This window comes from Streptomyces sp. NPDC058051 (assembly GCF_042885475.1).
Taxonomy (GTDB): Bacteria; Actinomycetota; Actinomycetes; order Streptomycetales; family Streptomycetaceae; genus Streptomyces.
On sequence record NZ_JBHVRW010000003.1, the window covers coordinates 115,344 to 173,014 of the forward strand.

Sequence of the window (57,671 nt, forward strand, 5' to 3'; positions counted from 1 at the left end):
CGGTCAGCGCGTCGAGACGCTCACGTGCGGCAGCCAGTGCCTCGCGGCTCGCGCCGTTCATCGGACGGCCTCGGCCTTCGCCTCAAGCTCGTCGAGGAAGCGGTCGACGGTGCCGCTCTGCCGGGCGTGGTCCTCAAGGGACTCGCCGACGAGCTTGCCGGCCAGGTCGGTGGCGAGCTTGCCCACGTCCTGACGCAGCGCGGCGGCCGCGGCCTTGCGGTCGGCCTCGATCTGGGCGTGGCCGGCAGCGATGATCTCCTCGCGCTGCCGCTGGCCTTCCGCCCGCATCTCCTGCAGGATCACGGCGCCCTGCTCCTGCGCCTCCTGGCGCAGGCGCGCGGCCTCGTGACGGGCCTCGGCGAGCTGAGCCTTGTACTGCTCAAGAACGCTCTGGGCCTCGGTCTGGGCCGCATCGGCCTTTTCGATACCGCCTTCGATGGCCTCGCGGCGCTCTTCCAGAACCTTGTTGATGTTCGGGAGGAGCTTCTTGGCGAGGAAGCCGAAGACGATGAGGAAGGCGATGAGGCCGATGACGAGCTCGGGGATCGGCGGGATGAGCGGGTTTTCCGTCTCAGCCGCGATCGTAAGCATCTGGCTCACGTCATTGCCTTTCGTCTAGTGGGCTGGTCTGTGATCCGTGGATCAGGTGCCGTAGACGAACGGCATGACCAGACCGATCAGGGCGAGCGCCTCACAGAAGGCGAAGCCGAGGATCTGGTTGGCGCGGATGAGACCGGCAGCCTCGGGCTGACGGGCGAGAGCCTGGGTGCCGTTACCGAAGATGATGCCGACGCCGACGCCGGGGCCGATGGCGGCGAGGCCGTAACCGACGGAGCCGAGGGAGCCGCTGACGGCAGCAAGGGTCTGGGACATGCCAGTTCTTCCTTCTCTTTCACGGACCGGTGGGGGTTGGCCACCGGACGAATAAGGGTCGGGTGCGGGATGCTCAGTGGTGCTCGGCGAGCGCGCCCTGGATGAAGGTGCAGGTCAGGAGCACGAAGACGTACGCCTGCAGCGCCTGGATGAAGAGCTCGAAGGCGGTCATCACGATGACCATCACGAAGGAGACGCCCGCGTAGGCGATCCCGATGCCGTTGAGCAGGTACCAGCTGGCGATCGTGAACAGCAGCAGCAGGGTGTGGCCTGCGAACATGTTCGCGAAGAGTCGCACGGCGTGGGTGAAGGGCCGGACCAGCAGGTTCGAGAAGAACTCGATGAACATGGCCAGCGGCAGCACCGGGCCGAGCGACTTGTCGTACCCGGTGAAGTTCTTGAAGGCGCCGACGAAACCGTGGCGCTTGAAGGTCAGGCTGACCCACAGGACGTAGACGATCGCCGCCAGCACGATGGGGTAGGCGATGATCGACGTCACCGGGAACTGCGCCACCGGGATGATCGACCAGAGGTTCATCATCCAGACGAAGAAGAACAGCGAGACGATGAGCGGGACGTACTTCTCACCCTCGCGCTTGCCCAGCGTCTCGTAGACGATGCCACGACGGATGAAGTCGTAGCCCGTCTCGGCGACCATCTGCAGCTTGCCCGGGACGACCTTCGGCTTGCGGAAGGCGGCCCAGAAGAAACCGACGACGATGATCGAGCCGAGCAGGGCCAGCAGCATCGGCTTGTTGAAGTACACGTTGCTGTCCGCATCGCCCCAGAGGGGCTCGAACAGGAACGAGTGCAGGCCGGGTGCCGGGAAACCACAACCGTCGAAGATGTGGCAATCGGTCTCGAAGGCGAGCACCTGTGTCGGGTCAGCACTCACCGCGGGCTCCTTCAGCGTGGCGCATAGGTACGGCAACCTCGTTGTGTCGGCGCGGCGCGCAGCCGCGGTTCGGCACTGGACTGGTGTTACGGATGTGTGAGCGGCAGTCAGGCATTGAGCCTCGCGATCGAGCAGGCGTCAGCTCACATGCCCGCGCCCGCAATGCCGCAGTTGGAACCGGACGATAGCAGGGTCTTGGACCCGCGCTTATTCCGCCCCTACCCTTCACGATTTCGCCCCGGCGTTCTTGGGCTTTTCGTCCTTTTCGGACTCGGGCTCGACGTAAAGGATCTTGGCCTTCATGTGCGCACGCGCCTGTGCACCGATCCACACGAGGGTCGTCGCGACCAGAGCGATCGCGAAGGCCTTCGGGTTGAACATCGTGGTGTTCTTGAATGCGGCGACGAAAATGAACAGCAGGAGAAGCTGGGCTGTATACAGCATCAGCCCCATCGCCTGGAAGAGATGCGGCAGGGACCGCGCGGTCCGTTGCAGGACCACGAGTCCGATCCCCATGAAGAGGATCACCACGAGCGTCGCAACGGCCGCACCCAGGGCTCCCTTGCCGCCGGCCACACCAGCACTGACGGCGGCGGCAACAGCGCCGGCGACAGCGGTGGGTACGGCGGTGTGGAGGAGACTCCGGGCGTCGTTGGACGGCATGGCGGCAGCTCCGCTTGCAGGGGGTGGGCAGTGTGTCGTCGTGGACGAGCGTAGGCCCGGTCCGAGTCGATGCCTCGGGCCAATGAACCGTGCTACTCAAGTTCTTCGGCTTCGTCACCGGGCTTCGTGAACGGTATCACAAACTATTTGATGAGGTCTTTACCTAGAAAGTGTGCTTGCTGTCACACGCAAGGGTGAACATGCGCATGTGAGCAAGACAACGCTCGCATTGTCTGGTATTGCCCCGTGGTGACCGAATCGTCAACGCGCGGAATCGGCCTTGTCTCTGTCCGAAAGGCGCGAACGGGGGCCAATCGCAGTCGCCCCGTTGACGCCGGCGACTCCCACGACGACCGGGGCGCGCTCCTGAAGCTCGTGCCCCTCCCGCCCCATCTGCGCTTCCAGCGGCCCCTGTTGCCCTTCGGACAGCCGGCCTTCGGAGTCGGACGAGGACTCCGCCCGAAGCGCCGCCGAGGGTTCCTCCTCCGGAACCTCGCCCTTGCTGCGGCGACGGCGGTAGCGGGGCGGCACGAAGCGTTCCGCCCAGTGCGGCGCCCGCGGGGTGAAGCGCGGCATCAGCAGCAGGACGAGGCCCAGTGTGCTCAGCCCCACGATCACCAGCACGATCCACAGGGACGCCGAGTGCACGGAATAGCCGACCGCGCCGAAGGCGATCAGGGCCGACCAGAAGTACATGATCAGCACGGACCTGCTGTGCGAATGACCGATCTCCAGCAGCCGGTGGTGCAGATGGCCCCGGTCCGCCGCGAACGGCGACTGACCGTTCCAGGTACGCCGCACGATCGCCAGCACCAGGTCGGCGGCCGGGATCGCGATGATGCTCAACGGCAGCAGCAGCGGGATGAAGACCGGCAGCATCGCGTGAGTGGCCTCGCGCTCACTGCCCGCGAAGAGCTTCATCGTGTCCGGGTCGACCTGGCCCGTGACGGAGATCGCGCCGGCCGCCAGCACCAGGCCGATCAGCATGGAACCCGAGTCGCCCATGAAGATCCGGGCCGGATGCATGTTGTGCGGCAGGAAGCCGAGGCACATACCCATCAGGATCGCCGTGAAGAGCGTCGCGGGGGCCGCCGCCTCGATCATGTGCCCGTACCAGAGCCGGTACGTGTACAGGAAGAACGCGGCGGACGCGATGCACACCATGCCCGCCGCGAGACCGTCCAGGCCGTCGACGAAGTTGACCGCGTTGATGGTGATGACGACCAGGGCGACCGTGAGCAGCGTGCCCTGCCACTGGGTCAGCGCGACGGTACCCACGCCGGGGATCGGCAGCCACAGGATCGTCAGACCCTGGATCACCATGACCGCGGCGGCGATCATCTGACCGCCGAGCTTGATCAGCGCGTCGATCTCGAACTTGTCGTCCAGGACACCGATCAGCCAGATCAGCGCGGCCCCGGAGAGCAGCGCCCGCGGCTCGTTGGAGAGCTGGAAGACGCCGTCGAGGTTGTACAGGTGGGCCGCGACGATCAGTCCGGCGCACAGTCCGCCGAACATGGCGATGCCACCGAGCCTCGGTGTCGGTTCTCGGTGGACGTCACGCGCACGGATCGCGGGCATCGCCCCGACCGCGATGGCGAACTTGCGCACCGGGCCGGTCAGCAGATAGGTAACCGCGGCCGTGACACAGAGCGTCAGCAGGTAATCACGCACGGGCTGCCCCACAGATATCGCCGGCCATCTCAGCCCACACCTTAACTACGTCGGGCACATGATTGAGGACAAGGTGACGGGACAGATGGTTGCACTGGGCACGTCTACCCCGGATAGGGCGGATATTTCCTGGCCAGTTCCTCGACCTCCGCACGGATGTCGGCCTCCTCACGCACCGCTGCCCCGAAGAGCACGGCCAGCCGTGCCATGTCGGCGTCGTCCATGCCCTGGGTGGTGACGGCCGCGGTCCCGAGCCGGACGCCCCGCGCGTCCCCGTACGGAAGCGCGCAGGTGTCCAGCACCACGCCGGCCGCCGCCAGCCGGGCGCGGGCCGTGGGTCCGTCGACGCCCAGCGGGGCCGGGTCCGCGACGATCAGATGGGTGTCCGTGCCACCCGTGGTGATCTCGAATCCCTCGCCCTCCAGACCTGCGGCCAGCACCCGGGCATGGGCCACCACCCGGTGGGCGTACTCCGTGAACGCCGGAGTGGCCGCCTCACCGAACGCGACGGCCTTCGCGGCGACCGTGTGCATCTGGGCGCCGCCCTGGGTGAACGGGAAGACCGCCCGGTCGATGCGCTCGGCCAGTTCCGTGCCGCACAGGATCATCCCGCCGCGCGGACCGCGCAGCACCTTGTGCGTCGTCGCGCAGACCACGTCGGCGTACGGGACGGGGCTCGGCGCCGCTCCCCCGGCGATCAGCCCCATGGGATGCGCGGCGTCGGCGATGAGGTACGCGCCCACCTCGTCGGCGATCTCCCGGAACAGTTCGTAGTCGGGGTGGCGGGGATACGAGATCGAGCCGCTGACGATCGCCTTGGGACGGTGCGCACGGGCCAGGGCGCGCACCTGCTCGTAGTCGATCAGCCCGCTCTCGGAGTCCACCCCGTAACCGACGAACTCGAACCAGCGGCCGGAGAAGTTGGCGGGCGAGCCGTGCGTGAGATGTCCGCCGTACGGAAGTCCCATGGCGAGCACCGTGTCGCCGGGGCGCAGCAGTGCCGCGTATGCGGCGAGGACGGCGGAGGAACCGGAGTGCGCCTGGACGTTGGCGTGTTCGGCGCCGAAGAGGGCGGTGGCCCGGCGGCAGGCGATGCGCTCGGCGGCGTCGGCCTGCTCACAGCCCCCGTGGTACCGGGCATCGGGATAGCCCTCGGCGTACTTGTTCGCGAGCGGTGAGCCGAGGGCGGCGAGGACGGCGGGCGAGGTGAAGTTCTCGGCCGCGATCAGCTGGAGGGTGGTCGACTGCCGGCTCAGCTCCCCCAGCAGCACCGCGGCGATCTCCGGATCCTCCCGCCGCAGGGCGTCGAAGTCCTGCGGCAGGGCCGCGTCGGCGGAGGAGGGTGCGGCGGCAGGAGTGGTGACCGGCATCTGACGGCTCCGGGCCTGGGGAGGGTGCGCTGGCGTCAGCTCCAATGTAGGCCCGTGAAGGGCCCCCTGCGCGCTGTGCGGCGACGCCGTACACCCGCCCGGCCCTCAGGGTGCCGGGTGGTGCGCACGGCCGTCAGAGTGGCGTCGGAGGGCGCGTCAGTGCGGGGCGGGCACGCCGGTCAGCGCCGTGACCACCGGATCGAGTGCCTGGTTGATCTCGTCGCCGATGGACCGGAAGAACGTGATCGGCGCGCCGTACGGGTCGTGCACCTCGTCGGCCTCGGCGGTGGGGGCCAGCAGCCAGCCGCGAAGCGCGGCCGCGGCGCGCACCAGCGCCCGCGCACGCTCGACCACGCCCTCGTCGCGCGGATCGGGCAGCGTGGCGGGGTCTATGGCCCGGACCAGCCGGGTGAACTCCTTGAGCGTGAAGGTCCGCAGACCGGCCGAGTGACCCATCGAGATCACCTGCGCCCGGTGGTCGCGGGTGGCGGTGAGCACCAGGTCGGCACGGATCACGTGCTCGTCGAGCAGTTCCCGGCCGACGAAGCCGGTGGTGTCGGCGCCGAAGTCGGCCAGCACGATCTCGGCGTTGGCCTCCATGGGCGCGCCCTCATGGCCCCAGGTGCCCGCGCTCTCCACGATCAGTCCGCCCTGAAGCGGATCGCCGAGGCGGTCCACCAGGGCGTGGCGGGTCAGCCGCTCGGTGATCGGCGAGCGGCAGACGTTGCCGGTGCTGACGTGGAGGATGCGGAAAGTGTCGGCCTGCCCCGCTATGCCACGCCCCTCAGGGGCGGTCAATTGGCCACCTCAAGGTCGGGTACCACCTTGCGGAGTTCCTCGACGGTGAGCGCGCCGGCGCGCAGCAGCAGGGGGACCTTGCCGGTCACGTCGACGATGGACGACGGCACGTTGCCGGGGGTCGGGCCGCCGTCGAGGTAGACGGAGACGGAGTCGCCGAGCATCTCCTGGGCGGCGTCGCAGTCCTCGGGGGACGGGTGTCCGGTGAGGTTGGCGCTGGAGACGGCCATCGGCCCGACTTCGGTGAGCAGTTCGATGGCCACCGGGTGCAGCGGCATCCGCACGGCGACGGTGCCGCGGGTGTCGCCGAGGTCCCACTGCAACGACGGCTGGTGCTTGGCGACGAGCGTGAGGGCGCCGGGCCAGAAGGCGTCGACGAGCTCCCAGGCCTGCTCGGAGAAGTCGGTGACCAGTCCGTGCAGGGTGTTCGGGGAGCCGATCAGGACGGGTGTGGGCATGTTGCGGCCACGTCCCTTGGCGGCGAGCAGGTCGGCGACGCCCTCGGCGGAGAACGCGTCCGCGCCGATCCCGTACACGGTGTCGGTGGGCAGCACGACCAGTTCGCCGCGGCGGACGGCCGACGCGGCCTCACGCAGACCCGTCGTACGGTCGGTCGCGTCGTTGCAGTCGTATCGCCGTGCCATCAGCCGGCCTCCTCAAGCATGTACGGGTATGGCGGGTACGGGTCGTGCGGGTGGTGGCCGCCGGTCACGGCGTGGCCTTGCGGGCCGTGGCGAACCGCGGCCGGTTGTTCAGGTCGGGGTGGTCGGCCGCGTCGGCCCAGCCGCGTTCCTCGGTGAAGATCCACGGCACCTGGCCGCCCTGGGTGTCGGCGTGCTCGATGACGACGAGGCCGCCGGGGCGCAGCAGGCGGTGCGCGGTGCGTTCGATGCCGCGGATGGTGTCGAGGCCGTCCTCCCCGGAGAAGAGGGCCATCTCCGGGTCGTGGTCGCGGGCCTCGGGTGCCACGTACTCCCACTCGGTGAGCGGGATGTACGGCGGGTTGGAGATGACCAGGTCGACCTGGCCGTCCAGCTCGGGCAGGGCCGTGAGGGCGTCTCCCTGGTGGACGGTGACCCGGGATCCGTCGGCGTTCTTCCTGGTCCACTTCAGGGCGTCGTCGGAGAGTTCGACGGCGTGCACGCGTGAGCGCGGCACCTCCTGCGCCATGGCCAGGGCGATGGCGCCCGATCCGCTGCACAGGTCGACGACGGTCGGCTCGACGACGTCCATCGCGCGCACGGCCTCTATCGCCCAGCCGACGACCGATTCGGTCTCCGGGCGGGGGACGAAGACCCCGGGGCCGACCTGGAGCTCCAGATAGCGGAAGAAGGCGCGTCCGGTGATGTGCTGGAGCGGTTCGCGGGCCTCGCGTCGGGCGATCGCCTCCCAGTACCGGGCGTCGAAGTCCGCGTCCGGCACACGGTGCAGTTCGCCGCGCTTGACACCGTGCACGAACGCGGCGAGTTCCTCCGCGTCGAATCGCGGTGAGGGCACACCGGCGTCGGCCAGCCGCTGAGTGGCCTGGGCCACCTCGGCGAGCAGCAGGTTCATCGCGGTTCTCCGTACGGGGTTACGGGCGGGGCGGGTTCGGGCTCACGCGGCGGCGAGCTTGGCTGCGGAGTCGGCGTCGACACAGGCCTGGATCACGGTATCCAGGTCGCCGTCGAGCACCTGGTCCAAGTTGTACGCCTTGAAGCCGACGCGGTGGTCCGAGATGCGGTTTTCCGGGAAGTTGTACGTACGGATCTTCTCGGAACGGTCGACTGTGCGCACCTGGCTGCGCCGTACGTCCGAAGCCTCCTGCTCGGCGGCCTCCTGGGCGGCCGCGAGCAGTCGCGAACGCAGGATACGCATGGCCTGCTCCTTGTTCTGGAGCTGGCTCTTCTCGTTCTGGCAGGAGGCGACGACGCCGGTCGGCAGGTGGGTGATGCGGACGGCGGAGTCCGTCGTGTTGACGGACTGGCCACCGGGGCCCGAGGAGCGGTAGACGTCGATACGGAGATCGTTGGCGTGGATCTCGACGTCGACCTCCTCGGCCTCGGGCGTGACGAGCACACCGGCGGCGGAGGTGTGGATGCGGCCCTGGGACTCGGTGGACGGCACCCGCTGCACGCGGTGCACCCCGCCCTCGTACTTCAGCCGGGCCCACACGCCCTGTCCGGGCTCGATGGCGCCGTTGCCGCCCTTGGTCTTCACGGCGACCTGGACGTCCTTGTATCCGCCGAGTTCGGACTCGGTGGAGTCGATGATCTCGGTCTTCCAGCCGACGCGTTCGGCGTAGCGCAGGTACATGCGCAGCAGATCGCCGGCGAACAGTGCGGACTCGTCGCCGCCCGCGCCCGCCTTGATCTCCAGGAGCACGTCCTTGTCGTCGCTGGGGTCGCGCGGGACCAGGAGGAGGCGGAGCTTCTCGGTGAGCTCTTCGCGCTGCTTCTCCAGGTCCTTGACCTCCGCGGCGAAGTCGGGGTCGTCGGCGGCGAGCTCCCGTGCCGTCTCGATGTCGTCCCCCGTCTGCTTCCAGGAGCGGTACGTGGTGACGATCGGGGTCAGCTCGGCGTAGCGCTTGTTGAGCCTGCGCGCGTTGGCCTGGTCGGCGTGGACCGCGGGGTCCGCGAGCTTCTTCTCAAGATCGGCCTGTTCGCCGATCAGTTCCTCGACCGCCTCGAACATCTTCGTGCTCCTGGTTCCTTCATTCAAACGTGCCTGCGGGACGGCGTGATGCTGTCCGGACGGGGGCACGGAGGACGGCCCGTGACCCCGGGCCGGAAAAAACGCCGGTCTCGGCGCCCCCGGGAAGAGGGCGCCGAGAACCGGCGCAGTGGCTCGCTACTTGCTGGCGGAGCCGGCAGCCTTGCCGAAGCGGGCCTCGAAGCGGGCCACGCGGCCACCGGTGTCGAGGATCTTCTGCTTGCCCGTGTAGAACGGGTGGCACTCGGAGCAGACGTCGGCGCGGATGCTGCCGCCGTCGATGGTGCTCCGGGTCGTGAACGAGGCGCCACAGGTGCAGCTGACCTGCGTCTCGACGTACTCGGGGTGGATGTCGCGCTTCAAGGGTTTCTCCTAGGTTCGGGAGGGCGCCGGGTCGTACGCGCGGATTGCGCGTCCGTGAACCGGGGCCGACGTACCAGTCTGCCAGGACCGGCCGTATCTCCCAAAACCGGGGGCGGGCCGCACCTATTCCCGCCCCCGGCCGGTCACCTCACGACGCTGCCCGCGACGCCCTTGTCACCCGCCGAGTTCTCGGTGGCCGACGCGGGGATGGCCTTGTCCTGCTTGAGCGCCGTCCACACCTGCTGGGCGGACTCCTCCAGCGGTACGACGCGGTTCGGGTCGGCCGGGTCGTAGCGCACGGGCAGGGTGATCATGTGGACGTTCTGCGCCCGGAGCCCCTTGAGGCCGTTCGCGAAGCCGGTGAGCTGCTTGACCGAACCCAGGTCGGAGTCGGTGGTGACGGCCTTCGTCGCCGTGTCCGCGAGGTCGAAGAGGGTCTTCGGGTTCGAGAACACCCCGACGCTCCTGACCTGTTCCATCAGTGCCTTGATGAACGCCTGCTGGAGCTGGATGCGGCCGAGGTCGCTGCCGTCGCCGACGCTCTTGCGGGTGCGCACGAGGCCCAGCGCCTGCTCGCCGTCGAGGGTGTGGGTGCCGGGTTCGAGGTTCAGATGGCTCGCGGAGTCGTGGATCGCCTTGGTGGTGGTGATCCGCACGCCGCCCAGTTCGTCGATGACCTTCTTGAAGCCGGTGAAGTCGACTTCGAGGTAGTGGTCCATGCGGATGCCCGACATGGCCTCGACGGTCTTGACCGCGCAGGCGGGTCCGCCGACCTCGTACGCCGTGTTGAACATCGCGCGCTGCTGACCCGCGACGGTCCGCCCCGTGGTGTCGCTGGTGCAGTCGGGGCGGGTGACGAGGGTGTCGCGGGGGATGGAGACGACCGAGGCCGACCTGTGGCCCTTGTCGATGTGCACGACCATCGCGGTGTCGGACCGGGCCGTGCCCTCGTCGGCGCCGTACGCGGAGTTCGCGCCGGAGCGGGAGTCCGAACCGAGCACGAGGATGTCCTCGGCGCCGTTGTCCGCGCTGTCGGGGCGGTTCTTGCCGAGCGCCGCGTTGATGTCGACGGACTTCAGATTGCCGTCGATCCTGAAGTAGGCGTATCCGAGCCCGCCGCCGGCGACGATCACGGCGCCGGCCAGGGTCCAGGCCGCGATCACCGTCGCCCTGCGGCGCCGGGACGGCTTCTTCCGGCGACTGCCGGTGGGGCGTATTCGGCCGCCGCTCCCGCTCTGCTCGGTCATCGTTGCTCCTCCGGTCGTCGGCGTCTCCCGGCTACCCCCTGTAGCGGTGTTCGGGCACTGATCGTGTCGCTTCGGCGACATGCCGCCACTGCCTACGACGTGGAGACATGCACAAAGGGTTGCACAACGACCCGTCACATCCGTGTGAGGACAAAACGGATGCACCGCATCGACGAACAGTCGGTGATCCCGCGCTCACCTGCGGTTTCTTGCCCCATACAGGTAGAGCGACCGGCTCCGCCGGAGAGGCCGCCGTGTGGCGAAGGTCTCGCATCGTCCCAAAGGCTCGAATCGTCCGCTTCACACGCGCGACCGCCCCACGGCACAGGGCCGCCCCCGTCACCTCGGTGACGGGGGCGGCCCTGTGATCCGGCCGGTGCGGGTACGGCGTCAGTCGTTGCCGTTGCCCGGAGCGGGCGTCGTCTTCTGGATCTGGAGCAGGAACTCCGCGTTGGACTGGGTCTTCTTCATCCGGTCCAGGAGGAGCTCGATCGCCTGCTGCTGGTCGAGTGCGTGCAGCACCCGGCGCAGCTTCCAGACGATGGCCAACTCGTCGCTGCCGAGCAGGATTTCTTCCTTGCGGGTGCTGGACGCGTCGACGTCCACCGCCGGGAAGATGCGCTTGTCCGAGAGCTTCCGGTCGAGCTTGAGCTCCATGTTGCCGGTGCCCTTGAACTCCTCGAAGATCACCTCGTCCATGCGCGAGCCGGTCTCGACGAGCGCGGTGGCCAGGATGGTCAGCGAACCGCCGTCCTCGATGTTGCGCGCGGCACCGAAGAAGCGCTTCGGCGGGTACAGCGCGGTCGAGTCGACACCACCGGACAGGATGCGGCCGGAGGCGGGGGCCGCGAGGTTGTACGCACGGCCGAGGCGGGTGATGGAGTCCAGCAGGACGACCACGTCGTGACCCAGCTCCACGAGACGCTTGGCGCGCTCGATGGCCAGCTCGGCGACGGTGGTGTGGTCCTCGGCGGGACGGTCGAAGGTCGAGGAGATGACCTCGCCCTTCACCGACCGCTGCATGTCGGTGACCTCTTCCGGACGCTCGTCGACCAGGACGACCATCAGGTGGCACTCGGGGCTGTTGACCGTGATCGCGTTGGCGATCGCCTGCAGGATCATGGTCTTGCCGGTCTTCGGCGGGGCCACGATCAGCCCTCGCTGGCCCTTGCCGATCGGCGCGACCAGGTCGATGATCCGCGTCGTCAGGACGTTGGAGTCGGTCTCCAGGCGGAGCCGGTCCTGCGGGTAGAGCGGGGTCAGCTTCTGGAACTCCGGGCGGCCGCGGCCGGTTTCGGGCGCCATGCCGTTGACCGAGTCGAGGCGGACCAGCGCGTTGAACTTCTCGCGGCGCTCGCCGTCCTTGGGCTGACGCACCGCACCGGTGACGTGGTCACCCTTGCGCAGGCCGTTCTTGCGGACCTGCGCGAGCGACACGTACACGTCGTTCGGGCCCGGCAGGTAGCCGGAGGTCCGGATGAACGCGTAGTTGTCGAGGATGTCCAGGATGCCCGCGACAGGGATCAGGACGTCGTCGTCGGAGACCGGAACCTCGCTGGCGAACTCCTCGCGGCCACGGCGGCCACGGCGGTCGCGGTAGCGGCCGCGGCGACCGCGGCGGCCACCCGCCTCGTCGTCGTAGTCGTCCTGCGGGCCGCTGCTCTGGCGCTGCTGGCGCTGGCCGCCCTGCTGGCCCTGGCTGCCCTGGCCGGCCTGCTCGTCACCCTTGCCGCGGCGGTCGCGCTGGCGGTCGCGACGGTCCCCGCGCTCGCCGCGCTCCTGCCGGTCGCCGCGCTGACCGCGGTCCTGGCGGTCGCCTCGGCGGCCCTCGGCCGTGTCGGCGGCGGCTTCGGCCTTGGTGTCGGCGCGGTCGTCGCCCTTCGGCTCGGACTGCGGCTCCACCTTGGCCTCGGCGGCCGACTTGCTCTCCGCCTTGCCCTCCGGGCTGCCCGCCTGAGCGGTCGCACGGCGCCGACGGCGCTCGCCCGTGGGCTGGTCGTCGCTGGCCGGCTGGCCGGGGATGTCGATCTGCTGCTGCGCGACGGCCTTCTCGGCAGGCGCGGCGGCTGCGGACTCCTCCCCGGTGCGCGCCTTGGAGGTGGCACGGCGCTTCGGCTTGGTCTCGGCATCCGCGGCGGGCGCGGCGGCCTTGGGCGCGGCGGAGCTTCCGGCCTGCGCCTCCTTGATGACCTCGATCAGCTGGCCCTTGCGCATCCGCGCAGTGCCCTTGATGCCGAGGCCGGACGCGACCTGCTGCAGCTCGGCCAGGACCATGCCGTCAAGGCCGGTGCCGGAGCGGCGGCGCCGTGCGGTGGTGCCAGTGGCAGCACCTTCGGCGGGCGCAGCGCTGCCGACAGTCTTGTCGGCAGTCACGCCCATCAGATCGGTGGTGTCGCTCACGAAGGGTCCTTCCCTGGAGCGGACGTCGGCCTTCTGGCTCGGCGACCGGTTGTGCTGTCCGACTGCGGTCTTCTTGTTGCGGACCGTGCCGGGGCGGTGGTCCGCCGGGTACGGCGGAGAGATGAAGGTGTGCATGGGTCCGGCGCGAGCATCCCCCTGCTCGGCCCACTCCTGAACAAGCGAGGGGTGTCGTGCCGGTTCCGGAGCGTGCACGAAACTGCTCAGGCAGGCTGCTCAGGCAGTTGAGAGGAGGCTCCCGGAAGAAATGGTGGTCCCGGAAAGGGACACGAAGCAACGCGCCACATAGACGTCGGTTGCAGACTTGAGGTTAACACTACCGGCTCCAACAAACATTCCCCCTCTCACTCACCGGCAATCACTTCTCGGCTATGGGGCCAGCGGCAGCACACTCGCACCCGGGGCGTCGAGAGTGAGCCGATTGGCCGCCCATCCCCCGCCCGCCAGCTGTGCGACCTTGTCGGCCGCACCGTCCTCGGTCAGTGCGAGCACGGTCGGCCCGGCACCGGAGATGACTGCGGGGACGCCATCGGCGCGCAGTCGGTTCACGAGTTCCACGCTCTGCGGCATCGCGGGGGCGCGGTATTCCTGGTGCAGCCGGTCCTCGGTGGCGGTGAGCAGCAGCTCGGGGCGCCTGGTCAGGGCCTCGACGAGGAGCGCGGCGCGCCCCGCGTTGAAGGCCGCGTCGACGTGCGGGACCGTCCGCGGCAGCAGGCCGCGGGCGGTCTCGGTCAGGACCGGCTTGCTGGGGACGAAAACCACCGGAACGATGGAATCTGCGGGATCCATCCTGATCGCGCGAGCCGATCCGCCGTCCATCCAGGCAAGGGTGAATCCGCCGAGCAGACAGGCCGCGACATTGTCGGGGTGCCCCTCGATCTCGGTGGCGAGTTCCAGCAGTGCGGCGTCGTCGAGACGCGCGTCACCGCCGGTCGTGACGGCACGGGCGGCGACGATGCCGGCGCAGATGGCGGCGGAGGAGGAACCGAGTCCGCGTCCGTGCGGAATCCGGTTGGCGCAGACGATCTCCAGGCCGCGCGGCTGTCCGCCGAGCACGTCGAAGGCCGTGCGCAGGGAGCGCACGAGGAGGTGGTTCTCGTCGCGGGGCAGCGTGTCCGCACCCTCACCCGCGATGTCGATGTGCAGTCCGGAGTCGGCCACGCGGACGACGACGTCGTCGTACAGCCCCAGCGACAGGCCGAGGGCATCGAAACCCGGGCCCAGGTTGGCGCTGGTCGCGGGGACGCGCACCCGGACGGCGGCGGCTCGGAAGGCGGGACCAGCCATCGGTCGGACGACTCTCCTTGTGAGACAGCGGGGGTGGTGAAGCGGTTTCTCCACGGCGGCGGGAGGTCGTGGCGGCGGGGAGTGGGATTCCGGGGATACCGACGGCCACAACGGCCCTTGCACTGCGGCAGATGCGGCGGCGCGGGTTGAGTACAGCTTATCGAAGGAAGGTTCTGTAGCGACATAGGGCGCACAGGAGGCGCACGATGCGTGTCGCCCGCCTCCTATGCGCTCTCCGCCCCGAAAAGGGGTGGTTGAGCTGGATTCCTACCGACTACCGGACGAGATTCCTGCCGGACATGCGCCGAGCCGCCCCCGTCCGGCGGATCCCGCTCCCGCCGGACCGGGGCAGGAGCGGCGCCGGCCGGTACGAGGGCTCAGGCGAGGCCGAGCTTCTCGGCGGCGGTGGCCGCGTCGACCGGGACCGTGACCGGCTGCGGGGCGCCCGCGACGGCCCAGTCGGGGTCCTTGAGGCCGTTGCCGGTGACCGTGCAGACGATCTTCTGGCCCGGGTCGACCTTTCCCTCCTCGGCGGCCTTCAGCAGACCGGCGACGGACGCGGCCGACGCGGGCTCGACGAAGACACCCTCCTGAGAGGCCAACAGGCGGTAGGCGGCCAGAATCTGACGATCGGTCACCTCATCGATGAAACCGCCCGATTCGTCCCTGGCGTTCAGGGCGTACTGCCAGGAGGCCGGGTTGCCGATCCGGATCGCGGTGGCGATGGTGGCCGGGTCCTTGACGATCTCACCGCGGACGATCGGCGCGGAACCGGAGGCCTGGAAGCCCCACATGCGCGGGGTGTGCGCGGCCATGCCGTCGCCCGCGTACTCGGTGTAGCCCTTCCAGTACGCGGTGATGTTGCCCGCGTTGCCGACCGGGAGGACATGGATGTCCGGGGCGTCACCGAGCGCGTCGACGATCTCGAACGCGGCGGTCTTCTGGCCCTCGATCCGGACCGGGTTGACCGAATTGACCAGAGCCACCGGGTAGTTGTCCGACAGCGAGCGGGCCAGCGTCAGGCAGTCGTCGAAGTTTCCGTCGACCTGGAGGATCTTGGCGCCGTGCACGAGCGCCTGCCCCATCTTGCCGAGCGCGATCTTGCCCTGCGGAACGAGGACGGCGCACACCATGCCGGCCCGGACCGCGTACGCGGCGGCGGAGGCCGAGGTGTTGCCGGTGGAGGCACAGATGACGGCCTGTGCGCCCTCCTCCTTGGCCCGGCTGATGGCCATCGTCATACCGCGGTCCTTGAAGGACCCGGTGGGGTTGGCGCCCTCGACCTTGAGGTGCACCTCGCAGCCCGTGCGCTCGGAGAGGACCTGAGCGGGGACGAGCGGCGTACCGCCCTCACGAAGCGTGACGACCGGCGTCGCGCTCGTGACCGGAAGGCGGTCCCGGTACTCCTCGATGATGCCGCGCCACTGGTGGGTGCCCTTGGTGGTCATGGGTCCTTACTCCCCTTCAACACGCATGATGCTGGCGACACCGCGCACGGTGTCGAGCTTGCGCAGCGCTTCGACGGTCGCCGAGAGGGCGGCGTCGAGCGCGCGGTGGGTGACGACGACGAGGGAGGCCTCGCCGCCCTCCCGGCGCCCGCCGCCGCCCTGCTCGATGGCGACCTCGTCGCCGCCGCTCGGATTCCTGCCCTGCTGGCGGACGGTGTCGATGGACACGCCCTGTTCGGCGAAGACCGTCGCGACCTGGGCGAGTACGCCCGGCTTGTCGGCCACGTCGAGACTGATGTGGTACCGCGTGACGACGTCGCCCATGGGGCTGACCGGCAGACGCGTGTACGCGGACTCCCCGGGGCCGGTGGCCTCGTTGAGTTTGTTGCGGCAGACCGCGACCAGGTCACCGAGGACCGCGGAGGCGGTCGGCGAGCCACCGGCGCCGGGGCCGTAGAACATGAGCTGCCCGGCGGCCTCGGCCTCGACGAACACCGCGTTGTACGCCTCGCGGACGGAGGCCAGCGGGTGGCTCAGCGGGATCATCGCGGGATGCACGCGCGCGGTGACGGACTGCCCGTCGGCGGCGCGCTCGCAGATCGCGAGGAGCTTGACGGTGCAGCCCATGCGGCGCGCCGAGGCGATGTCGGCGGCGGTGACCTCGGTGATTCCCTCACGGTGCACATCACCGATCCTGACCCGGGTGTGGAAGGCGATGCCGGCGAGGATCGCGGCCTTGGCGGCGGCGTCGAACCCTTCCACGTCCGCGGTCGGGTCGGCCTCGGCGTATCCGAGCGCGGTGGCCTCGTCGAGCGCCTCGGAGTACCCGGCTCCGCTCGTGTCCATCCGGTCGAGGATGAAGTTGGTGGTGCCGTTCACGATGCCGAGGACCCGGTTGACCTTGTCACCGGCGAGGGATTCGCGCAGCGGGCGTACGAGGGGGATGGCGCCGGCGACGGCGGCCTCGTAGTAGAGGTCCCGGCCGTGCTGCTCGGCGGCGCCGTGCAGAGCGGCGCCGTCCTCGGCGAGCAGCGCCTTGTTGGCGGAGACGACGCTCGCGCCGTGCTCGAAGGCGGTGGTGATGAGCGTCCGGGCGGGCTCGATGCCTCCGATGACCTCGATGACGACGTCGATGTCGCCCCGTTTGACCAGGGCTGTCGCATCGGTGGTGATCAGGGCGGGGTCGATGCCCTCCCGTACCTTGGAGGGCCGGCGCACGGCGACACCGGCGAGCTCGACCGGCGCGCCGATGCGCGCGGCGAGGTCGTCGGCGTGCGTCGTCATGATGCGCGCCACCTCTGAGCCGACCACTCCACAGCCCAGCAGCGCCACCTTCAGCGGACGCGTACGCATCATCCGACCTCGTTTCCTCTACACCTGGTGTGTGGACCAGTCTCACTCACCGGACGGGAGTTTCTGCCCGTCGTCCGGATCCTGAGACATCTATTTCATCAGCCGACATCGAGACGCAGGAGATCTTCCTCCGTCTCCCGCCTGATGATCACTCGCGCCTGACCGTCACGCACGGCGACGACGGGCGGACGCAGGGCATGGTTGTAGTTGCTCGCCATGGAGCGGCAGTACGCGCCGGTGGCGGGCACGGCGATCAGGTCGCCGGGCGCCAGGTCGGACGGCAGGAACGCGTCCTTGACCACGATGTCGCCGCTCTCGCAGTGCTTGCCGACGACACGGACGAGCATCGGTTCGGCCTCGGAGGTGCGCGAGGCGAGCGCGACGCTGTACTCGGCGTCGTACAGCGCCGTGCGGATGTTGTCCGACATGCCGCCGTCGACGCTGACGTACGTACGCAGCCCCTCCAGGGGCTTGATGGTGCCGACCTCGTACAGCGTGAACGCGGTGGGGCCGACGATGGCGCGCCCCGGCTCGACGGAGATCCGCGGGGTGGCGAGCCCGGCCGCCTCGCACTCGCGGGTGACGATGTCGCCGAGCGCCTTGGCGATCTCGTGCGGTTCGCGCGGGTCGTCCTCGGAGGTGTAGGCGATGCCCAGCCCGCCGCCCAGGTCGATCTCGGGCAGTTCGACGCCGTGCTCGTCGCGCACGTCGGCGAGCAGCCCGACCACGCGCCGGGCGGAGACCTCGAAGCCGGCCATGTCGAAGATCTGCGAGCCGATGTGCGAGTGGATGCCGATGAGTTCGAGCCCGTCGAGGGTGAGCGCCCGGCGCACCGCCTCGGCGGCCTGTCCGTCGGCCAGCGCGATCCCGAACTTCTGGTCCTCGTGCGCGGTGGCGATGAACTCGTGGGTGTGGGCCTCGACGCCGACCGTCACCCTGATCTGCACGGGCTGGCGCTTGCCGAGCCGCTGCGCGACGTGCGCGACCCGGGCGATCTCCTGGAAGGAGTCGAGCACGATCCGGCCGACGCCCGCGGTGACCGCCCGCTCGATCTCCGCGACGGTCTTGTTGTTGCCGTGGAAGGCGATGCGCTCGGCGGGCATCCCGGCGTCCAGGGCGGTGGTCAGCTCTCCGCCGGAGCAGACGTCGAGGTTGAGCCCTTCCTCCTTGAGCCAGCGCACGACGGCGCGCGACAGGAACGCCTTGCCGGCGTAGAACACGTCGGCGTCCCGCCCGAAGGCATCGGCCCAGGCCCGGCAACGGGCCCGGAAGTCGCTCTCGTCGAGGATGTAGGCGGGGGTGCCGAACTCCTCGGCCAGCCGCGTCACTTCGATCCCGCCGACGGTGAGCGCGCCGTCGTCGTCGCGGCCGACGGTGCGGGCCCAGACCTTCTCGTCCAGGGCATTCAGATCGGCGGGCGGGGCCGTGTAGTGCCCGTCCGTCACGACATCGGCGTGACGGGGCCCGGCGGGGTGTGCGGATCGGCTCATCGTGTTGCTCTGTTCTCTCGGATCTCTCAGAGGACTTCGGGTGCGCTGATGCCGAGCAGGGACAGGCCACCGGCCAGCACCGTCCCGGCGGCTTCGGCAAGGGCGAGCCGGGAACGGTGGGCGGCCGAGGGTTTCTCGTCACCGGCGGGGAGCGGCCGGGCACCGTCGTGGAAGTCGAAGAAGGACTGCGCGAGCGCTTCCAGCTGCCGGGCGAGCCGGTCGGGCTCCCGGTGGCGTGCGGCGGCGGCGAGCACACCGGGATGATCGGCGAGGAGCGCGCCGAGCACCGGCGCGTCCACGCTCTGCTCGTACCTGCCGCAGAACCCGAGCCGCTCGGCGTTCCGGCTCAGGGCGCGGGTCCTGGCGTACGCGTACCGCACCTGGAACAGCGGGTTGCTCTCCCGCTGCGCGAGGAGCGCGTCGTTCCCCGTGCACCGGGCCCGGTCGTGCGGGGCGGACCGCAGCAGTGCCCATCGGGCGGCGTCGCTTCCGAGCTGCGCGAAAAGGTCACGGTCCGAGGCGGGCAGGGGCATCACGTGCAGCGCTTCCGCGCCTGGCGTCCGCGCCCCGACGTGCGCCCCCTGGGCCCGGAGCAGTCGCTCGACGGTCTCGACGACGACGCGGGCGCGCGGTTCGTCGACCGGTGCGAAGGAGGCCGTGGTGCCGGCGAGGGTGTCCCCGTGCCCATACTCCGTGCCGCGTTCGCCGATGGCCCGGACGAGTGCTTCGACGGGGTCGGAACCGCTGAGGGTGAAGTTCAGGAACCCGGGCCCGGTGACCTCGACGCCACCGATTCCCGGCGTTTCCCGCATGCGCGCCCGGAGGATCTCGGCCACTTCCCTGGCCGGCAGCGCGGCGGGTCCGGCCAGCTGAAGAGCGACGGCACAGGCGTAGTCCCCGTGCCCCCCGGGCCGGGTCCGCTCCACCCGCACGCGCGCGGGCACAGGCGCACGCAAGACGTCCTCGTCGACCGCGCGGCGCACGGCGTGCAGCACGGTCCTGGAGAGATCGGCGGGGGTCACAGGACAAGCGTAGGGGAGGAAGGGGGCCACCCCGCGACCCGGTTTCGCCATGCGGTCACCCTGCGGCGCTCTCCGCCCTTCCCACACCGTGTCTGTCGTCGAGCGACGGTGGATCCTCCCGCACGGCCAACTGCCGTACGAGCCGCACCAGCTCGCTCGGCTCGAAGGGCTTCGCCAGGAACGCGTCGACCCCCGCGTCGATGCCGCTGTCCACCTCGTAGGGCGTGCAGGCGCTGATGATCGCCACGGGCAGATGTCTGGTGCGCGGATCGGAGCGCAGACGGGCGGCGGTCTGAAAACCGTCCATCCTGGGCATGACGACATCGAGCGTGATCACATCGGGACAGACCCGATGCACCAGGTCCAGGCACTCGACGCCATCGGCCGCGGTCACGACCTCGAAGCCCTCAAGCTCAAGGTTGACCCTGATCAAATGCCGGATGACCTTGTTGTCGTCGACAACAAGCACGCGGCCACACGCCCCTGACACACTCCGAGGGTAGGCGCGGCGTAGGGGCTGCGTCCGGGTTTTGCCCATTTCCCACCCCGGACGAGTGGCGCGGAGGTTGGCCGAATGCATCCGGAACACCCCCGCACACCCCCTCCTCAGAGCCGGGAAAGCCGCCTCCGGCAGCCGGAAATACCTGTTCACGGACACCCCGCGGAAGCTGGTAGTGTTTCCCCCGTCGCCGAGCAACACAGCGATACGCCCCCGTAGCTCAGGGGATAGAGCATCGGCCTCCGGAGCCGTGTGCGCAGGTTCGAATCCTGCCGGGGGCACCTTGCACAAGGTGCCGAATAGGCCCTCTGTACAGTGGAAACGCTGATCAGAGGGCCTTTTTCATGCCCGCTGAAGGCTGCGGGACGACGCCCCCGGTGCGACGGCCCGGCGGTACGACGGCCCGGCGGTACGACGGCCCGGCGGTACGACGGCCCGGCGGTACGACGGCCCGGCGGTACGACGGCCCGGCGGTACGACGGCCCGGCGTTCAGCCACGTCGAACGTGCGGAGAGACGCGGGTCGTAGGCCAGGGGACGTCCTCGGCCCCCTGATCCCCCTGTGGGACCGGTCCGACCGAACACGTCCCCACGGGGCGGACACATCACCGTCCACGGCCCCGACCGGTGCCTCATGCCTCACGTCCGATGTCGAAAGCCCCGGCACGTCACGTCGTCGTGAGCCGTCCGGTCCGCGGGACCACGACCGGCGAGGCGTCACCGGGCGCGCGGAGGATGTCGGCGTCCAGCCCGTAGAACTCCTTCACCAGGGCCTCGTCGACGGTCTCGGCGGGAGGTCCCTGGGCGATGACCCGTCCGTGTTTCAGGGCGACGAGCGTGTCGGCGTACCGTGCCGCTGCCGCGCGGCAGTCCCTGCTGGGGGTGGCGGCCGTAGCGTACGAGACCGGCGACCGAGACAGCCTCCGGTGCGCGCGGGGACTGCGGCAGCAGCGCGACGCGGTGGGCCGCGCGACGCGGTGGGCCGCGCGACGCCGGTTCAGCTCCCAGATGTCGTCCCCGCCGACCAGGACGGTGCCGGAGTCGGGCCGGTGCAGGCGCGCGACCGTGCGCAACAGGGTCGATTTCCGCAGCCGTTGGGACCGACGATCGCGACGACCTCACCGACGGGGACGGCGAGGTCGACGTTCTCGACGACGGGGCGACCCGGGTAGCCGGCGTGCAGGGAACGGACTTCGATGCCGGGCGGCGGCCTGTCGGCACCGGCGGCCGTGGGGGTGGTGCCGGTCACAACGGCTACCTGGGGCCGGCGGCAGCGATCGGCGTGCCGGGGCTGCTGGCGATCGTCGGCGGAATTCTGCTGGTGGTCCGGGCAGGCAGGGCCCGCCGGGCCGCGGCCGCCCCCGCGGTGCCGACGGCGTACTGACGGCCCGGGCCGGACGGCCCGTCCTCGTTGGGACGCTGTGGGCGAAGCGCGGGACTCGTGCGTGACCTCGGTTTCCCGGACCTGGTTGTGGTTCGGGAAACCGAGGTCGGTGTGTGGGGTGCGACAGGCTCGCCCTGCGCCCGGCCAGGCGGCGACTCCCCCGGCCCGGCCCAGCCCGGGGGAAGCGGCTCACTGCGTCGAGCCTGCCGCCGCGAGGGTGTCCCGGAGACGGCGAGCGGCCGGGAGGGCCACCCATTCCTGCTCGCCGAAGGAGAGCCGGAAGCGGACCGGGAGGCGCGGCCCCCGCGCGATCGGTCCGGTGAGCCACTCGGCCCCCGGGCCGTCGGGCCACCAGAAGGAACCCGACTGCGCGAGGACGTTGCCGAAGCGTCCGGGGGCGCAGAGGGCCGTATGGGCGGCGGACAGTCCGCCGAGACTCTGTCCCGCGACGACGGTGCGGGCGGGGTCGTCCGTGACCGGAATCCGGGCGGCCGTCCAGGGCAGCAGTTCGTCCGCGAGGAAGGCGGCGAACTCCGGGCGGCACGTCATCTCCGTCCACCGGGTGTCGGCGTCCACGGACTCCGGGAGCAGGGCGACGAGGGGCGGAATGCGCCCGTCCGCGATCAGGTTGTCCAGCAGGTGCGCCAGGCCCAGGTTCGGCTGCCAGTGCTCGCCGTCGAGGAGGACGAGTACCGGCGGCTCGGTGGAATGCCCTGCGGACAGGGGCGGTTCGTACAGCCGGACGCGACGGCCGCCGCCCAGATTCTCGGTGGGAACGTCGTGGACGGTGACCCGGCCGCGCGCCACATCCGACCTCGGCTGCCAGCCCTGGGCGCCGGGAGCGGCCGGGAGTTCGGCGCAGGAGACCGGATCCCCGCTCCAGCGGCGGGGCAGCGTACGCGGGTTGAGCGGGTCGGGGCGGCGTCGGGTGCGCAGCCACTGCCCGTACGCGGGGGTGCCGTGCTCGGGGCCGTCCCCCTCGTCGACGTAGAAGTCATAGGTGCCGCGCCAGTCGTGGCGCAGGCGCAGCGTCCAGTGCCAGACGTCCGTGCCGGGTACCCGCTCCATCAGGTTGCCCTCGGGGGTCCGGGGGTCACCCAGTTTGTTGGGGAAGACCTGGACCGCGCGGGTGGCGGGGGTGCCGCGCCACAGAAAGGTCACCGCCCGGTGCTCGGCGCTGCACCCGGGTCGGGCGAGACGACCGGGGTACCGCCGATACGCACGGTGTCCCAGAACTTCTCGGTCCCGTCGGGGCCGGGCAGTTGGCATCCGGGTTCGGCGAGCCTCGGCAGCCTGTCCGGGCGCGCCGTCCTCGGCGGTCGGCGCGGAGCGCCCTGAGGCGGCGTGGACGTGATCACGAGAGGGACTCCGACGGAACGGGACAGACAACTTAGGGTTACCTTGCCTCTCGCTCGATGCGCCACCGAGAGGGGCTTCCGGGAGGGAATCCCGAGAGGGAGGGCGCCCCGATTTTCCTTGCGAAGGCGCCCAGCCCTCCGGCCCGACCGTGAACGAGAAGACCGGCACCGCCTATGCCGCCGGCCTCAACAACAACCGGATCATCGAGGTGTCCACCCGCTCCGCGACGCCACGGCTCATCCCGGCCGGCGCCGGATGCCGACCGGACACCGGACGGCATCCGGCACGCCTCCCGGCGGGGCGGAACGGCGAACGCCCTGCCCCGCCGCACCTCCTGCTCGCCGGACGGCAGTTGACGTGACGTCTCGGCAGGATCGCCCGGCCCCTACGGATCGATCACGGCGGCGTCTCCCCCGTTGCGCAGCCGCCCATCCAGCGCGGGCCCTCTACGCCTCCGGGCCCTCCGCTCCGCCCGAGCCGATCTGTTCCGCCCGCAGCGCCAGGTCCTGGAGTACGTCGGCGGAGGTCACGTCCGTCTGCCCGGAGTCATGTACCTGCGCCAGCATCGCGAAGGCCAGGGTGAACGCGCCCACCAACTGCTCCACCGCGCCTCCGACCTCGCGGCCGACCAGTGTCGCGACCTCCTCGATCGAGGCGTCCTCGGGGATCGTGATCCGGGGCATCGTCTCGTTCAGGAGCGCGGTCACCACGCCCGGATCTGCCTGCACGTCGTCACGGTCGACGCTCTCTTCGAGGAGCCGGCGGATCTCGCCCGTCTCCGTGAGGATGCCCACGACCCGCTTCACCACTTCACTCTGCTCCATCCCGCGAGCATAGGCGCGGAGCCGTGCGGCCCGGGGCGGGTCGGGCGTTCGCGTGTACGCGCCTCCGGTGGCGATCGGGCGGGGGCGCCAGCGCCCCGCGAGGAGCGGACGGCCGTACTGCCCGTGCGGGGACAGCAGTTGCAGGGGGCGCGTCCGGGGGCCGGTCCCGACGGTCGCCCGCGTCGATCCCGGTGCGTCTCTCGCGAGGCGGGCCGGGCCGGCCGCTTCCCAGGATCCCGTACACCCACACGTGGCATATGCCTTCCGTATATGCCACACGCCGTGGATCCATTGGGCAGTATCAGGACATGGAACAGCGTGCGCAGGGCGTCGGACCGGGTATCGATCGCCTGTGCGGAAATGATGTCCTCCAGGACATCGGACATCGGCCGTTCGGAGGGGGACCGGTGCGGGGGAACGAACGCAGCGACAACGACGTGAGCGGTACGGTGCACGGCCCCGCGATTCAGTCGGGGACCGTGTACGGCGGCATTCACATCCGCACAGAGGCGCCGCCGGGGGGCGGTGGGCCGAAGCCGCCCTGGCAGCTTCCGCCCTCGACCCGGATCACCGACCGTACGGCCGAGGTGAATGCGCTGGAGGCGCACCGGGCACGGGCCACCAGGGAGGGACATCCCACGCTGGCGGCCGTGAGCGGGCTGGGCGGTGTCGGCAAGACCGCGGTCGCGGTCGCGTGGCTGCACACCCTTCGTCCGCATTTTCCCGACGGTCAGTTGTACGCGGATCTGGGAGCGCAGTCGCCGGGAGGACCGGTGGAACCGGGCGAGGTCGTCGGACGGTTCCTCCGGGCCCTGGGCGTGCCGACCGCGCAGGTGCCCCCGGTCCTCGCCGAACGGATCGCGCTCTACCGGTAGTTGACCGCGGACCGACGGCTCGTGGTCCTGCTGGACGACGCGGCCACCGCGGCGCAGGTCCGGCCGCTGCTGCCCGCGGGGCAGTGCGTGACCGCGGTGACGAGTCGACGGCGGTTGCCGGGCCTCAGCGTCGACGGGGGCATGTGATCCATCTGGAGCCCCTCACGCCGGAGGCGGCGGTGGAACTGCTGGAGTCGACCCTCGCCGACGGCCGGGTGGCCGCACAGCCCGAGGAAGCGCGCGCCCTGGTCGATCTGTGTGCGGGGCTTCCGCTCGCGGTGCGCATCGCCGGCGCCCGGCTGGCAGCACGCCCGCGGCACCACATCACCACCATGGTCCGGGCTCTGACCGAGGAACGCGACCGTCTGGAGGCACTGGCCATCGAAGGCGACCACGATGTGCGCGCCGCACTGGATCTCTCCTATCAGGGGCTTCCTCCAGAGGCGGCCCGTCTCTACCGGCTGCTGGGGCTGCATCCCGGGCGCGAGTTCGCCGGGCCGGTGGCCGAGGCGGTACTGGGCGAGGACCCCGCCGAGGCGCTCGATGTGCTGTACGACGCGAATCTGCTCATCGACGCCGGCCAGGCGGACGGAACCGAACGTTTCCGATTCCACGACCTCGTACGGCTGCACGCCGTCGAGCAGGTGAACCGGTTCGAGTCCGCCGAGGAGCGGGCCGCGGCAGTGCGCCGCGTCTGCTACCACTACCTGGCGAGTGCCGCCCGCGCGGAGGAGATCATCGACCCGCAGCACGCCACCATGGCCCGGGACCGCGGCCCCGGGCCGGTCGTCGTCGCGGACTTCGGTGACGGCACCGCGGGTGGCGACGCCGAAGCGGCGGAAGCCGCGTTGGACTGGCTCGAACACGAGTTACCCAATCTCATGGCAGCGCTCCGGCTCGCCCGTCCTGCGGGAATTCCGGCGCTCGGCTGGCAACTGGCCGATGCCATGTGGCCCCTGTTCCTGCGGCGCAAGTTCTACGCGGAGTGGCGCGAGGCTCATCGGGAAGGGCTGCTCGCGGCCGAGGAATCCGGCGACGAGCCGGCAGTGTGCCGGATGCTCACCTCCGGGGGCCTGGGCGAACTCGACATGGGCAGCCATGAAGAGGCACGGGAGATGTTCGAGCGGGCCGCCGATTCCTTCCTCCGCGCCGGAGACGCGCTGGGGCACGCCCGGACGCTCAACTACCGCGGTCTGGCCCACCAGCGACTCGGTGAGCCGGACCGTGCCGCAGGACTCTTCGGCCGTGCCGTCGTCGAACTCCTCGGCTGCGGTGACCACCGGGCCAGTGCGCTGGCCCGGTTCAATCTCGCGGACGTCGCGCTGTCGCGCGGACGGTACGAGGAGGCCGCCCGGGAGGCGGAGGCCGCCCGCAGCGTGTTGCGGGCGGCCGGCGACCCGTACAACGCCGCGCGTGCCGACGCGCTGACCGGGCGCGCGTACCTCGGGCTCGGACAGCTCGACCGGGCCGAGGCCGGTCTGCTGGCGGCGCTGGACACGCTGCGGCCCATGGCCGCCGACTACGAGACGGCCCGCGCGCTGGGAGGCCTGGCCCTGGTCTCCGAGCGGCGCGGGCAGCCGGAACTCGCCCGGGAGCGCTACCGGGAGGTGCTGCGCCTGTACGCCGCGGTCGGCCGCTCGGGCTCGGCCGAAGCGGAGGAGGCACGGGGCCGACTCGGCGAACCGGCGCCGGACAGCGATGAGAACGGCGCCGTGGGCGACAACGGTTCTGTGCGCGACCACGGTTTTGCCGGTGACAACGGTTCTGTGCGTGCCAGCGGCGCCGTGGGTGACAACGGTTCCGTGCGCGACAGCGTGCGGGGCAGCGACGCCGTCGCCGACACCGGGGGTGACAGCGGTTCCGTGGCCTGAGTACGGATGCTCCTGATGACCCGTACCGCTGTCGTGCCGAGCTCCGCCACGGGCAGCCCGGCCACCAGCCAGACGTGGGCGAGCGAGGCCCAGATCGGCCACGGCGGTCCCGGCCATCGTGCGTTCAGCGTCACCGAGTGGCCGTCACCGCCGAGCCGCAGCCAGCACCGCGGGCCGCGGTGCACGGCCACCACCAGGGCCCCCGGGTGGCTGACGGCCAGCGCCGTCGCGGACCGGGGCCCGTCGCCCGCGGCCACGAGAACGTCGGCGAGGGACGGCAACGGGGGCGGGGCGGGCAGCCGGACCCGTACGTGCTCGTCCGTGACCGGGACACCGATGTCCGGGTGGAGCAGCGTGGCCCGGGTGCGGCGGACCGGCCCCCGGGTCCGGGGGTCCTCGGACAGTACCCGTGGGTCCTCGGACAGTACGAGGACGGGCACCGTCATCGGACACCCCGGCGCGGCGCGTCGTCGCGCACGGTGAACGGCAGCGGTGCGTGCTCCGGGGCAAACCGCGCGGCGGGGGCGCGGAGTCGGAGCTTGCGGTAGATCAGCGCGCGCATCCTGGCGGCGAACCGGCCGGGCTCCGAGGTGATACGGCCCGCGATCTGCTCGTACCGCTGCCGCCGGTAGAGCGTGGCTGCACGGGCCAACTGGCGGACGAGCGGCCGGTCGGGGCGCAGTCGGGGAGCGAGCGAAGCCAGTTCGGCCACGGGCGAACCGGGGTCCACATCCGCCTCCGGCGCGCACCCCATCAGCACGGGCACTCCGGTCATCGATCCGTAGAGCGAGACGGATCCGTGGTCACCGACGATGAAGTCGGCGGCGACGAGGGCCCCGACCCAGTCCGCGTACTGGCTGATCACTGTGAGGCCCATCCTTCCCAGCGTCGCCAGCCAGCTGCGGATCTGCCATTCCCCGTGGGCGTTCCAGACGTTCGGGTGGAGCAGGAGGGCGACCCGGTATTCGTCCCGTGGGAGTTCGGCAACCAGTCGTTCCAGGAGTTCCTGCCCGTGTCCGAACAGGGAGCGCGGTCCCCAGGTGGAACAGACGAGCACCAGCCGCTGGCGGGCCCTGGTGTGCAGCGCCTCGCGATAGAGCGCTCGCGAGGACAGGCTCGCGGCGATGCGGTCGAAGCAGGGATCCCCGACCACCTCGGCCGCGGGCAGCGCCTCGGGGCACTCGCGGCCCAGGCGCGTCAGTTCCTCGTGGTGTGCCAGCACGATCGCCTCGGGCACCAGCCTGCCGTCCTGGACGAGCCACTGCCTGTTCAGTCCGTACACGCCGCGCTCCGCGACGAGACGCCCGCGCTGCCCGTCCGGGACCAGCTTGTTGTGGCCGGCTCCGTGCGGCAGCACGATCACCGGCGCGTGCAGGTCGCTCAGGCCTCCGTGCGCCGCGGCCAACGCCAGGTCGAAGGGCATCTGCACGGCCTGGTGCCACGGCAGGACCAGCCCGCTCAGCTCCTCCAGGAAGGTGTCCACCCCATTGCTGAACACATCGGGCGCCGGGGTGAAGAACGTCTGGATCCGGGCGTCCCCCTCCAGCAGCCGTACCGCGTCCAGCAGGCGCTGCCCGGCGGTCACCGTATGCACTACAGCCAGTACCCTCCGACGGATCTGCCGAGTGGCCCAGCGCTCGACATCGAGACGCATGGGCACATGCGGCCGTTGAGTTTCGGCCATTGTCAGACTCATGGATTCGCTCCCCCGATTCCTCTGCCCCGGACGGCACGTCCGACCGGGGCGGCCACGTCGTTTCGCGGCCCATGGCATTGATGTGCCCGGGGGGTTGGACGGATTGCTTGCAGGAATCCTGCACTCCGGCTGCGGGCGGTTCCAGGGCGGCGGGACGACGACCGGAGGGCACGCCCGGGACGCGCCCGGCGGCGGTCGGAAGGTGCGCCCAGGACGCGCCCGGCGGCGGTCGGAAGGTGCGCCCAGGACGCGCCCATGCGCCCCTGTTCGCTCCCCTGGGGCCGGGGGTATCAGTGGGAGGTCCCGTACGCACGTGCGGGCGCTGCCGTCGGCAGCAGGAAGTAGCGCACCCAGCGGGGGCGATGTGGAACTTCTTGCTCTGGGACCTCTTGAACTATGGCATCAAGAACAGCAATGCGCGCTCGGAGCGACAAAAACGCGCTGTGTGCTGGCCGTTCTCGTGCACGCCCTCGGCGAACCGGTCTCCATGGACGCGCTGATCGACCGGGTCTGGGGCGATGAGCAGCCCGAGACGCCCGTGGAATCCATGCAGAGTTACGTGTCACGGCTGCGCAGACGGCTGCGTGAAGGCGTCGGGGATCTCGTTCTGGTGGACCGCCCGTCGCGGCGCCAGTACCAGCTCCGGCTGGATCCGTCCGTCGAGGTCGATCTGTCGCATTTCCGGCGGCTGCGCGAGGAGGCCCGGGTAGCGGCCGAGCGGGGCAGGCGGGAGCTGGCCGTCGGCCTGTTGCGCGCGGCCGAGGACCGGTGGAGGGGTGAGCCGCTGCCCGAGTCCACGAGCGACTGGGCCGCCTCGGTCCGGGGCCGGTTGGCGGAGGACCACCGCCGGGTCCGGGAGGAACGCATCCGGCTGGAGATGGAGTTGGGGCGGCATGCCGATCTCGTCGGCGAGCTGCACGAGCTGGCGACGGAGAATCCTCTGGCCCAGCAGGTGATCGCCTCGTTGATGCTGGCGCTGTACCGGTCGGGGCGGCACGACGAGGCACTCTCCCTCTTCCGCAACACCCGGACGCGGCTGAGCGCGAGCCTCGGTATCGAGCCCGGCCCGGATCTCCAGCAATTGCACCGCCGCATCCTCGAACAGGACCGCACGCTCATGGAGACGGCGGAACGCGTCGACCGGCAGGAGGCCGTGGAGCCGCGCAGCAACCTCCCCCGCGACAGCGCGGACTTCACCGGCCGCGCCGAGGAACTGCGACTGCTGATGGGCGACTCGGTGCAGCCGGACGGTTCCGCGTCGTACGGACCGGGGACGGTCGACGACACGGAACCCGATGCCGGATCGGACGATTCCGGCGCGTACGCCATGCCTCTGACCGTTGTTCACGGAATGCCCGGCATCGGGAAGACCGCACTCGCCATCCATGCCGCCCACCGGCTGCGCACCTCCTATCCGGGAGGTCAGCTGTACGTCGATCTGCACGGGTTCAGCGGACGGCCGCCGTACGAACCCGTCGAGGCTCTGGGGGTTCTGCTGCACGCGGCCGGGGCGACCGGGGATCTGCCGGACTCCTTGGACGAGCGGGCGGCGCGGTGGCGCGAGTGGACCGCCCGCCACCGGGTGCTCGTGGTGCTCGACAACGCCCGCGACGCCGCCCAGGTACGCCCGTTGCTGCCCGGCGCCGCGACCTGCCGGGCCATGGTGACCAGCCGGAGCCGGCTCGCCGGGCTCGACGGCGCCTCCTCACTCCTGCTGGACGCGCTGACCGACACGGAGGCCGCCGCTCTCTTCACCCGGATCGCGGGCGCCGCGCGCGTGTCCGCCGACCCCGAGGCGCTCCGGCTGGTGACGGACGCCTGCAGCTGCCATCCGCTGCAGATCCAGCTGCTGGCGAGCCGTTTCCGGCATCGGAAGTCCTGGGACCTGCGCCACCTGCTCGACCGGCTGGCCCAGGCGGCCGGCCCGCTCGACGAGTTCGGCGAGGGGGAAATCGTCTCGGTGTTCCGGCTCTCCTACACCGAACTCGCCGCGCCGACCAGGAAACTGCTTCGCCATCTGGCCCTGCACCCCGGTCCGGACATCACGGTCGCGGCAGCCGCGGCCCTGGTCGGCGCACCGCCGGACGGCGCCCGGGTCCGCCGCAGCGTGGAAGAGCTCCAGGACTTCCACCTCCTGGAGGAGCCGTCCCCCGGTCGGTACCGGTTGCACGACCTGACCAGAGGCTTCGCGCTGAGCATGTTCACCCGGTCGGAACCCGAGGGAGCCCGGCCGAAGGCGACGAGCCGGCTGTTCGCCTACTACCTCACCGCGGCGGACCGTGCGGACCGGCACATCCGGCCGCGCCGCCGGAGACTGCCGCTGGGGCCGGAGCGCACCTCCGCATACGCCCCCGACTTCCACCACTCCGAAGACGCCTCGGCGTGGCTGGCCCAGGAGCGCGCCAACCTTCTCACCGTCGCCCGTGCGGCGGCCGAGGAGGCTCCCGCGTACGCGGCCCTCTTCCCGCACGTCCTCGCTCCGGCGCTGAAGAGCTGGGCCGCCTGGACCGTCACCAACGAGCTGTACGAAGCGGCCGTACGGGCCCTGCGCTCCCGCGGCGCCCCCCTCGACCTCGCCCAGAACCTGGTGGAGGCGGCCGAGATACTGGCCCAGACCAGCCCCAACGAGGCCCTGAGCTGCGCGAGCGAAGCCCACGAACTGTTCCGGCGACTCGACCATCCGGACGGCCGCGCGGACGCCCTTCTGCAGGCAGGACGGGCCCAGTTGGCGGCAGGGCGCGGAACGGCGAGTCTGCGCACCCTCGATCAGAGCCTGTCCGCCTACCGGCTGATCGGAAACCGCGAGGGCGAGGCGGACGCCCTGAACGTCCAGGGAGCGGCGTTCTTCCAGGAGGGACGGCACGCGGAGGCACTGGACCGGGCCCGGGTGATACTCGACATCTACCAGGAGACCGGGAATCACCTCGGCCAGATATACGCATTGAACAATTTGGGAGAGCTTCACACATCACAGGGGCGCCACAAAGAGGCACTTGCCCAGTACGAACGATCCCTGGAATTGACGCATCTGCATGGCGGCCGTCAGGAATTGGACATTCTGGATACCAATATGGGGGCCGTGTACCTGGCGACCGGCCGGACGGCGCGGGCCCTGGCCTGCTTCCAGCGCAGCTTGGAATCACACCGTTTGCACGGTGACGCCCTGGGCGAGGTGAACACCCTGATGGCGCTGGGGGCTCTGCACACGGAGACCGGGCATCACGAAGAGGCCCTGGCCCACTACCGGATGGCCGAGGAGGTGTCACGTCGCATCGAGAACGGGTTCGAGACCATGCGCGCACTGCTCGGTTCGGCCCATGTCCACCGGATTTCGAGGCACCCCGAGATCGCGTCGGACATGTACGAGCAGAGTCTCAAATCGGCGCACACGATCGGATCCCTGCTCGGCTCCGCACAGGCCCTCGCGGGACTGGCACGTACGGCGCTGGACACACAGCACTGGGCTTCCGCCCGGCGCTTCGGCACCCGGGCCGTGCGTCTCTACCGGCGTCTTGGAGCTCTGGAGGAGGCGGACAGCCTACGACTCCTGCTGGAACGACCTGAGGTCGCCGACTCCTGAGCGTCCGCACCCAGAAGCCGGCGCCTGTAGGGATGTACGGATGGGCTCAGACGGTGGCGAGGACGCTCTCGGTGTGCGTCGGCGACAGCCACATCCACTGATCGTTACCGGCACCTACTGGCATTGACCACATCCACTGGCCTGGGACAGCAATGGCGGGCGTTATCCACATCCGCTGGTCCGGACTGGTGCGGGCCGGCACGGCGAGGGCCACTCCCCCAGGGACTGCCCGTGGGGCAGCAAGACGCGCGGCCACCGACTGGACGGCGGCAGCCCTTGGGGCCGCTGCCGCTTCGTCTGGTGAGGCGTCGCTGTCAACAGCGGTCAGCACGCTTGCACCTGCAATGAGAGCCCCGATACTCCACACGCACACGCGCAGCATACTGTTCGCCGCAACCATACTGAAGAGAGACGTAGTTGATGTCTTACGACTAACTGTTGATGTCACGGCAAGATCATAGGTCACCGAAAAACTGGCGTTTACATAGGCACATCAGAGTGGTAGTGAGGAGCATCGACTCCACGCCGCGCCGCGCGACGGCACCTGACCGAACGGCCTCGTGCGGCGCATCCGCACCCCGTCGGCCCCTCGGCCGTCCGGTCGGCGTCGATGCCGCCGGCCGGACGGCCGAGGAGGGGCCGGGCGGGCATCGGTCACCCCACCGGCAGCCCCGGGGCCGGATACCCGTCCATCAGGTCCTTCACTTCCGCGCGCACCTTCGCGATCGCGGGCTCGTCCTCGGTGCGGGCCGCCTCGACCACGCGGGTGATCCACTCCGCGACGGTGGCCATCTCCGACGCCGGGACACCACGGGAGGTCAGGGCAGGGGTGCCGATGCGGATGCCGGAGGGGTCGAAGGGCTTGCGGGGGTCGTAGGGGACGGTGTTGTAGTTGACGACGATTCCGGCCCGGTCCAGGGCCTTGGCCGCGACCTTGCCCGGGACACCGCGGGAGGTCAGGTCGATCAGCAGGAGGTGGTTGTCCGTGCCGCCGGAGACCAGATCGAAGCCGCGGGACGCCAACTCCTCCCCCAGCGCACGGGCGTTGGCGACCACGTGGTGGGCGTAGGCACTGAAGTCGGGGTGGGCTGCTTCCTTCAGGGCGACCGCGATCGCCGCCGTCGTCTGATTGTGCGGGCCGCCCTGGAGACCGGGGAAGACGGCCCGGTCAATGGCACGCGCGTGCTCCGCCCGGCTCAGCAGCATCGCGCCGCGCGGGCCGCGCAGGGTCTTGTGGGTGGTGGTGGAGACCACGTCGGCGTACGGGGCGGGCGAGGGGTGTGCGCCGCCGACGATGAGGCCGGCGATGTGGGCGACATCGGCGACCAGGACCGCGCCGACCTCCCGGGCGATCTCGGCGAAGCCCGCGAAGTCGATCGTCCTCGGCACGGCCGTACCGCCGCAGAAGATCAGCTTGGGCCGCTCGGCGAGGGCCAGGTCGCGTACCTCGTCCAGGTCGATGCGGCCGGTGTCGCGGCGTACGCCGTACTGCACTCCGCGGAACCAGGTGCCGGTGGCGGAGACGCCCCAGCCGTGCGTGAGGTGACCGCCCATCGGCAGTGACATGCCGAGCACGGTGTCGCCGGGCTTCAGGAACGCCAGGTAGACGGCGAGGTTGGCGGGTGAGCCGGAGTACGGCTGCACGTTGGCGTGGTCCATCCGGAAGAGCGCCTCGGCCCGGGCGGCGGCGAGCGTCTCGACCTGGTCGATGTTCTGCTGGCCCTCGTAGTAACGCTTGCCGGGGTAGCCCTCGCTGTACTTGTTCTGGAGCACCGTGCCGGACGCTTCGAGCACGGCGGCGGAGACGTAGTTCTCACTGGGGATCAGGCGCAGGGTGTCGGCCTGGAGCTGCTCCTCGGACGCCACCAGTGCGGCGATCTCCGGGTCTGCGGCTGCCAGCGCGTCGTGGCGGGTGCGCTGCGGCACGGAGCGGGTGTGCGGCGGTACGGATGCGGTCACGGGGTCCTCCCGGGTCGGTCGCATGGCTGCGGTGGACCCGGATGCCCAGGCGGACGGCTCTCCGGCGTTGACCCCCCGGGCGGGCCCGGGGTGTGCCGCTCCCTCATGGTCGGTTCCACGGAGCACCCCTGCCGGGGTACGCGCCAGTCGCGGCACCGATGACTTTATCGGGTACGGGGTGACACCGCATCGGTACCGGTTCGGCGAGGCCCGCGTCGATTCGCGTTCGGCGGCGGACGGCGCCCGACAGCCTGAAGCGGCGGACAGCGCCCGGACAGCCTGAAACGTCGGACGACGCCCGGACAGCCTGAAGCGTCGGAAGGCACCGGGCATCGCGGCAGCCGAGAAGCATGCGCCAGGGCGCACCCGTCGGCGCCCGTCGGCACAATTCCGCCGAATACTCCTGAACTCCCCTGCCACCGGACTCACTTGGTTGATTCTTGGTGAATGCATGCCCCTTACATGAGGCGTTCCTCGCCAGAGTGGCGGATTACATGTGCACATCATTCGGCACGTGTTCCACACGCGTAGACCCACATCGCAGGGGGTTACATGAGAAGCAGCCGCGCGAGAAGTCGCGCCGCGCTGAGCATGGCAGCGACACTGCCGCTGCTTGCCGGTGCGCTCGCCCTCGGGATACCGGACGCCAGCGCGGACTCCGCGCCGAGCGGGCGGGACGCACTCCAGGGTTCCAAGCCCGCCTGGGCGACCGCCGCGGCCGACCAGGGGGCCACGTCCGACAGCGGCAAGGTCAGCGTCCGGGTCCATCTGGCCGGGCGTGACGCGAAGGGGCTGGCCGCCTACGCCGCCGCCGTGTCCGACCCGCAGTCCGCTTCGTACGGGAAGTACCTCAGCGCCGAGCAGGCGCAGGCCCGGTTCGGGGCCACCCAGCAGCAGATCGACGAGGTCAGCCAGTGGCTGACGTCGAACGGGCTGACCGTCACCGGTGCCAACGAGCACTACGTCTCGGCCACCGGTGAGGTCGCCGCCGCCGAGAAGACGTTCAGCACCCAGCTGCGCAACTACCGCAAGGCCGGCCACACCTACCGCGCCCCGGCCTCCAACGCCTCCGTGCCCGCCGGGCTGAGCGACGCCGTTCTCGCCGTCTCCGGCCTGGACAACGCGCCGCACAAGTCGAGCCACGACGAGACGCTGCCGCCGCCGGACGAGGTGTTCCGCAACTCCGGCCCCTTCTCCTCCTCCTACGGCTCGAAGACCGCGTCGACGCTGCCGAGCGCCTACGGGTCCAAGGTGCCGTATGCCGTGAAGGGCTACACCGGCAAGCAGTTGCGTGCCGCGTACGGGGCGGGCGACTGGACCGGCGCGGGCGTCACCGTCGCCATCACCGACGCGTACGCGTCGCCGACCATCGCGAAGGACGCCGCCGAGTACGCCAAGCGCAACGGCGACGCCGCGTACCGGCGCGGGCAGCTCACCCAGGTGCTGCCGGCCGACTACACGAAGACCGAGGAGTGCGGGGCCTCGGGCTGGTACGGCGAGGAGACCCTCGACGTCGAGGCCGTGCACGCGGTCGCGCCCGCCGCCGACATCGTGTACGTGGGAGGCGCCTCCTGCTACGACGCCGACCTGCTGGACGCGCTGAACAAGATCGTCGACCACCGGCTCGCGGACATCGTCTCCAACTCGTGGGGCGACATCGAGGCCAACGAGACCCCGGACGTCGCGGCCGCGTACGACCAGGTCTTCAAGATGGGCGCGATCGAGGGCATCGGCTTCTACTTCTCCTCCGGTGACTCCGGCGACAACGTCGCGTCCACCGGCACGAAGCAGGTCGACGTCCCGTCCAACTCCGCCTGGGTGACCTCGGTCGGCGGCACCTCGCTCGCCGTCGGCAAGAACGACGTGTACCAGTGGGAGACCGGCTGGGGCACGCTGAAGGCGAACCTCGCCGACGACGGCAGGAGCTGGACGGACTTCCCGGGCGGGTACACCTCCGGCGCGGGCGGCGGCACCAGCTCGACCGTGAAGCAGCCGTTCTACCAGCGCGGCGTCGTCCCGGACTCGCTCGCGCAGGCGAACGGGAAGCAGCGGATGCGCACGGCTCCGGACATCGCGGCCGTCGCCGACCCGAACACCGGGTTCCTGGTCGGCCAGACCCAGACGCTGCCCGACGGCTCGCTCGGCTACGACGAGTACCGCATCGGTGGCACGTCACTCGCCGCGCCGGTCATCGCCGGTGTCCAGGCGCTCGCGCAGCAGGCCCGGCACGGTCTGCCGATCGGCTTCGCCAACCCGGCGATCTACGACCGGTACGGATCGAAGGCGTACCACGACGTCACCGACCACCCGCTGGGCCTGAACCACGACCTCGCGGTGGCCCGGGTCGACTTCGCCAATGGCTTCGACGCGGCGGACGGTGTGCTGACGTCGGTGCGCAGCCTCGGCAAGGACTCCTCGCTCAAGGCGGTCAAGGGGTACGACGACGTGACGGGTGTCGGGACTCCGGCGGCCGGATACGTGAACTCGTACCGCCGGCACTGACACCGCGGTCGGCCCAGGCGGACCGCTGACGGCACGGGCCGACCCCCATCGCCTGCGTCGCCGCACGCCGACGGCCGTCCCGGGACTCTCTCCCAGGACGGCCGTCGGTCATGTGCGGGAACGGCCGTCGGTCCCGGCTCGTTCCGCCCGCAGCACCTGCGCCACCCGCCTTCAGGCCGGTCCTCAGGCCGGTCCTCAGGGCAGTCTTCAGGCCGGTCCTCAGGCCGGTCCTCAGGGCAGTCTTCAGGCCGGTCCTCAGGCCGGTCCTCAGGCCGGTCCTCAGGCCGAGGCGCGCTTGCGCGGGGTCGCCTTCTTCGCCGTCGCCTTCGTGTCCGACTTCGCGGTGGCCTTCTTCGCCGCCGACTTGGCCGTCGTCTTGGTGGACGACTTCGTCGTCGACCGTGCGGCGGTCTTCTTGGCGGGCGCCCTGCTCGGCGTCGACTTCTTCGCGGCCGTCTTCTCGGTGGACGCCGAGACCTTCTTCTTCGCCCCGGTTCCGCCCGACTTCTTACGGCCGGCGAGCGAGGTGACCCCGGCAACGGGCGCATTCTCCGATTCGTCGGCGGTCTCCGGTTCCTCGGCGGTCCCCGGTTCCTCGCCACGGGCCTCTTTCGCCGCCCGCACGCTGTTCTCCAGTGCCGCGATGAGGTCGATGACCTTGCCGCCGCCCGAGGCGCCCTCCTCCGCGGGCTCCAGGGCCCGGCCTTCCGCCTTCGCCGCGATGAGCTCCTCGACCGCTTCGCGGTAGTCGTCGTGGAGCGAGTCCATGTCGACCTCGCCGAGCGTGGCCATCAGCGCGTCGGCCAGGTCGAGTTCGGTGTCGCGGACCGTGACCTCCGCCTCCGGGGCGACCCCCTCGGGGCTGCGGATCTCGTCCGGCCAGAGCAGGCCGTGCATGGCGATCACGTCGTCGACCACCCTCAGCATGCCGAGCCGTTCACGGCCGCGCAGCGCGAACTTCGCCACGGCCACCTTCTGACTCCGCTTCAGCGCCTCACGCAGCAGGGTGTACGGCTTGGCCGCCGGAACCCCGTTGGCGGAGAGGTAGTACGCCGCGTCCATCTGGAGCGGGTCGATCGACGCGGCCGGCACGAAGGCGACGATCTCGATCGTCTTGGCCGTGGGGAGCGGGAGGGAGCTGAGATCCTCGTCGGTGATCGGGATCATCGAGCCGTCGGCGTCCTCGTACGCCTTGCCGATCTCGCCTGCGGCGACCTCCTCCTCGTCGAGTTCGCAGACCTTCCGGTAGCGGATCCGGCCGCCGTCGGCGAGGTGGATCTGACGGAAGGAGACCGAGTGACTCTCCGTGGCGTTGACCAGCTTGATCGGGATGCTGACCAGCCCGAAGGAGATGGCGCCGTTCCAGATGGACCGCACTGTTTCACTCCTCGTGTCCGAGTGTCCGCACAAATACCTAGAGATCGGTAAAAAACATGTGATTCTTATCGTATGACGCCGATCACCGAGGTGGAGGGGCGGCGACTGACGCTCAGCAATCTCGACAAGGTGCTGTATCCGGCCACCGGAACCACCAAGGGCGAGGTGCTCCACTACTACGCGGCCACCGCGGGCCAAGCCCTGCTGGCACATCTGCGCGACCGGCCCGTGTCCTTCCTGCGCTATCCGGACGGGCCGGACGGCCAGCTCTTCTTCACCAAGAACCCGCCGCCGGGAACGCCGTCCTGGGTGCGCACCGCCGCCGTGCCGCACCACGAGGACAAGCAGGCCAGGCAGGTGGTCGTGCAGGATCTGGCCTCGCTGATGTGGGCGGCCAACCTGGTGGTGGAGTTCCACACTCCGCAGTGGCGGGCCGAGGCGCCCGGGATCGCCGACCGGATGGTGTTCGACCTGGACCCCGGGGCGCCCGCGAGCGTGGTGGAGTGCTGCACGGTGGCGTTGTGGCTGCGCGAACGGCTGGCGGCGGACGGACTGCCCGCGTACGGGAAGACCTCCGGATCCAAGGGGCTGCATCTGCTCGTGCCGCTGGAGCCGACCCCCGCCGATCGGGTGTCGGCGTACGCGAAGGAGCTGGCCGTCGAGGCGCAGCGGGAGCTTCCGGACCTGGTCGTGCACCGGATGACGCGGGCGTTGCGGCCAGGGAGGGTGTTCGTCGATTTCAGCCAGAACGCGGCGGCGAAGACGACCGCCACGCCCTATACGTTGCGCGCCCGGCCCGAACCGGCCGTCTCGGCGCCCGTCACCTGGGCCGAGATCGAGGAGTGCCGGGCGCCGGGAGAGCTGGTCCTGCTGGCCGGCGACATGGGAGCACGGCTGGAGCGGCACGGGGATCTGCTGGCGCCGCTCCTCGACCCGGACCGGGCCCGGGGGCTACCGACCGCACGGTAGGCACGCCCGCCGGGCGGACGGACCGGTTCCGCCGGTTTCCGGATCGCTGCCATCGGTGCCCGTGGGACCACTGCCGTGGAGGGCGGACGGTCCGGTCCACCGATCGACGCGTCCGGATTTCGCCCCCCGAGCCCATAGCGCATGACGGACGATCTTGTCATGTTCGCCATGAAAAGACCGTATGTGGAGGGCGGACCGTCCGAGCGGTGGTGCACACTCCTCGCAGACACTGCTTCGTGGAGTCGTGTGGGGAGGCGATGGCGTGTTCGCGGGGATCGACGAGGTCGACTGGGCCTCGATGGAGCATGCCTACGGGCCTGCCGATGATGTGCCGACGATGCTGTGGGGTCTCGCGTCCGCCGATCCGGCCCAGCGCGAGGCGGCACTGGACGGCATGTACGGGGCCGTTCACCACCAGGGCGATGTGTACGCCTGCACGCTGGCCAGCATTCCGTTTCTCTTCGAACTGGTCGTGGATCCGGGGATTCAGGACCGGGGCAGCATCGTCGAGCTGCTCACCAGCATCGGCGGCATCGACCTGGACGGGGACGACGAGGACGAGATCGACGAGGAGGAGTTCGAGGGCGCGGCGAACTACGCGATGGCGGCGACCGCCGTCACCGCGGGCGCCGGGGTGTTCTGCGAGCTGATGGCCGACGAGGACCCGGGGGTACGCCTCTCCGCGCCCCTGGCGCTCGCCACGCTCCACGGCCACCCGGTGCGGGTTCTCGCGCTGCTGCGGGAGCGGTTGCCGGTGGAACCGTCCGAGGAGGTGCGGCTCGCCCTCGTCGAGGCCGCGGGACGGGTCGCGCTGCGGCATCGCGGGCTGGCCGGGCAGGTGGCCGGCTGGCTGAGCCGGCTGGCCGGTGAGGGGTTCCCGCCGGGGTTGCGGCTCGCCGCGCTGGCCCAGTTGGCGCGGTGCGCGCCGGACGCGCTGCCGGGCGATGTCGTCCGGGTGGTGACGGGGGTCCTGAGGCAGTTGCGCGCGGCGCCCGTGCGTCGGTCCGCGGCCCCCGCGACCGATGCGCAGGCAGAGGCGGTCGCGGCCGTCGACGCGCGCACCGAGGCGGCCGGGGCCGGGGATCCGCCCGTCGAGGAGCGGACCGGGCCCGTGACGCTGGTGGGGCAGATGCGGGCGTTGTCCGACGAGGAGACCTCGGGACGCACCGCACCCTGGACGGCGGGCCTGCTGCGGACGCTGCACATCGGGCTCGACGACCGGATCGCCGAGCGGACGGCCCTGCTGACCGATCAGCTGCGCAGCCCCGACCACCAGCAACGGGTCGACGCGCTCCGGATGAGCAGTGGACTGATCCGGGCCTGGCGCGGCTCGTACGAGGAGTTGGTCCGGCTGGTCGGCGAGCAGCTCGCCACTCCCGAGCCACGACTGGCCGAGACCGCCGCGCATGTGCTGGAGGAGCTCTTCGGGCTCGCCGCGCCCGCCGCCGACGCGCTGGCGGCGAGGGTGGCGGCGGACCCGGGCGCCTGGGTTCAGGACTGGCCGAGCGGGCCTCCGGGGCTCGGCAGCGCCGTGAAGGCACTGGCCCGGCTGGGCGATGCCCGTGCCGTGCCGGCTCTGGCCGCCGCACTGGAGCTGCCCGAGGTGCCGCACGATGTGGGGTTCGCCCTCGACCGCCTGGGGACGGCAGCCGCCCCGCTGGCCGCCGCCCTGCGCCGCAGGCTCGGCGAGGTCCGCCTCGACGAGGGTGCGTACGACCGGGCGAGCCCGCTGCTCAGGGGACTGGCCGCGCTCCGGGCGGACGAGGCGTTGCCGGAAGTGCTGCGCGTCCTGCGCGGGGCGCCGCAGTACCGGGGCGAGTGGCTGCGTACGGCGGCGCTGCGGGCACTCGGTTCGTTCGGGCCCTCGGCGCACAGCGCCGTACCGGAGCTGCGCGCGTTGCTGCGCCGTCCCGGCAGCACCTCGGCGACGGAGACCGCTCAGGCGCTGTGGGCGATCGACGGGGATGCCGACGCCGTGCTGCCGGTGCTGATCGAGGCCCTTCAGGCGGAACGCGTCCAGGAGCGGCGCTCGGCGGTGAACGCGCTCGGCAGGCTCGGGACGCGGGCGGCGGTGACCGCGCCCCGGCTGCGCGCGCTGCTCGGGCACGAGGAGCCGTGGCTGCGCGTGGACGCGGCGATCGCCCTGTGGGACGTGTCAGGACGGGCCGACCAGTCGCTGCCGGTCCTCCTTGCGGCCTGGGAGAAGAATCGTCCCGTCCGGGTCCGGGTGGCGGAATGTCTGGCGCGGACGGGTGTCGCTGGTGCAGGGTCGGACGCAGCACCTGTGCTGCGCGCCGAACTCGCCTCCGTCCGCCGTCACAACGCGATGGACGGTGGATACGGCAGCCACGACACATACGAGGACGAAAGACTGCTGGCGCTCTGCCGGCAGGCACTTCTGGGTAATACGGGGAAGGGGCCCACAACATGATCATTTTTGGTACGCGGGGTTATCTGTACCAGCTGGCCATCCTGACGGTCGTCTGCGGCTGGTGCGGCAATCCGGCCGCGCACACACTGCGCAAGCGGGTCACGAAGTTCACGCTGTTCTTCGTGCCGCTGTTCCCGTTCTCGACGAAGTACGCCACACAGTGCACGTTCTGCGGCGGGGAGCAGCAGATCCCGAAGGAGCAGGCCGAGCAGCTGCTGGCCCAGCAGGCCGCCTCGCAGGACGGCAATCCGTTCGGCCCGGCGCAGGGCCAGGGGCAGCCGGGATACGCGCCGGGCGGTCAGGGGCAGAACCCCTACCAGCACTGAGGCGGCCCACCAGGGACGGCGGGCGGCGGGCGGCGGACGGCAGGGCAGCGGGGCGGCGGACAGCCGGAGCGTTCCGGATTCGGGGCCGGGTCACCAGAAGTGACGGGGCGTCGGTGCCGCTGCCCCGCCGGCGACGGTCCGCGGCAGACCCGGATGAACCCGTCTGCGGACATACCCGCTATGACATAAGGGAAATAGCCACCACCTCTTGCTACGTTGCGTGGCATGACCGCAACGACGGCGGACGCACCGCCGCCCGATCCACGTCTGCCCAAGCGGCGCGGAGTCGAGCTGCTGCTCCTCGTCGGGGCCGTCCTCGTCTCCGTCTACGGCTACGCCGCCGTCGGCCTGGCCAGGAGCGGCGCGGTCCCACCGGATGTGGCCGGTTACGGCGGCGGGCTGGGACTGCTCGCTCTCCTCGCCCACCTCGCGGTCCGCTTCCGTGCCCCGTACGCGGATCCGCTCCTGCTGCCGATCGCCGTACTGCTCAACGGACTCGGCCTGGTACTGATCTACCGCCTCGATCTGGAGACCCCGAAGGACCAGGCGGCACCCACCCAGCTGATCTGGTCCACGCTCGGTGTGGCGTTCTTCATCGCGGTGGTCGTCTTCCTGCGCGACCACCGGGTGCTCCAGCGGTACGCCTACCTCTCGGTCGCCGCCGCTCTGGTCCTGATGATCGTGCCGATCTTCTTCCCTGCGGTGAACGGCGCCAAGATCTGGATCCGGATCGGCGGATTTTCCTTCCAGCCGGGCGAGTTCGCCAAGATCCTGCTCGCCGTCTTCTTCGCCGCGTACCTCGCCGCGAACCGCAACGCCCTCGCCTTCACCGGCCGAAAGATCTGGAAGCTCCAGTTCCCCACCGGCCGGGTGCTCGGCCCGATCGTGGCGATCTGGCTGCTCAGCGTCTGCGTGCTGGTCCTGGAGCGCGATCTGGGCACCTCGCTGCTCTTCTTCGGCCTCTTCGTGATCATGCTGTACGTGGCGACGGGCCGGACCGGCTGGATCGCGGTGGGCCTGCTCCTCGCCTCTGTCGGCGCGTTCGTCGTCGGATCACTCGAACCGCATGTACACAGCCGGGTCCAGGACTGGCTCGACCCGTTCGCCTCCATCGACGCCGGACTGGGCCCCGGCCAACTGGCCCAGTCGCTGTTCGCGTTCGCCGCGGGCGGGATGCTCGGCACCGGACTCGGGCTCGGCCACTCCATCCTCATCGGCTTCGCCGCCAAGTCCGACTTCATTCTGGCCACCGCGGGCGAGGAGCTCGGCCTCGCCGGGCTGACCGCGATCTTCCTGCTGTACACGCTGCTCGTCGCCCGCGGCTACCGGGCCGGACTCGCCCTGCGCGACACCTTCGGGCGGCTGCTGTCGATCGGTCTCTCCTCGATCCTGGCGCTCCAGGTGTTCGTGATCGCGGGCGGGGTGATGGGGCTGATCCCGCTGACCGGTATGGCGATGCCGTTCCTCGCCCAGGGCGGTTCGTCCGTCGTCACCAACTGGATCATCGTGGCGTTGCTGGTCCGGGTCAGCGACCAGGCCCGCCGACCGCACCCCGTCCCGGTGGAGACCGGGATCATCGCGCCGATGACGGAGGACGAGCTGTGATCCCTGACGCGTGGCCCGAGATCCCCCGCTCGTGGCGAGCCCCGGAGGTCGGGCCGTGATCCGCTACATCCGCCGGGCCGCCGCGCTCCTCCTGCTGCTGCTCGTGGCACTGCTGGTGAACGCCGCCCGCATCCAGGTCTTCGAAGCGGACAGCCTGGACGCCAACCCGGCCAACCGCCGTACCACCATCGGCCGTTACAGCCAGCCGCGCGGCAACATCCTGGTCGGCGGCGCCCCCGTCACCGGTTCCAGGGACACCGGCGAGCAGCTTGCCTACGAGCGCACGTACCGGAACGGCCCGCTGTACGCGCCGGTGACCGGTTACGCCTCGCAGACGTACGGCACGACCCTGATCGAGAACGCGGAGGACGGCATCCTCTCCGGCACGGACTCGATGCTCGCCGCGTTCCCGTTGTGGAACGAGATCACGCGCAGCCGGCAGCCCGGCGGCAACGTCGTCACGACGATCAAGGACTCGATGCAGCGCGCCGCCTACGACGGGCTGGGCGGGCGGCGGGGGGCGGTCGCCGCCGTCGAGCCGTCGACCGGAAGGATCCTGGCGCTGGTCTCGACCCCCTCGTACGATCCCGGACTGCTCTCCGGCACGGGCTCGTCCGTCACCGACACCTGGCGGCGGCTGAATGCGGACCGGAGCCAGCCGATGCTCAACCGGGCGATCCGGCAGACGTATCCGCCGGGCTCCACCTTCAAGATCGTGACAGCGGCGGCGGCGCTCGACACAGGAGTCGTCTCCGCTCCCGACGACGCGACCGACACCCCGTCCCCCTATGTCCTGCCGGGTACGACGACCACGCTGCCCAACGAGGCGGAGGGCTGCGAGAACGCCTCGCTCGCCGAGGCGATCCGGGTCTCCTGCAACACCGTGATGGCGGAGCTGGGGGTGCGGGTGGGGCTCAAGGGCATGGTGGACGCGGTACGGAAGTTCGGCTTCAACGACACCGGGCTGAAGATCCCGTCAGGGGTGGCGAAGAGCAACTTCGACACCGAGATGTCCGACGACCAGCTGGCGCTCTCGTCGATCGGCCAGTTCGACACGACGGCCACACCGCTCCAGATGGCGATGGTGGCCGCGGCCGTGGCGAACGGCGGCGACCTCAAGTACCCGTATCTGGTGGACCGTACGACCACGAAGAGCGGCTCGACCGTCCACCGGAGCGGGTCGCGCACCTACCACCGGGCGATGGATCCGCTGACGGCCATGCGGCTGCGGCGGATGATGGTCGATGTCGTGGAGGAGGGCACCGGGTCCAACGCCGCGATCGACGGAGTGAGGGTCGGCGGCAAGACCGGCACCGCCCAGCACGGCATCGACAACTCGGGCAGGCCGTACGCCTGGTTCATCTCCTGGGCGCAGGCGCCCGACGCGGCGCAGCCCTCCGTCGCGGTCGCCGTGGTCGTCGAGGACGCCGCCGCGAACCGGGCGGACATCAGCGGCGGCGGCAGCGCGGCCCCGATCGCCCGGGCCGTCATGGAGGCGGCCCTGAGAGGCTGACCCCATGGCGGACACGGACCGGGCTCGCGTCCGCCGGGGTGCCGACCCGCTCCGCGGCCCGTGCCCGGACCTACCTCCGCTGTCTTCAATCTCGGTGGGCATCCCGCCGCGAGTGTGCCCGCCGGGTTCACGGCGGACGGCTGCCCTGTCGGGCTGCAATGGGGCGCGGGGCGGACATCTCACTGCTCGGAACGGCCCGCGTGGTCGAAGACGTGCTGGCTACCGTGCGAGCATGACGCCACCGGACCCGCAGACCGGCCACGAGCTGGCCCAGGTGAACATATCCCGTCTCCGATTCCCCCTGGACTCCCCCGAGCTGAAGGATTTCGTCGACGCCCTCGATCCGGTGAACGCGGTCGCCGATCAGGCCGCGGGCTTCGTCTGGCGGCTGAAGAGCGAGAGCGGCAACGCCACTGACGTAGCGGTCTTCGACGACACCTGGCTGATCGTGAACATGTCGGTGTGGCGCGACAGTGACGCGCTGACGGCGTTCATGTACCAGGGTCGGCACCGCGAGCTGATGGCGCGGCGACGCGAGTGGTTCGCGCGGGTGGAGGAGGCGATGACGGCCCTGTGGTGGGTGGAGGCGGGTGTGCGCCCGACGGTGCGGGACGCCGAGGAGCGCCTGAGCCATCTGCGCGAACACGGCCCGACGGAGCGGGCGTTCACGCTGCGCAGGCCCTTCCCGGCACCGGGCGCGAGGGACTGACCGGCGGCCGGGGAACCACCGCGCCGAGCGCTGACCCGCGGCCGGGAAGCCGCCGTGCGAGGCCGACCCACGGCCGGGGAGCAACCACGCGGGGCCGACCCGCGGCCAGGTAGCAACCGCGCGCCCGACGGCCTCAGTTCAGCGGCTCCCTGCGTCGCAGCCACGGTGCGGGCACCCCGTCGACCCCGGTGGCCGCGGCGACGACGCCGCCGGTGATGGCGCAGGTCGTGTCGACGTCGCCGAAGCCCTCGGCCGTCGCCCAGAGCGCCGCTTCCAGGTCCGCCGGGTGCCGCGCCGCGGTCCACAGGGCGAACGGGACCGTGTCGTCGGCGCGGATGCGCTGTCCGTTGCCCAGCAGGTCGGCGGCCTTCCACGGTTCGGTGGCGAAGGGGACGTCCATGGCTCGGCGCAGGCCGTCGCGTACGAGCCCTTCGGGGGTGCGGTCGTGGACCGCGGCCAGGCTGAACTCGCCACGGACCGAAAGAGCCGCCGCGACCGCGACGGCCACCGCGCCCGCGATTCCCTCCGGGTGTGCGTGGGTGACGGCCGCCTGCAGTGACGCCTGCTCGACGGTGCGGTCGACATCCTCGTGGAAGTACGCGCCGAGCGGCGCCACTCTCATCGCCGCGCCGTTGCCGAGGCTGCCGCCCTCGAAGAGTCCGGGGGCCAGCGTGCGCCAGTCGGCCGGTGAGTCCAGCAGCGCGGGCAGCAGCATGTGCATGCCGTGGCCGTAGCCGCGAGCCGGGTCGGCGTCGAAGGTCAGGGCGAAACAGAGCGCGAGACGATCCTGTTCGACGCGGCCGTGCTCGTCGATGACGCGCATCAGGGCGCGGGCGAGTGCGGTGTCGTCGGTCCAGTGCCAGACCGGTTCCTCGGGAGTGCGGCGCGCCTTGATCTCGTTGAACGCCCGCCGGGGCTCCCGGAAGAGCGGGAACCACCGCTCGCCGAACGCGTCACCCAGGGCCAGTCCTTCGAGACTGCGGCGGGCGGCTTCGGAGCCCGCGGTGAGAGGCAGGGGCCGGGTCGTCATACGGAGCGTCCTTCCTGGGCGGCGAATGGCGTACGTCCATTGTCTCCCGCCTCGCGCGCCCCGCGCTGTGGCACTGCCGGAACATCCCGAACCGCCCCTCGGCCTTCCCGCCGTGGCCGCATGCCCTGCCCTCACCGGTGCGACCACGGCGGTCCGACGACGACGGCCGGCCCGCCCTTCCCTGCCCGCCGGGTGCCCGCGGTCCTCTCGGTTCAGTCCCCGGAGGAGCCGGTCCCGCCCTGGACGATCGCCTCTTCGACCTCCGCGACCCGGGCCTCCTCCTCGGCCGCGAACCGGTCTCGGTCCAGTTGCTCGGCCAGCTCCTCGTCCTGGGCCATCAGCAGGTCCAGGTTGGAGTCACCGAGCTCGAAGACACCCATGTCGACATAGGCCTTCTGGAGACGTTCGCCCCACAGGCCGATGTCCTTGACGCACGGCACTATCCGGCTGAACAGCAGCTTGCGGAAGAGCTGGAGGAACGGTGACTGCTCGGACAGTTCCTCGGCCTCCCGCTTGCCGATGCCGAAGTTCTCCAGCACCTCGACGCCCCGGAGCCGGTCGCGCATCAGATAGCAGCCCTCGATGACGAACTCCTCGCGCTCGCGCAGCTCGGCGTCGCTCAGCTGCTTGTAGTAGTCGCGCAGTGCCATCCGCCCGAAGGCGACGTGCCGGGCCTCGTCCTGCATGACGTAGGCGAGGATCTGATGGGGCAGCGGCTTGGTCGTCGTGTCGCGGATCATGCCGAAGGCGGCCAGGGCGAGGCCCTCGATGAGGACCTGCATGCCGAGGTAGGGCATGTCCCAGCGGGAGTCCCGCAGGGTGTCCCCGAGGAGCGCCTGGAGGTTGTCGTTGACCGGGTAGAGCATCCCGACCTTCTCGTGCAGGAACCGGCCGTATATCTCCGCGTGCCGGGCCTCGTCCATGGTCTGGGTCGCGGAGTAGAACTTCGCGTCCAGGTCGGGGACGGACTCCACGATCCTGGCGGCACAGACCATGGCACCCTGCTCGCCGTGGAGGAACTGGCTGAACTGCCAGGCGGTGTAGTGCCGGCGCAGCTCGCCGCGGTCCTTGTCGGTCATCTTCGCCCAGTGCGGGGTGCCGTACAGGGTGAGGGCGTCGTCCGGGGTGCCGAGCGGGTCCGCGGGGTCGACCTCCAGGGACCAGTCGATGCGCTTGTTGCCGTCCCACTGCTTGTCCTTGCCCTTCTGGTAGAGGGCGAGGAGGCGTTCGCGGCCGTCGTCGTACTCCCAGCTGAAGCGGGCGGCACCGGAGGCGGGCACCTGCCACAGCGGTGTGTCGGGGGCGGTGGTGTAGAGGTCGTGTGTCGACACGGACGGCTCCTTCTCGCCTCAGGCGCTTCGGTAAGTCCCGTGGAAGTTGCGTCAGTTGGCAGGTTCACACGTTGGTAGACGCAGGGTCAACAAGTCGCGCGCAAGGGATTGACTGCCTTGCTGACGAAGAGTCTCATAAGAGGTGACCGCCGGTAACCCATGTGCGAGGTGCCTCCAGCCATGACGACAGTGACCGAACGCGACGTGCAGTTGCTTCGCGACGCACTCGGCCCGCTCCGGGACCGCGAGCAGATCGCCGAGCGGCTGCTCGCTTCCTCGGCCAAGCACTCCTTCGACCCGGACAAGGAACTCGACTGGGACGCGCCGATCGAGGACGGCAAGTGGTTCTGGCCGCCCGAGCTCGTCTCGCTCTACGACACCCCGCTGTGGCGGAAGATGTCCGAGGAGCAGCGGCTGGACCTGTCCCGGCACGAGGCGGCCTCACTTGCCTCGCTGGGCATATGGTTCGAGATCATCCTGATGCAGTTGCTCGTCCGGCACATCTACGACCGGCCCGTGACCAGCAACCACGTCCGCTACGCGCTCACCGAGATCGCCGACGAGTGCCGCCACTCGATGATGTTCGGCCGCATGATCAAGTGGGGCGAGGCACCCGACTACCCCGTGCCGCGCGTCTACCACAACCTCGCGCGCGTCCTGAAGAGCGTGTCCACCACGCCCGGTTCGTTCGCCGCGACCCTGCTCGGCGAGGAGATCCTCGACTGGATGCAGCGGCTGACGTTCCCGGACGAGCGGGTGCAGACGCTGGTGCGCGGGGTGACCCGCATCCATGTCGTGGAAGAGGCGCGGCACGTCCGGTACGCCCGCGAGGAGTTGCGCCGCCAGATGGTGACCGCGCCGCGCTGGGAACGCGAGCTGACCCGGGTGAGCTCCGGCGAGGCGGCCCGCGTCTTCTCCGTCTGCTTCGTCAACCCGCAGGTGTACGAGAACGTCGGCCTGGACCGCCGTGAGGCCGTCGCGCAGGTGAAGGCGAGCGGTCACCGGGCGGAGGTCATGCAGAGCGGCGCGAAGCGGCTGACGGACTTCCTCGACGACATCGGGGTGCTGAACGGAGTGGGGCGCAGGCTGTGGAAGAGATCCGGTCTGCTCGCCTGAGCGCCTGCCGGGTGACCTCTGACCGGGCGGCCACACCCTGGCACGTACGCTCTCCGGTCGAAGGTCACCCGACAGGCGCTGGGCCGAGGCCCCGTTGCCCGTCCGGGCGGAGCGCTTAGGCTTCATGACATGACCAGTGCCGCGCCGACGACCCGAGCGTACCGACGACTCAGCGTCGAGGAGCGTCGCGCCCAGCTTCTCGGTGCGGCGCTCACCCTGTTCGCGCACCGGGCCCCCGACGAGGTCTCGCTCGACGAGGTGGCGACGGTCGCCGGGGTCTCCCGCCCACTCGTGTACCGCTACTTCCCGGGCGGGCGGCAGCAGTTGTACGAGGCGGCGCTGAGGTCGGCCGCCGAGGAACTGATCCTGTGCTTCAACGAGCCGCCCGTGGGGCCGCCCACCGAGCGGGTGCAGCGGGTGCTCGACCGCTATCTCGCCTTCGTGGACGAGCACGACGCCGGCTTCAGCGCGCTGCTGCGCGGCGGAAGCGTCGTCGAGACGTCGCGCACGACCGCGATCGTCGACGAGGTTCGGCGGGCGGCGGCCGAACAGATCCTGCTGCACCTGGGCCGGGGCGCCACCGCCGCGCGGGACGGGCGCGGGACACGGCTGGGGATGATGGTGCGCACCTGGATCGCGGCCGTCGAAGCGGCGTCCCTGATCTGGCTGGACGAGGGCAAGCAGCCCGCCGCTGAGGATCTGCGCGACTGGCTGGTCGACCAGCTGATCGGGCTGCTGGCCGCGACGGCGGCGACGGACCCGGAGACCGCGTCGGCGGTGGCGCAGCTGCTGCCGCAGGAGACCGCCGCGGGTCCGGCCGGGCGGCTGGCGCAGCGGCTGATCCCCGTGGTCGGCGCGGCGGCCCATCTGCTGCCCGGGGACTGATCGGTCAGACTGGGGCGGTGAGAAGCGAGAACACCCCCTTCGCCGGCGGCCCCCTGGACGGCCGGGTACTGCCCGTCCTCGTCGGTCCGACCGGTCATCCGCCCAAGTGGTACGAGGTCCCGGTACCGGCTGCCGACGGCGGGCCTGCCACCGTGTACGCGTACCGCCGGGTTCCGGCCGGTCACTCCAAACGGCTGGGGATTCCGCGCGGCTGGGTGTACGAGTACGCTCCCGAGGGCCGCGAGCGGCACAGCCCCAAGTGGCCCTGGTCGAAGCCGGGCTGACGGTGCGGGGCCCGGCGGCGCGAAGAGGCCGGTCTAAGATCGACGCTCTGGTGCCGGGCACGGTCAGCAAGGGGGTGCGCCATGGAGGCGCTGCGTCAGGACGATCCACGCCTCATCGGTCCGTACACGGTGCTGGCGCGGTTCCGCGAGACCGCGAGCGCCGTGCAGTACCTCGCGCACGACCCGGCCGCCGGCAGACCCGTGGTGGTCACCGCCGCCCGTCCCGAACTGGCCGCGCTGCCCGCGTTCCGGCGCCGCTTCCAGGCGGAGGCCCGCACCGCGGACCGGTTGACCGGCGGCTGGGTGCAGCCGCAGCTCGGCCTGCCGGACGGCGGCGCGGACGAGGACCTGTCGTGGACGGCCAGCCCCTACGTACCCGCGCTGACGCTCTCCGAGGCGATCGAGGTCGCGGGTCCGCTTCCCGAGCGTGCCGTGCGGATACTGGGCGCGGGCATCGCCGAGACGCTGTCGCGTGTGCACGCCACCGGAGCCGTGCTCCAGGGCCTGGCCCCCGGGACGGTCCTGCTGGCCGAGGACGGACCGCGGCTCACCGCGTTCGGCCCCCTGGGCGCGGCGGCCGCCGCCGAGGCACGGCCCGGCGGGCAGTTGTCCGTACGGCTCGGCTACCTCACCCCGGAACAGGTCGAGGGTGAGGAGCCGGGACCGGCATCCGATCTCTTCGTGCTGGGCCTGCTGCTGGCGTACGCGGCAACCGGCACGACCCCGCTCGCCGACGGACCGGCCGCCGAGGGCGCCGACCGGATCGCCCACACCGACCCCGAACTCGGCGCGGTGCCGGAGGAGTTGCGTGACCTGATCGCCCGCTGCCTGGCGAAGGACCCGGCCGGCCGGCCGAGTGCGGGGACAGTGGCAACGGAGCTGGCGCTCGAAGGGGCGGCGGGCCTGGCGAAGGGCGGCTGGCTGCCGGAGCGCCTGTCCGCGACGGTCGGGGAACAGGGTGTGAGGGCACGGGAGTTGGCCGAGGCGGGTCTCCCCGTGGAGACCCCGGCGAGCGAGTCGGCGGACGCCCCGGTCGGCAGGCCCGTGGACGGGGAGGCCGACGGACCGGTGGACGCCTGCGTGAAGGGGCGGGCCGACGGACCCGTCGACGCGCCGCCCGCCGCTGAGCCGGCCGACGCCGCCCCCCGTGAGCCTTCCGACGCCACCCCGTCGGAAGCACCGTCCGGCGCGCCTTCCGGCCAACTCGCTCTCTCCGGGGACACCAGCACCACGCAGCTCGGGGACATCGGGCGCCGCGTCCCGACGACCGACCGGCCCACGACCCAGCTGTCCGTCCCCCGCGAACTCACCGCGCCGGCCCCCGGATTTCCCGCCGCAGGCGCCACACCTGCCAGACCTGCCACACTCGCACCCGCCACACCCACGCCCGCCGCGCCCGCCACACCCGCCGCACCCGCCGCACCCGCCGCACCCGCCGCACCCGCCGCCAGGCTCCCCGCCGTGCTCCCGCCCTCCGTATCGGCGCCGTCCCGCCCGCTGCCGGTCCCGGTGACTCCCGCGCCCGCTGCCGTCCCCGCTGCCGCCCCGGCGCCCGCCGTCGGTCGGCGCAGCCTCATCATCGGGCTCGCCGCCGGGGCCGCCGGACTGGCCGTCGGCGCGGGCGGCGTTCTCGCGTTCGGGTCCGACGACGGAGGCACGACGGACGATCCCAAGCCCGCGCCGAGCCGCAGCGGCGCCGCCGTCGCGGGACTGCCCCCGCAGCCGCGTTGGGTGTACACGCACCCGGCAGCCGAACCTCAGCCGCTCACCGCCGCCCTGTGGAACGACCGGTGGCTGGTGCTGACCGGCGACAGCGGAGCGACCGGCATCGATCTGCGCACCGGGCGCCCCGCATGGAAGAGCGCGGACGCCGCCAAGGGACAGGCGGCGCTGCCGGCCGGGACGGATCTCTGCTTCGTCGCGGCTCCGTCCGCGTTCCTGTGGCTGTCGCCGACGGACGGCAAGGTCGTCCACCGGGCGGAATACGCGGACCACTTCGCCGGGGCACCCGGCCTCTCGGTTTCGGAGATCGTCGGCGCGTCCGGGCCGGCGATCTGGTTCACCGGCTCCCACAAGGTCACGGTCAAGGCCCCGCCTCCGAAGAAGGGAAAGAAGCGCGGCAAGGACACCCAGGTCGTCAGGTCGTACCTCTTCGCCTACGACATCGTGCAGCGCACGGAGCTGTGGCGCACGCCCGTGCCCACCGGGCGCGGACCGGCCGCGCCCGTGTACCGGCTGATCGCGACCGGGCAGGACGACGTGGTCGTCCGTCAGAGCCCGGCCACACTCACACCGGGCGACGTCAAGGCCGCCAAGGGCAAGGCCGTCTTCCGGAGCTTCGACCGGAAGACCGGCAAGCAGCTGTGGAGCAGGCCGATCGGCGCCGTCGCACCGGACGGGGCAGCCATGGGCGACGACCGGGGCCTGCTGTACGCGGCGGTGGGCGACAACCTCCAGGCATTCGAGCTCCCCGCGGGCAAGCCGAAGTGGACGCTGAACGGCGCCACCGGCACCGCGTACGGGACCTCCGTCGCCGCCGGATCGCTTCTGCACACCACCAACCGCAACCAGGAGGTGGGCGCGGTCGAGCGGGACACGGGGCGGCTGCGCTGGCGGCGCTCGACGGAGGCCCCGCCCGGCACCGCCGCCCCCGCGGTGACGCTCAGCTCGACCGGCTGGACCCTGCTGACCGCGGACGGGGTCCAGGTCACCGCGTTCGCGGCACAGGACGGGCGCAGGCTGTGGAAGTTCCAGGACATCGGCGCCCAGGATCCGGCGGGGGCCACGGTCACCGCTCCGTACCGGGTCCTCACGGCCGGAAAGATCGCTGTCGTCCAGCGCGGCAGGATCTTCTACGCCTTCCCGGTCGCCTGACGGCCGTCCGTCATCCCGTCCCATCCCATCCCGTCCCATCCCGTCCCGTCCCATCCCGCCCCATCCCGTCCCATCCCGTCCGGATCGGGCCGATCCGGGCCGGGCGGTCGACGGGCGGCCGGGCGGACGGGCGGTCGGGCGGTCGACGGGCGGACGATCCTGGCACAGCTCCCGGGATCCCGCACCCTCCGGCCGCCTTCCGGGCGAACCCCCTGTCGCCACACCTCCCGGTTCTTGCATCGCCTTCCACCGAATGACCGTATGGAGTCGTTGCGCTCACTCATGGGGCAGTCGCCCGATCGGCCCCGTCACCGGAGGTGATGACGTGTCAGGCGTACTCCTGCGTGCGGTCTGCGCCGCGACCCTGACGGCGCTCGCCGCGACCTCGCCGGCGGTTGCCGCACCCGTGGACCCGAGCCCCGCCGGAGGCCCGGCCGGGAAGCCCGCCGCCCCTTCCGTCACGGGCAGGAGCGTCGCCCAGTTGCTGACCGAGATGCAGAAGCTGTACCAGCAGGCCGAGGAGGCCACCGAGACGTACAACGGGACCGCGGCGGAGCTGAAGAAGTACGCGGCGCGCGCGAAGAAGCTCGACGCCTCCCGCGCCGCCGCCCGGACCGCGCTGGCCGACAGCCGCGACGAAGCGGGGCAACTGGCGCGTGAGCAGTACCAGGGGCAGTCCGAGATCGCCTCGTACATGCGGCTGCTGCTGGCCCGTGATCCCGAGCACTTCCTGGATCAGGAGCATGTGGTCCGGCGTGCGGCGGCCGGACGGGCCGCGACCGTGAAGCGGCTCAGCAGTGCCGAGAAACGAGCCGACGACCTGGCCGCCGCGTCACGCAAGGTGCTGGACCGGCAGCGGGAGCTGGCCGCCCGGCAGAGAACGCAGCGGGACGCGGTGCAGTCGCGTCTCAAGGCTGTCGAGGCGATGCTGGCCGAGCTCTCCGGCTCACAGCTCGCCGAGCTGTCCCGGCTGGAACAGCGGAACATGGCGAAGGCCCAGGACACGCTGACCGCCTCCGGGGCCCTGTCCGCGGCCGGGCCGCCGTCCCGGGCGGGCGGCGAGGCGGTGACGTACGCGATCGGGCAGGTCGGCAAGCCGTACGTGTGGGGCGCGGAGGGGCCCGACTCGTTCGACTGCTCGGGACTCACCTCGCAGGCGTGGGCCTCGGCGGGCCGCGTCATTCCGCGGACGTCGCAGGAGCAGTGGCGGCAGCTGCCGAAGGTGCCGCTGAACGCGCTGCGCCCGGGTGACCTGGTGGTCTACTTCCCGAAAGCCACTCATGTGGCGCTGTACATCGGCAACGGTCAGGTGGTGCAGGCGCCCCGGCCCGGCGCCCAGGTGAAGGTCTCCCCTGTGGCGTCGAATCCGCTGCTGGGTGCCGTGCGGCCCGATCCACGGGGCGCGGCGCTGTCGTCGTACGAGCTGCCGCAGCTCCCGCAGGGGTCGTCGACGGGATCGGACGCGGGCTACAGCTCTTCGTCGGCGCCCCAGCGGTAGGCGGGGCCGGCGTGACCGGAGACGGAGCACGACTGGCTGAGTGGTGGTCAGTGGCGGTCACGCCCTGGGCATGATGCCCAGCCCTTGTGCGAGCCCCTGGGCCGATGCCCCACGCTGCAGTGCCCCGCTTTCCCCCGAGCCGCCTCTGCGCCGCAGTACGACCAGGCACGCTCCGACCGCGGCCGCGAGCACAACCACCGTGGAAACAATGACGCTCATGGATCCCCCGTTTGTCCCGCCGAACCGCCCTGCGGCCCCTTGTCGATCCGTTACGACCACTATCGACGCGAGGGCGGAGTTTGTGAAGAGCGCGATCACCGCGTCTTGGCCCGGGCGCCCGCCGACGAGGGCGTCGGCGCAGGGACGGGCCCCGGGCATCGGGCGGTGTCACGGGGCGATGTCGGGCCCGCGTGACACCGCTCCTGCCCCAAGGGTCTGGGAGGTCACGAGCCCCTGACTGCCACGAGGGTGTCAGGGCCGCTCGTCACAGCGACGGCCGGGCCGTCCGTGGGCCGTCGGGGGCGGCCCACAGACGCCGACGTTCCCCCAGCAGGCCGGACGCCTACACAGCCGCAGAGACCTCGGCGAGGTACGCGTTCGTCCTCTCGGGGTCGAAGAAGAAGTTCTCGAAGTCCGCCGGGTCGTTGAAGCCGTTGGCGAAGCGGTCGGCGACCGGCTGGAGCTGGCCCGCGGCACCGATGAGGTTCAGCACGTGCTCCGGCGGTACGCCGAGCATCGCGTTGGTCCACTTCACGACGTGCTGTGCGGTGTCCCAGTAACGGTCGAACGTGGCCTGCATCCAGTCCGCGTCGAACTCGCGGTCGCCGTGTTCGAGGATCGACTCCAGGTAGGCGTTGGCGCACTTGGAGGCGGAGTTGGAGCCCTGGCCGGTGATCGGGTCGTTGGCGACGACGACATCGGCCACACCGAGCACCAGGCCACCACCGGGCAGCCGGCCAATCGGCTTGCGGACGGTCGGGGCGTAGCGTCCCGACAGGGTGCCGTTGGCGTCGGTCAGTTCGACCTTGGTGGCGCGGGCGTACTCCCACGGCGTGAACCGCTCCATGAGCTCCAGCGTCTTGGCGAGGTGCTCGGAGGGGTCCTTGATGCCCTGGAACACATCGAGCGGACCGCCCGGAATGCCCTCCCAGAACAGGATGTCGGCATGGCCGGATGTGGTCAGGGTCGGCATCACGAAGAGTTCACCGACGCCGGGGACCAGGTTGCAGCGGGCCGCATTGAACTCGGGGTGCTCGGGGCGCGGGCCCAATCCGTGGACGTACGCGACGGCCAGGGCGCGCTGCGGGGCGTCGAACGGCGAACGGGAGGCGTCCCGGCCGAACATGGAGACCAGCTCGCCCTTACCCGCGGAGACCATCACCAGGTCGTAGGTGCGGGAGAAGTAGTCCAGGTCGGAGACGGCGGCGCCGTGGATGACGAGCTGTCCGCCGCGCTGGGCGAACGTCTCCATCCAGCCGGCCATCTTCACGCGCTGGTCGACGGACTGGGCGAAGCCGTCCAGCTTCCCGACCCAGTCGACGGCGCGGGAGGAGTCAGGTGCGGCGACCGAGATGCCGAGGCCCTCGATGCGCGGGGCCTGGGACTCCCAGAAGTTGATCTGGTAGTCACGCTCGTACTGGAGCGCCGTGTCGAACATGCACTGCGTCGACATGACCCGGCCGGAGCGGATCTCGTCGGCGGTGCGGTTGGACATCAGCGTGACTTCGTACCCACGGGACTGAAGTCCGAGGGCGAGCTGGAGACCGGACTGACCGGCTCCGACTATGAGTATCTTCCGCATCGCGGTTCTCCGTTACGTGTTGCGAGCGAGCTATGCCGGGGTGGCGTCGAGGGCGTGGCCGACCAGGGCCAGCAGCGACTCGACGACGGTGATCCTGTTGCGCGCATCCATGATCACAACAGGCACGTGCGGCGGCACCGTCAGGGCCTCCCGGACATCCTCCGCCTCGTACGACGGCGTTCCCTCGAAGTGGTTGACGGCGACGATGTACGGCAGCCCGCAGCTCTCGAAGTAGTCGAGCGCGGGGAAGCAGTCGGTGAGCCGTCGGGTGTCGGCGAGCACGACCGCACCGATCGCGCCGCGTACCAGGTCGTCCCACATGAACCAGAAGCGCTGCTGGCCCGGTGTACCGAACACGTACAGCACGAGGTCGTCGTCGAGCGTGAGCCGGCCGAAGTCCATGGCGACGGTCGTGGTGACCTTGTCGGGGGTCGCGGAGAGATCGTCGGTCTCCTCGCTGGCCTGGGTCATCATCGCTTCGGTCTGCAACGGGGTGATCTCGGAGACGGATCCCACGAAGGTGGTCTTGCCCACGCCGAAGCCGCCCGCGACCACGATCTTCGTGGCGACGGGGGCCCTGGTGTGGTCCAACTGCCACGCCTGCAGGGACTCTTCGGCCTGGTCCTTGGCCCCCGGCTGACGCGGGGCGAACAGCGGCGACTCAGAGACGACGGAGTCCATTGAGCACCCTTTCGAGCAGTGCGCGGTCGGGCTGGCCGGTGCCGTGACCGGTCCCGTACACGCGGATCTTTCCCTGGTCGGCCAAGTCGCTGAGCAGTACCCGGACCACGCCGAGCGGCATCTTCAACAGGGCGGAGATCTCCGCGACCGTACGCATCCGGCGGCAGATTTCGACGATGGCCTGGAGCTCCGGCATGACGCGTGACGCCAGATTGCCGTTGGTCAGCTCGCGGCGCTCCTCGGGCGCTTCGAGCGCGGCCACGAACGTCTCGACGAGCAGGACGTGGCCGAAACGGGTACGGCCGCCGGTGAGCGAGTACGGGCGGACCCGTGCGGGCCTTCGGTCGGACCCGCGGACGGGAAGCCGGTGGGCGGGTTCAGCAGCGGGCGTCACTGGGTGCTCTCCATCGATTTGCGCAGTTCACTGCGGAGTTCGGGGGTGAGTACGTGTCCGGCTCGACCGACGAACAGCGCCATGTGATAGGCGATGACGCTCATGTCGCAGTCCGGGGTGGCGTGCACACCGAGCAGCGAGCCGTCGCTGATCGACATGACGAAGACGCTGCCCTCGTCCATGGCGACCATGGTCTGCTTGACTCCGCCGCCGTCCATCAGTTTTGCGGCGCCGGCGGTGAGGCTGCCAATGCCGGAAACGATGGTGGCGAGGTCGGCGCTGGAGCCCCTGGGACCGTCCTGCCGCCCGGTGGTGCTCCGCGTGGTCAGGTGGCCGGGGTCGGAGGAGAGCAGCATCAGTCCGTCGGACGAGACGACGGTCACCGAATGGACCCCTGGCACCTCCTCCACCAGATTGCTCAGCAACCAGTGAAGATTCCGGGCCTCGGTGCTCAGCCCGAATGTGCTGGGCGCAGTCAACTGCGTGCCTCCTCGACTGTGTCCCCCGTCTCATCGGTTCGGCCGTCGCTACGGTCGGCCGGGTCACTGCGGTCGGTACGTGCGGGGCTCGCGGCGGCCCCGGGGATCGTCCGGGTCGCCGTGAGGCCGGCGATCTCCGCCTCGACGTCCCGGCGGCCGTCCTTCGCGCCCTGGTGGAAGCCGCCAAGCCTACGGCGCAGCGCATCCTTGTCCAGGCTTCCCTTGCGC

Annotated in this window: 47 protein-coding genes, 1 tRNA gene and 4 pseudogenes (2 of these 52 cut by a window edge); 18 read left to right on the top strand and 34 right to left on the bottom strand. The window is 70.8% G+C overall.

Annotated elements, in window-relative coordinates:
- The 20 genes from ACFVUT_RS06175 to ACFVUT_RS06270 form a co-directional block, all read right to left on the bottom strand.
- On the bottom strand, positions 1-61 hold the start of the coding sequence (locus ACFVUT_RS06175) for a F0F1 ATP synthase subunit delta (protein WP_389644540.1). Its footprint begins 755 nt before the window's first position; the window shows 61 of its 816 coding nt (coding positions 1-61); the start codon lies at positions 59-61; its stop codon lies off the left edge, out of view.
- Positions 58-600 (bottom strand): F0F1 ATP synthase subunit B, encoded by a 543-nt coding sequence (locus ACFVUT_RS06180; RefSeq protein WP_389644537.1) that lies wholly within the window; start codon positions 598-600, stop codon positions 58-60. Before ACFVUT_RS06180 ends, ACFVUT_RS06175 begins: the two co-directional genes overlap by 4 nt.
- Before the next feature lie 42 nt (positions 601-642).
- Positions 643-873 (bottom strand): ATP synthase F0 subunit C, encoded by a 231-nt coding sequence (gene atpE / locus ACFVUT_RS06185; RefSeq protein ID WP_073889576.1) that lies wholly within the window; start codon positions 871-873, stop codon positions 643-645.
- 73 nt (positions 874-946) lie between these two features.
- Positions 947-1,783: a F0F1 ATP synthase subunit A gene (gene atpB / locus ACFVUT_RS06190; RefSeq protein WP_389644846.1), complete on the bottom strand. Its 837-nt coding sequence runs from the start codon at positions 1,781-1,783 to the stop codon at positions 947-949.
- A gap of 210 nt (positions 1,784-1,993) precedes the next feature.
- Positions 1,994-2,431: a hypothetical protein gene (locus tag ACFVUT_RS06195; RefSeq protein WP_389644533.1), complete on the bottom strand. Its 438-nt coding sequence runs from the start codon at positions 2,429-2,431 to the stop codon at positions 1,994-1,996.
- 261 nt (positions 2,432-2,692) lie between these two features.
- Positions 2,693-4,117: an MraY family glycosyltransferase gene (locus ACFVUT_RS06200; protein WP_389644530.1), complete on the bottom strand. Its 1,425-nt coding sequence runs from the start codon at positions 4,115-4,117 to the stop codon at positions 2,693-2,695.
- 92 nt (positions 4,118-4,209) lie between these two features.
- A complete protein-coding gene (gene glyA, locus ACFVUT_RS06205) occupies positions 4,210-5,475 on the bottom strand; it encodes a serine hydroxymethyltransferase (protein WP_389644527.1) in 1,266 nt (421 codons plus the stop codon).
- Positions 5,476-5,631: 156 nt separating this feature from the next.
- Positions 5,632-6,273 (bottom strand): protein-tyrosine-phosphatase, encoded by a 642-nt coding sequence (locus tag ACFVUT_RS06210; protein ID WP_389644524.1) that lies wholly within the window; start codon positions 6,271-6,273, stop codon positions 5,632-5,634.
- The gene (locus ACFVUT_RS06215; RefSeq protein ID WP_389644521.1) at positions 6,270-6,917 is read right to left on the bottom strand and encodes an L-threonylcarbamoyladenylate synthase; all 648 of its coding nucleotides are present in this window, start codon (positions 6,915-6,917) and stop codon (positions 6,270-6,272) included. Before ACFVUT_RS06215 ends, ACFVUT_RS06210 begins: the two co-directional genes overlap by 4 nt.
- Before the next feature lie 64 nt (positions 6,918-6,981).
- Positions 6,982-7,827 (bottom strand): peptide chain release factor N(5)-glutamine methyltransferase, encoded by an 846-nt coding sequence (prmC, locus tag ACFVUT_RS06220; RefSeq protein WP_389644518.1) that lies wholly within the window; start codon positions 7,825-7,827, stop codon positions 6,982-6,984.
- A 42-nt stretch (positions 7,828-7,869) separates the two neighbouring features.
- Complete coding sequence (gene prfA / locus ACFVUT_RS06225; RefSeq protein ID WP_389644515.1) at positions 7,870-8,946, bottom strand: peptide chain release factor 1; 1,077 nt, start codon at positions 8,944-8,946, stop codon at positions 7,870-7,872.
- Positions 8,947-9,102: 156 nt separating this feature from the next.
- Complete coding sequence (rpmE, locus tag ACFVUT_RS06230; RefSeq protein WP_073214489.1) at positions 9,103-9,327, bottom strand: 50S ribosomal protein L31; 225 nt, start codon at positions 9,325-9,327, stop codon at positions 9,103-9,105.
- 143 nt (positions 9,328-9,470) lie between these two features.
- The gene (locus ACFVUT_RS06235) at positions 9,471-10,574 is read right to left on the bottom strand and encodes an LCP family protein (RefSeq protein WP_389644511.1); all 1,104 of its coding nucleotides are present in this window, start codon (positions 10,572-10,574) and stop codon (positions 9,471-9,473) included.
- Between the two features lie 390 nt (positions 10,575-10,964).
- Positions 10,965-12,974 (bottom strand): transcription termination factor Rho, encoded by a 2,010-nt coding sequence (rho, locus tag ACFVUT_RS06240; RefSeq protein WP_389644843.1) that lies wholly within the window; start codon positions 12,972-12,974, stop codon positions 10,965-10,967.
- A 387-nt stretch (positions 12,975-13,361) separates the two neighbouring features.
- On the bottom strand, positions 13,362-14,279 hold the full coding sequence (gene thrB / locus ACFVUT_RS06245; RefSeq protein WP_389644507.1) for a homoserine kinase: 918 nt from the start codon (positions 14,277-14,279) through the stop codon (positions 13,362-13,364).
- Positions 14,280-14,656: 377 nt separating this feature from the next.
- Positions 14,657-15,727: a threonine synthase gene (thrC, locus tag ACFVUT_RS06250; protein WP_389644504.1), complete on the bottom strand. Its 1,071-nt coding sequence runs from the start codon at positions 15,725-15,727 to the stop codon at positions 14,657-14,659.
- A 6-nt stretch (positions 15,728-15,733) separates the two neighbouring features.
- Positions 15,734-17,083 (bottom strand): homoserine dehydrogenase, encoded by a 1,350-nt coding sequence (locus ACFVUT_RS06255; protein WP_389644501.1) that lies wholly within the window; start codon positions 17,081-17,083, stop codon positions 15,734-15,736.
- Positions 17,084-17,178: 95 nt separating this feature from the next.
- Positions 17,179-18,570, bottom strand: coding sequence for a diaminopimelate decarboxylase (lysA, locus tag ACFVUT_RS06260; RefSeq protein ID WP_389644498.1), 1,392 nt, complete (start codon positions 18,568-18,570; stop codon positions 17,179-17,181).
- A 26-nt stretch (positions 18,571-18,596) separates the two neighbouring features.
- Positions 18,597-19,592 (bottom strand): ArgS-related anticodon-binding protein NrtL, encoded by a 996-nt coding sequence (gene nrtL, locus ACFVUT_RS06265; RefSeq protein ID WP_389644495.1) that lies wholly within the window; start codon positions 19,590-19,592, stop codon positions 18,597-18,599.
- Positions 19,593-19,647: 55 nt separating this feature from the next.
- Positions 19,648-20,130, bottom strand: a complete 483-nt coding sequence (locus ACFVUT_RS06270; RefSeq protein ID WP_389644492.1) for a response regulator — start codon at positions 20,128-20,130, stop codon at positions 19,648-19,650.
- Between the two features lie 170 nt (positions 20,131-20,300).
- Between ACFVUT_RS06270 and ACFVUT_RS06275 the strand changes: the two genes are divergently transcribed.
- Positions 20,301-20,372, top strand: a tRNA-Arg gene (locus ACFVUT_RS06275).
- 386 nt (positions 20,373-20,758) lie between these two features.
- Here the strand turns inward: ACFVUT_RS06275 and ACFVUT_RS06280 are convergent.
- Positions 20,759-21,288: pseudogene (locus tag ACFVUT_RS06280) on the bottom strand (ATP-binding cassette domain-containing protein).
- Here ACFVUT_RS06280 and ACFVUT_RS06285 point away from each other — a divergent pair.
- On the top strand, positions 21,268-21,474 hold the full coding sequence (locus tag ACFVUT_RS06285) for a hypothetical protein (protein ID WP_389644863.1): 207 nt from the start codon (positions 21,268-21,270) through the stop codon (positions 21,472-21,474). The pseudogene ACFVUT_RS06280 and the gene ACFVUT_RS06285 sit on opposite strands and share 21 nt — an antisense overlap.
- A 201-nt stretch (positions 21,475-21,675) precedes the next feature.
- On the opposite strand, the pseudogene fes reads toward ACFVUT_RS06285, so the two are convergent.
- A pseudogene (fes, locus tag ACFVUT_RS06290) lies at positions 21,676-22,832 on the bottom strand (enterochelin esterase); the annotation flags it as partial.
- 149 nt (positions 22,833-22,981) lie between these two features.
- Here fes and ACFVUT_RS06295 point away from each other — a divergent pair.
- Positions 22,982-23,194 (top strand): hypothetical protein, encoded by a 213-nt coding sequence (locus ACFVUT_RS06295; RefSeq protein ID WP_389644489.1) that lies wholly within the window; start codon positions 22,982-22,984, stop codon positions 23,192-23,194.
- 85 nt (positions 23,195-23,279) lie between these two features.
- Here ACFVUT_RS06295 and ACFVUT_RS06300 read toward each other — a convergent pair whose 3' ends face one another.
- Complete coding sequence (locus ACFVUT_RS06300; RefSeq protein ID WP_389644487.1) at positions 23,280-23,657, bottom strand: hypothetical protein; 378 nt, start codon at positions 23,655-23,657, stop codon at positions 23,280-23,282.
- A 407-nt stretch (positions 23,658-24,064) separates the two neighbouring features.
- On the opposite strand from ACFVUT_RS06300, the pseudogene ACFVUT_RS06305 reads away from it, so the two are divergent.
- A pseudogene (locus ACFVUT_RS06305) lies at positions 24,065-26,223 on the top strand (ATP-binding protein); the annotation flags it as partial.
- 622 nt (positions 26,224-26,845) lie between these two features.
- Here the strand turns inward: ACFVUT_RS06305 and ACFVUT_RS06310 are convergent.
- Positions 26,846-28,099, bottom strand: coding sequence for a hypothetical protein (locus ACFVUT_RS06310; protein ID WP_389644484.1), 1,254 nt, complete (start codon positions 28,097-28,099; stop codon positions 26,846-26,848).
- Positions 28,100-28,463: 364 nt separating this feature from the next.
- On the opposite strand from ACFVUT_RS06310, the gene ACFVUT_RS06315 reads away from it, so the two are divergent.
- Positions 28,464-31,679: a tetratricopeptide repeat protein gene (locus tag ACFVUT_RS06315; protein ID WP_389670924.1), complete on the top strand. Its 3,216-nt coding sequence runs from the start codon at positions 28,464-28,466 to the stop codon at positions 31,677-31,679.
- 654 nt (positions 31,680-32,333) lie between these two features.
- Here the strand turns inward: ACFVUT_RS06315 and glyA (ACFVUT_RS06320) are convergent.
- Positions 32,334-33,638, bottom strand: coding sequence for a serine hydroxymethyltransferase (gene glyA / locus ACFVUT_RS06320; protein WP_389644478.1), 1,305 nt, complete (start codon positions 33,636-33,638; stop codon positions 32,334-32,336).
- Between the two features lie 552 nt (positions 33,639-34,190).
- Between glyA (ACFVUT_RS06320) and ACFVUT_RS06325 the strand changes: the two genes are divergently transcribed.
- Complete coding sequence (locus ACFVUT_RS06325; protein ID WP_389644475.1) at positions 34,191-36,140, top strand: protease pro-enzyme activation domain-containing protein; 1,950 nt, start codon at positions 34,191-34,193, stop codon at positions 36,138-36,140.
- Positions 36,141-36,419: 279 nt separating this feature from the next.
- Here the strand turns inward: ACFVUT_RS06325 and ACFVUT_RS06330 are convergent, their stop codons facing one another.
- Entirely contained in the window at positions 36,420-37,517 is a 1,098-nt protein-coding gene (locus ACFVUT_RS06330) for a Ku protein (protein ID WP_389644471.1), read from the bottom strand.
- A 72-nt stretch (positions 37,518-37,589) separates the two neighbouring features.
- Between ACFVUT_RS06330 and ligD the strand changes: the two genes are divergently transcribed.
- The 7 genes and pseudogenes from ligD to ACFVUT_RS06365 all read left to right on the top strand — a co-directional run bounded on the left by ligD (position 37,590) and on the right by ACFVUT_RS06365 (position 45,070).
- A complete protein-coding gene (gene ligD, locus ACFVUT_RS06335; RefSeq protein WP_389644468.1) occupies positions 37,590-38,486 on the top strand; it encodes a non-homologous end-joining DNA ligase in 897 nt (298 codons plus the stop codon).
- 262 nt (positions 38,487-38,748) lie between these two features.
- Complete coding sequence (locus ACFVUT_RS06340; RefSeq protein WP_389644465.1) at positions 38,749-40,917, top strand: HEAT repeat domain-containing protein; 2,169 nt, start codon at positions 38,749-38,751, stop codon at positions 40,915-40,917.
- Positions 40,914-41,243, top strand: a complete 330-nt coding sequence (locus ACFVUT_RS06345) for a zinc-ribbon domain-containing protein (protein WP_389644462.1) — start codon at positions 40,914-40,916, stop codon at positions 41,241-41,243. The genes ACFVUT_RS06340 and ACFVUT_RS06345 overlap by 4 nt, the downstream gene beginning before the upstream one ends.
- Before the next feature lie 225 nt (positions 41,244-41,468).
- The gene (locus ACFVUT_RS06350) at positions 41,469-42,848 is read left to right on the top strand and encodes an FtsW/RodA/SpoVE family cell cycle protein (RefSeq protein ID WP_389644459.1); all 1,380 of its coding nucleotides are present in this window, start codon (positions 41,469-41,471) and stop codon (positions 42,846-42,848) included.
- Between the two features lie 55 nt (positions 42,849-42,903).
- Complete coding sequence (locus tag ACFVUT_RS06355) at positions 42,904-44,361, top strand: penicillin-binding transpeptidase domain-containing protein (RefSeq protein WP_389644456.1); 1,458 nt, start codon at positions 42,904-42,906, stop codon at positions 44,359-44,361.
- Positions 44,362-44,597: pseudogene (locus tag ACFVUT_RS06360) on the top strand (hypothetical protein); the annotation flags it as partial.
- Complete coding sequence (locus ACFVUT_RS06365; protein WP_389644453.1) at positions 44,594-45,070, top strand: DUF3291 domain-containing protein; 477 nt, start codon at positions 44,594-44,596, stop codon at positions 45,068-45,070. The pseudogene ACFVUT_RS06360 and the gene ACFVUT_RS06365, both read left to right, overlap by 4 nt.
- A 133-nt stretch (positions 45,071-45,203) precedes the next feature.
- Here the strand turns inward: ACFVUT_RS06365 and ACFVUT_RS06370 are convergent, their stop codons facing one another.
- Positions 45,204-46,100 carry an ADP-ribosylglycohydrolase family protein gene (locus ACFVUT_RS06370; protein WP_389644450.1) on the bottom strand — a complete coding sequence of 299 codons (897 nt, stop codon included), beginning with the start codon at positions 46,098-46,100 and terminating at the stop codon, positions 45,204-45,206.
- A gap of 212 nt (positions 46,101-46,312) precedes the next feature.
- Positions 46,313-47,431 (bottom strand): ferritin-like domain-containing protein, encoded by a 1,119-nt coding sequence (locus ACFVUT_RS06375; RefSeq protein WP_389644447.1) that lies wholly within the window; start codon positions 47,429-47,431, stop codon positions 46,313-46,315.
- A 180-nt stretch (positions 47,432-47,611) separates the two neighbouring features.
- Between ACFVUT_RS06375 and ACFVUT_RS06380 the strand changes: the two genes are divergently transcribed.
- The 5 genes from ACFVUT_RS06380 to ACFVUT_RS06400 all read left to right on the top strand — a co-directional run bounded on the left by ACFVUT_RS06380 (position 47,612) and on the right by ACFVUT_RS06400 (position 54,088).
- Positions 47,612-48,547 carry a diiron oxygenase gene (locus ACFVUT_RS06380; RefSeq protein ID WP_389644444.1) on the top strand — a complete coding sequence of 312 codons (936 nt, stop codon included), beginning with the start codon at positions 47,612-47,614 and terminating at the stop codon, positions 48,545-48,547.
- A 129-nt stretch (positions 48,548-48,676) separates the two neighbouring features.
- Complete coding sequence (locus tag ACFVUT_RS06385; RefSeq protein ID WP_389644441.1) at positions 48,677-49,432, top strand: TetR/AcrR family transcriptional regulator; 756 nt, start codon at positions 48,677-48,679, stop codon at positions 49,430-49,432.
- A gap of 17 nt (positions 49,433-49,449) precedes the next feature.
- Positions 49,450-49,716, top strand: coding sequence for a hypothetical protein (locus ACFVUT_RS06390; protein ID WP_389644438.1), 267 nt, complete (start codon positions 49,450-49,452; stop codon positions 49,714-49,716).
- Between the two features lie 81 nt (positions 49,717-49,797).
- The gene (locus ACFVUT_RS06395; RefSeq protein WP_389644435.1) at positions 49,798-52,590 is read left to right on the top strand and encodes a PQQ-binding-like beta-propeller repeat protein; all 2,793 of its coding nucleotides are present in this window, start codon (positions 49,798-49,800) and stop codon (positions 52,588-52,590) included.
- A 325-nt stretch (positions 52,591-52,915) separates the two neighbouring features.
- Positions 52,916-54,088 carry an NlpC/P60 family protein gene (locus ACFVUT_RS06400; protein ID WP_389644433.1) on the top strand — a complete coding sequence of 391 codons (1,173 nt, stop codon included), beginning with the start codon at positions 52,916-52,918 and terminating at the stop codon, positions 54,086-54,088.
- 57 nt (positions 54,089-54,145) lie between these two features.
- On the opposite strand, the gene ACFVUT_RS06405 is transcribed toward ACFVUT_RS06400, so the two are convergent.
- From ACFVUT_RS06405 to ACFVUT_RS06430, 6 genes are all read right to left on the bottom strand, one after another.
- Positions 54,146-54,307 carry a hypothetical protein gene (locus ACFVUT_RS06405; protein WP_389644430.1) on the bottom strand — a complete coding sequence of 54 codons (162 nt, stop codon included), beginning with the start codon at positions 54,305-54,307 and terminating at the stop codon, positions 54,146-54,148.
- A 343-nt stretch (positions 54,308-54,650) separates the two neighbouring features.
- Positions 54,651-55,889: a styrene monooxygenase/indole monooxygenase family protein gene (locus ACFVUT_RS06410; RefSeq protein WP_389644428.1), complete on the bottom strand. Its 1,239-nt coding sequence runs from the start codon at positions 55,887-55,889 to the stop codon at positions 54,651-54,653.
- Between the two features lie 30 nt (positions 55,890-55,919).
- Complete coding sequence (locus tag ACFVUT_RS06415) at positions 55,920-56,570, bottom strand: ATP/GTP-binding protein (protein ID WP_389644425.1); 651 nt, start codon at positions 56,568-56,570, stop codon at positions 55,920-55,922.
- A complete protein-coding gene (locus ACFVUT_RS06420) occupies positions 56,551-56,964 on the bottom strand; it encodes a DUF742 domain-containing protein (protein WP_389644422.1) in 414 nt (137 codons plus the stop codon). The genes ACFVUT_RS06415 and ACFVUT_RS06420 overlap by 20 nt, the downstream gene beginning before the upstream one ends.
- Positions 56,961-57,443 carry a roadblock/LC7 domain-containing protein gene (locus ACFVUT_RS06425; RefSeq protein ID WP_389644419.1) on the bottom strand — a complete coding sequence of 161 codons (483 nt, stop codon included), beginning with the start codon at positions 57,441-57,443 and terminating at the stop codon, positions 56,961-56,963. The genes ACFVUT_RS06420 and ACFVUT_RS06425 overlap by 4 nt, the downstream gene beginning before the upstream one ends.
- On the bottom strand, positions 57,440-57,671 hold the 3' end of the coding sequence (locus ACFVUT_RS06430) for a nitrate- and nitrite sensing domain-containing protein (RefSeq protein ID WP_389644840.1). The gene runs 2,726 nt beyond the window's last position; 232 of the gene's 2,958 nt are visible here — the last part of the coding sequence; the start codon falls outside the window, past its right edge; it ends in the stop codon at positions 57,440-57,442. The genes ACFVUT_RS06425 and ACFVUT_RS06430 overlap by 4 nt, the downstream gene beginning before the upstream one ends.

Excerpts from the sequence above, each read along its gene's own strand:
- atpE (WP_073889576.1), bottom strand. The coding sequence starts at position 873 with ATGTCCCAGACCCTTGCTGCCGTCAGCGGCTCCCTCGGCTCCGTCGGT.
- ACFVUT_RS06195 (WP_389644533.1), bottom strand. The coding sequence starts at position 2,431 with ATGCCGTCCAACGACGCCCGGAGTCTCCTCCACACCGCCGTACCCACC.
- glyA (WP_389644527.1), bottom strand. The coding sequence starts at position 5,475 with ATGCCGGTCACCACTCCTGCCGCCGCACCCTCCTCCGCCGACGCGGCC.
- ACFVUT_RS06215 (WP_389644521.1), bottom strand. The coding sequence starts at position 6,917 with ATGGCACGGCGATACGACTGCAACGACGCGACCGACCGTACGACGGGT.
- prmC (WP_389644518.1), bottom strand. The coding sequence starts at position 7,827 with ATGAACCTGCTGCTCGCCGAGGTGGCCCAGGCCACTCAGCGGCTGGCC.
- prfA (WP_389644515.1), bottom strand. The coding sequence starts at position 8,946 with ATGTTCGAGGCGGTCGAGGAACTGATCGGCGAACAGGCCGATCTTGAG.
- ACFVUT_RS06235 (WP_389644511.1), bottom strand. The coding sequence starts at position 10,574 with ATGACCGAGCAGAGCGGGAGCGGCGGCCGAATACGCCCCACCGGCAGT.
- thrB (WP_389644507.1), bottom strand. The coding sequence starts at position 14,279 with ATGGCTGGTCCCGCCTTCCGAGCCGCCGCCGTCCGGGTGCGCGTCCCC.
- thrC (WP_389644504.1), bottom strand. The coding sequence starts at position 15,727 with ATGACCACCAAGGGCACCCACCAGTGGCGCGGCATCATCGAGGAGTAC.
- ACFVUT_RS06255 (WP_389644501.1), bottom strand. The coding sequence starts at position 17,083 with ATGATGCGTACGCGTCCGCTGAAGGTGGCGCTGCTGGGCTGTGGAGTG.
- lysA (WP_389644498.1), bottom strand. The coding sequence starts at position 18,570 with ATGAGCCGATCCGCACACCCCGCCGGGCCCCGTCACGCCGATGTCGTG.
- ACFVUT_RS06270 (WP_389644492.1), bottom strand. The coding sequence starts at position 20,130 with ATGGGCAAAACCCGGACGCAGCCCCTACGCCGCGCCTACCCTCGGAGT.
- ACFVUT_RS06300 (WP_389644487.1), bottom strand. The coding sequence starts at position 23,657 with ATGGAGCAGAGTGAAGTGGTGAAGCGGGTCGTGGGCATCCTCACGGAG.
- ACFVUT_RS06310 (WP_389644484.1), bottom strand. The coding sequence starts at position 28,099 with ATGAGTCTGACAATGGCCGAAACTCAACGGCCGCATGTGCCCATGCGT.
- ACFVUT_RS06325 (WP_389644475.1), top strand. The coding sequence starts at position 34,191 with ATGAGAAGCAGCCGCGCGAGAAGTCGCGCCGCGCTGAGCATGGCAGCG.
- ligD (WP_389644468.1), top strand. The coding sequence starts at position 37,590 with ATGACGCCGATCACCGAGGTGGAGGGGCGGCGACTGACGCTCAGCAAT.
- ACFVUT_RS06345 (WP_389644462.1), top strand. The coding sequence starts at position 40,914 with ATGATCATTTTTGGTACGCGGGGTTATCTGTACCAGCTGGCCATCCTG.
- ACFVUT_RS06350 (WP_389644459.1), top strand. The coding sequence starts at position 41,469 with ATGACCGCAACGACGGCGGACGCACCGCCGCCCGATCCACGTCTGCCC.
- ACFVUT_RS06365 (WP_389644453.1), top strand. The coding sequence starts at position 44,594 with ATGACGCCACCGGACCCGCAGACCGGCCACGAGCTGGCCCAGGTGAAC.
- ACFVUT_RS06370 (WP_389644450.1), bottom strand. The coding sequence starts at position 46,100 with ATGACGACCCGGCCCCTGCCTCTCACCGCGGGCTCCGAAGCCGCCCGC.
- ACFVUT_RS06380 (WP_389644444.1), top strand. The coding sequence starts at position 47,612 with ATGACGACAGTGACCGAACGCGACGTGCAGTTGCTTCGCGACGCACTC.
- ACFVUT_RS06385 (WP_389644441.1), top strand. The coding sequence starts at position 48,677 with ATGACCAGTGCCGCGCCGACGACCCGAGCGTACCGACGACTCAGCGTC.
- ACFVUT_RS06395 (WP_389644435.1), top strand. The coding sequence starts at position 49,798 with ATGGAGGCGCTGCGTCAGGACGATCCACGCCTCATCGGTCCGTACACG.
- ACFVUT_RS06405 (WP_389644430.1), bottom strand. The coding sequence starts at position 54,307 with ATGAGCGTCATTGTTTCCACGGTGGTTGTGCTCGCGGCCGCGGTCGGA.
- ACFVUT_RS06410 (WP_389644428.1), bottom strand. The coding sequence starts at position 55,889 with ATGCGGAAGATACTCATAGTCGGAGCCGGTCAGTCCGGTCTCCAGCTC.
- ACFVUT_RS06415 (WP_389644425.1), bottom strand. The coding sequence starts at position 56,570 with ATGGACTCCGTCGTCTCTGAGTCGCCGCTGTTCGCCCCGCGTCAGCCG.